This is a genomic window from Baaleninema sp., assembly GCF_049974805.1.
Lineage (GTDB): Bacteria > Cyanobacteriota > Cyanobacteriia > Cyanobacteriales > Geitlerinemataceae > Baaleninema.
The window spans coordinates 57,672-110,671 of the sequence record NZ_JBNGCO010000003.1 but is presented as its reverse complement, the minus strand read 5'-3'; the positions used below and the strand labels follow the sequence as shown (position 1 = coordinate 110,671).

45 protein-coding genes and 1 tRNA gene (1 of these 46 only partly in view) are annotated in these 53,000 nt (G+C 53.2%); 21 read left to right on the top strand and 25 right to left on the bottom strand.

The genetic code is table 11. The annotated features are described in order from the left end of the window. Nucleotides 1–40: 40 nt before the first annotated feature. The 5 genes from ACP5D4_RS01495 to ACP5D4_RS01475 all read right to left on the bottom strand — a co-directional run bounded on the left by ACP5D4_RS01495 (nucleotide 41) and on the right by ACP5D4_RS01475 (nucleotide 5,192). Nucleotides 41–172: a hypothetical protein gene (locus tag ACP5D4_RS01495; protein ID WP_428009845.1), complete on the bottom strand. Its 132-nt coding sequence runs from the start codon at nucleotides 170–172 to the stop codon at nucleotides 41–43. A 381-nt stretch (nucleotides 173–553) separates the two neighbouring features. Continuing rightward, nucleotides 554–955, bottom strand: coding sequence for a DUF1667 domain-containing protein (locus ACP5D4_RS01490; protein WP_428009844.1), 402 nt, complete (start codon nucleotides 953–955; stop codon nucleotides 554–556). A gap of 105 nt (nucleotides 956–1,060) precedes the next feature. Next, on the bottom strand, nucleotides 1,061–2,326 hold the full coding sequence (locus tag ACP5D4_RS01485; RefSeq protein ID WP_428009843.1) for an NAD(P)/FAD-dependent oxidoreductase: 1,266 nt from the start codon (nucleotides 2,324–2,326) through the stop codon (nucleotides 1,061–1,063). Continuing rightward, nucleotides 2,320–3,759 (bottom strand): NAD(P)/FAD-dependent oxidoreductase, encoded by a 1,440-nt coding sequence (locus ACP5D4_RS01480; protein ID WP_428009842.1) that lies wholly within the window; start codon nucleotides 3,757–3,759, stop codon nucleotides 2,320–2,322. The genes ACP5D4_RS01485 and ACP5D4_RS01480 overlap by 7 nt, the downstream gene beginning before the upstream one ends. 710 nt (nucleotides 3,760–4,469) lie before the next feature. Further along, nucleotides 4,470–5,192, bottom strand: coding sequence for a hypothetical protein (locus ACP5D4_RS01475; protein ID WP_428009841.1), 723 nt, complete (start codon nucleotides 5,190–5,192; stop codon nucleotides 4,470–4,472). 59 nt (nucleotides 5,193–5,251) lie between these two features. Here ACP5D4_RS01475 and ACP5D4_RS01470 point away from each other — a divergent pair, with 59 nt between their 5' ends. After that, nucleotides 5,252–5,461: a hypothetical protein gene (locus ACP5D4_RS01470; RefSeq protein WP_428009840.1), complete on the top strand. Its 210-nt coding sequence runs from the start codon at nucleotides 5,252–5,254 to the stop codon at nucleotides 5,459–5,461. Between the two features lie 27 nt (nucleotides 5,462–5,488). Here the strand turns inward: ACP5D4_RS01470 and ACP5D4_RS01465 are convergent, their stop codons facing one another. From ACP5D4_RS01465 to ACP5D4_RS01455, 3 genes are all read right to left on the bottom strand, one after another. Next, the gene (locus ACP5D4_RS01465; RefSeq protein ID WP_428009839.1) at nucleotides 5,489–5,977 is read right to left on the bottom strand and encodes a DUF4112 domain-containing protein; all 489 of its coding nucleotides are present in this window, start codon (nucleotides 5,975–5,977) and stop codon (nucleotides 5,489–5,491) included. 36 nt (nucleotides 5,978–6,013) lie between these two features. Beyond that, nucleotides 6,014–7,027 carry a 4-hydroxythreonine-4-phosphate dehydrogenase PdxA gene (pdxA, locus tag ACP5D4_RS01460; protein ID WP_428009838.1) on the bottom strand — a complete coding sequence of 338 codons (1,014 nt, stop codon included), beginning with the start codon at nucleotides 7,025–7,027 and terminating at the stop codon, nucleotides 6,014–6,016. 187 nt (nucleotides 7,028–7,214) lie between these two features. Next, entirely contained in the window at nucleotides 7,215–8,600 is a 1,386-nt protein-coding gene (locus ACP5D4_RS01455; protein WP_428009837.1) for a cytochrome P450, read from the bottom strand. 798 nt (nucleotides 8,601–9,398) lie between these two features. Between ACP5D4_RS01455 and ACP5D4_RS01450 the strand changes: the two genes are divergently transcribed. From ACP5D4_RS01450 to rimM, 4 genes are all read left to right on the top strand, one after another. Further along, nucleotides 9,399–10,313, top strand: coding sequence for a M28 family peptidase (locus ACP5D4_RS01450; RefSeq protein WP_428009836.1), 915 nt, complete (start codon nucleotides 9,399–9,401; stop codon nucleotides 10,311–10,313). A gap of 73 nt (nucleotides 10,314–10,386) precedes the next feature. Beyond that, nucleotides 10,387–14,886 (top strand): PAS domain S-box protein, encoded by a 4,500-nt coding sequence (locus ACP5D4_RS01445; protein WP_428009835.1) that lies wholly within the window; start codon nucleotides 10,387–10,389, stop codon nucleotides 14,884–14,886. A gap of 202 nt (nucleotides 14,887–15,088) precedes the next feature. Further along, complete coding sequence (locus ACP5D4_RS01440) at nucleotides 15,089–16,225, top strand: hybrid sensor histidine kinase/response regulator (protein ID WP_428009834.1); 1,137 nt, start codon at nucleotides 15,089–15,091, stop codon at nucleotides 16,223–16,225. Between the two features lie 32 nt (nucleotides 16,226–16,257). Continuing rightward, a complete protein-coding gene (rimM, locus tag ACP5D4_RS01435; protein ID WP_428009833.1) occupies nucleotides 16,258–16,866 on the top strand; it encodes a ribosome maturation factor RimM in 609 nt (202 codons plus the stop codon). A 137-nt stretch (nucleotides 16,867–17,003) separates the two neighbouring features. On the opposite strand, the gene ACP5D4_RS01430 is transcribed toward rimM, so the two are convergent. Together ACP5D4_RS01430 and ACP5D4_RS01425 are read right to left on the bottom strand one after the other, a co-directional pair. Next, complete coding sequence (locus tag ACP5D4_RS01430; protein ID WP_428009832.1) at nucleotides 17,004–17,864, bottom strand: damage-control phosphatase ARMT1 family protein; 861 nt, start codon at nucleotides 17,862–17,864, stop codon at nucleotides 17,004–17,006. Nucleotides 17,865–17,874: 10 nt separating this feature from the next. After that, nucleotides 17,875–18,345 (bottom strand): AAA family ATPase, encoded by a 471-nt coding sequence (locus ACP5D4_RS01425; RefSeq protein ID WP_428009831.1) that lies wholly within the window; start codon nucleotides 18,343–18,345, stop codon nucleotides 17,875–17,877. A 231-nt stretch (nucleotides 18,346–18,576) separates the two neighbouring features. Between ACP5D4_RS01425 and ACP5D4_RS01420 the strand changes: the two genes are divergently transcribed. The 4 genes from ACP5D4_RS01420 (at nucleotide 18,577) to ACP5D4_RS01405 (ending at nucleotide 24,654) form a co-directional block, all read left to right on the top strand. Next, nucleotides 18,577–19,866: a GTPase family protein gene (locus ACP5D4_RS01420; RefSeq protein WP_428009830.1), complete on the top strand. Its 1,290-nt coding sequence runs from the start codon at nucleotides 18,577–18,579 to the stop codon at nucleotides 19,864–19,866. A gap of 75 nt (nucleotides 19,867–19,941) precedes the next feature. Then, a complete protein-coding gene (locus ACP5D4_RS01415) occupies nucleotides 19,942–22,380 on the top strand; it encodes a glycosyltransferase (RefSeq protein ID WP_428009829.1) in 2,439 nt (812 codons plus the stop codon). 115 nt (nucleotides 22,381–22,495) lie between these two features. Further along, nucleotides 22,496–23,635: a DNA replication/repair protein RecF gene (gene recF, locus ACP5D4_RS01410; RefSeq protein WP_428009828.1), complete on the top strand. Its 1,140-nt coding sequence runs from the start codon at nucleotides 22,496–22,498 to the stop codon at nucleotides 23,633–23,635. A gap of 254 nt (nucleotides 23,636–23,889) precedes the next feature. Next, nucleotides 23,890–24,654 (top strand): response regulator transcription factor, encoded by a 765-nt coding sequence (locus ACP5D4_RS01405; protein WP_428009847.1) that lies wholly within the window; start codon nucleotides 23,890–23,892, stop codon nucleotides 24,652–24,654. 51 nt (nucleotides 24,655–24,705) lie between these two features. On the opposite strand, the gene ACP5D4_RS01400 is transcribed toward ACP5D4_RS01405, so the two are convergent. Next, on the bottom strand, nucleotides 24,706–25,626 hold the full coding sequence (locus ACP5D4_RS01400) for an NAD(+) kinase (RefSeq protein ID WP_428009827.1): 921 nt from the start codon (nucleotides 25,624–25,626) through the stop codon (nucleotides 24,706–24,708). Between the two features lie 104 nt (nucleotides 25,627–25,730). Between ACP5D4_RS01400 and ACP5D4_RS01395 the strand changes: the two genes are divergently transcribed. After that, complete coding sequence (locus ACP5D4_RS01395) at nucleotides 25,731–25,853, top strand: hypothetical protein (RefSeq protein WP_428009826.1); 123 nt, start codon at nucleotides 25,731–25,733, stop codon at nucleotides 25,851–25,853. After that, nucleotides 25,850–30,226 carry a PAS domain S-box protein gene (locus tag ACP5D4_RS01390; protein ID WP_428009825.1) on the top strand — a complete coding sequence of 1,459 codons (4,377 nt, stop codon included), beginning with the start codon at nucleotides 25,850–25,852 and terminating at the stop codon, nucleotides 30,224–30,226. Before ACP5D4_RS01395 ends, ACP5D4_RS01390 begins: the two co-directional genes overlap by 4 nt. Nucleotides 30,227–30,237: 11 nt before the next feature. On the opposite strand, the gene ACP5D4_RS01385 is transcribed toward ACP5D4_RS01390, so the two are convergent. The 3 genes from ACP5D4_RS01385 to ACP5D4_RS01375 all read right to left on the bottom strand — a co-directional run bounded on the left by ACP5D4_RS01385 (nucleotide 30,238) and on the right by ACP5D4_RS01375 (nucleotide 32,137). After that, entirely contained in the window at nucleotides 30,238–30,822 is a 585-nt protein-coding gene (locus tag ACP5D4_RS01385; RefSeq protein ID WP_428009824.1) for a peroxiredoxin family protein, read from the bottom strand. 314 nt (nucleotides 30,823–31,136) lie between these two features. After that, entirely contained in the window at nucleotides 31,137–31,736 is a 600-nt protein-coding gene (locus tag ACP5D4_RS01380; RefSeq protein WP_428009823.1) for a peroxiredoxin, read from the bottom strand. Nucleotides 31,737–32,063: 327 nt separating this feature from the next. Then, nucleotides 32,064–32,137: transfer RNA gene (locus tag ACP5D4_RS01375), tRNA-Met, on the bottom strand. A gap of 838 nt (nucleotides 32,138–32,975) precedes the next feature. On the opposite strand from ACP5D4_RS01375, the gene ACP5D4_RS01370 reads away from it, so the two are divergent. Continuing rightward, complete coding sequence (locus ACP5D4_RS01370; RefSeq protein WP_428009822.1) at nucleotides 32,976–34,109, top strand: HetZ-related protein 2; 1,134 nt, start codon at nucleotides 32,976–32,978, stop codon at nucleotides 34,107–34,109. A gap of 262 nt (nucleotides 34,110–34,371) precedes the next feature. Then, entirely contained in the window at nucleotides 34,372–35,295 is a 924-nt protein-coding gene (locus ACP5D4_RS01365) for a hypothetical protein (RefSeq protein ID WP_428009821.1), read from the top strand. Nucleotides 35,296–35,444: 149 nt separating this feature from the next. Here ACP5D4_RS01365 and ACP5D4_RS01360 read toward each other — a convergent pair whose 3' ends face one another. Then, nucleotides 35,445–35,609, bottom strand: a complete 165-nt coding sequence (locus ACP5D4_RS01360) for a hypothetical protein (RefSeq protein ID WP_428009820.1) — start codon at nucleotides 35,607–35,609, stop codon at nucleotides 35,445–35,447. A gap of 112 nt (nucleotides 35,610–35,721) precedes the next feature. Here ACP5D4_RS01360 and ACP5D4_RS01355 point away from each other — a divergent pair, with 112 nt between their 5' ends. Then, nucleotides 35,722–36,357, top strand: coding sequence for a TetR/AcrR family transcriptional regulator (locus ACP5D4_RS01355; RefSeq protein WP_428009819.1), 636 nt, complete (start codon nucleotides 35,722–35,724; stop codon nucleotides 36,355–36,357). Here ACP5D4_RS01355 and ACP5D4_RS01350 read toward each other — a convergent pair. The 4 genes from ACP5D4_RS01350 to ACP5D4_RS01335 form a co-directional block, all read right to left on the bottom strand. Further along, nucleotides 36,338–37,141: an HAD-IIB family hydrolase gene (locus ACP5D4_RS01350; protein WP_428009818.1), complete on the bottom strand. Its 804-nt coding sequence runs from the start codon at nucleotides 37,139–37,141 to the stop codon at nucleotides 36,338–36,340. The genes ACP5D4_RS01355 and ACP5D4_RS01350 overlap by 20 nt on opposite strands. 105 nt (nucleotides 37,142–37,246) lie before the next feature. Then, complete coding sequence (locus ACP5D4_RS01345) at nucleotides 37,247–37,945, bottom strand: M15 family metallopeptidase (protein WP_428009817.1); 699 nt, start codon at nucleotides 37,943–37,945, stop codon at nucleotides 37,247–37,249. 131 nt (nucleotides 37,946–38,076) lie between these two features. Then, a complete protein-coding gene (locus ACP5D4_RS01340; RefSeq protein WP_428009816.1) occupies nucleotides 38,077–40,017 on the bottom strand; it encodes a M48 family metalloprotease in 1,941 nt (646 codons plus the stop codon). Nucleotides 40,018–40,488: 471 nt separating this feature from the next. Continuing rightward, complete coding sequence (locus ACP5D4_RS01335; RefSeq protein WP_428009815.1) at nucleotides 40,489–41,097, bottom strand: YbhB/YbcL family Raf kinase inhibitor-like protein; 609 nt, start codon at nucleotides 41,095–41,097, stop codon at nucleotides 40,489–40,491. 178 nt (nucleotides 41,098–41,275) lie between these two features. Between ACP5D4_RS01335 and ACP5D4_RS01330 the strand changes: the two genes are divergently transcribed. Beyond that, a complete protein-coding gene (locus tag ACP5D4_RS01330) occupies nucleotides 41,276–42,526 on the top strand; it encodes a lipid-A-disaccharide synthase-related protein (RefSeq protein WP_428009846.1) in 1,251 nt (416 codons plus the stop codon). A 9-nt stretch (nucleotides 42,527–42,535) separates the two neighbouring features. Here the strand turns inward: ACP5D4_RS01330 and ACP5D4_RS01325 are convergent, their stop codons facing one another. Continuing rightward, nucleotides 42,536–43,819 (bottom strand): hypothetical protein, encoded by a 1,284-nt coding sequence (locus ACP5D4_RS01325; RefSeq protein ID WP_428009814.1) that lies wholly within the window; start codon nucleotides 43,817–43,819, stop codon nucleotides 42,536–42,538. 302 nt (nucleotides 43,820–44,121) lie between these two features. Between ACP5D4_RS01325 and ACP5D4_RS01320 the strand changes: the two genes are divergently transcribed. Next, a complete protein-coding gene (locus ACP5D4_RS01320; RefSeq protein WP_428009813.1) occupies nucleotides 44,122–45,870 on the top strand; it encodes an ABC transporter ATP-binding protein in 1,749 nt (582 codons plus the stop codon). Nucleotides 45,871–45,925: 55 nt separating this feature from the next. On the opposite strand, the gene chrA is transcribed toward ACP5D4_RS01320, so the two are convergent. The 3 genes from chrA to ACP5D4_RS01305 all read right to left on the bottom strand — a co-directional run bounded on the left by chrA (nucleotide 45,926) and on the right by ACP5D4_RS01305 (nucleotide 49,157). Further along, a complete protein-coding gene (gene chrA, locus ACP5D4_RS01315; RefSeq protein WP_428009812.1) occupies nucleotides 45,926–47,164 on the bottom strand; it encodes a chromate efflux transporter in 1,239 nt (412 codons plus the stop codon). 489 nt (nucleotides 47,165–47,653) lie between these two features. Then, complete coding sequence (locus ACP5D4_RS01310) at nucleotides 47,654–48,472, bottom strand: YfaP family protein (protein WP_428009811.1); 819 nt, start codon at nucleotides 48,470–48,472, stop codon at nucleotides 47,654–47,656. 25 nt (nucleotides 48,473–48,497) lie between these two features. Then, the gene (locus ACP5D4_RS01305) at nucleotides 48,498–49,157 is read right to left on the bottom strand and encodes an NAD(P)H-binding protein (protein WP_428009810.1); all 660 of its coding nucleotides are present in this window, start codon (nucleotides 49,155–49,157) and stop codon (nucleotides 48,498–48,500) included. Nucleotides 49,158–49,587: 430 nt separating this feature from the next. On the opposite strand from ACP5D4_RS01305, the gene ACP5D4_RS01300 reads away from it, so the two are divergent. Then, entirely contained in the window at nucleotides 49,588–50,292 is a 705-nt protein-coding gene (locus tag ACP5D4_RS01300; RefSeq protein WP_428009809.1) for a DUF1997 domain-containing protein, read from the top strand. Nucleotides 50,293–50,485: 193 nt separating this feature from the next. Here the strand turns inward: ACP5D4_RS01300 and ACP5D4_RS01295 are convergent, their stop codons facing one another. Both ACP5D4_RS01295 and yidD read right to left on the bottom strand, forming a co-directional pair. After that, on the bottom strand, nucleotides 50,486–50,956 hold the full coding sequence (locus tag ACP5D4_RS01295; protein ID WP_428009808.1) for a DUF4079 domain-containing protein: 471 nt from the start codon (nucleotides 50,954–50,956) through the stop codon (nucleotides 50,486–50,488). 94 nt (nucleotides 50,957–51,050) lie between these two features. Further along, complete coding sequence (gene yidD / locus ACP5D4_RS01290; protein WP_428009807.1) at nucleotides 51,051–51,305, bottom strand: membrane protein insertion efficiency factor YidD; 255 nt, start codon at nucleotides 51,303–51,305, stop codon at nucleotides 51,051–51,053. Nucleotides 51,306–51,396: 91 nt separating this feature from the next. Between yidD and ACP5D4_RS01285 the strand changes: the two genes are divergently transcribed. The 4 genes from ACP5D4_RS01285 to ACP5D4_RS01270 form a co-directional block, all read left to right on the top strand. Beyond that, nucleotides 51,397–52,095 (top strand): diacylglycerol/polyprenol kinase family protein, encoded by a 699-nt coding sequence (locus ACP5D4_RS01285; RefSeq protein WP_428009806.1) that lies wholly within the window; start codon nucleotides 51,397–51,399, stop codon nucleotides 52,093–52,095. An 84-nt stretch (nucleotides 52,096–52,179) separates the two neighbouring features. Next, nucleotides 52,180–52,356, top strand: coding sequence for a hypothetical protein (locus ACP5D4_RS01280; protein WP_428009805.1), 177 nt, complete (start codon nucleotides 52,180–52,182; stop codon nucleotides 52,354–52,356). Nucleotides 52,357–52,390: 34 nt separating this feature from the next. Further along, nucleotides 52,391–52,765: a hypothetical protein gene (locus ACP5D4_RS01275; protein ID WP_428009804.1), complete on the top strand. Its 375-nt coding sequence runs from the start codon at nucleotides 52,391–52,393 to the stop codon at nucleotides 52,763–52,765. A gap of 123 nt (nucleotides 52,766–52,888) precedes the next feature. Continuing rightward, a protein-coding gene (locus tag ACP5D4_RS01270) for a peptidase C15 (RefSeq protein WP_428009803.1) crosses the window boundary here: on the top strand, nucleotides 52,889–53,000 show its start. The gene runs 503 nt beyond the window's last position; only the first 112 of its 615 coding nucleotides appear in the window; the start codon lies at nucleotides 52,889–52,891; its stop codon lies off the right edge, out of view.

Sequence of the window (53,000 nt, the reverse complement as noted above, 5' to 3'; positions counted from 1 at the left end):
TTCTTGTTCGTTTTCCACCCCCCGGCTTTTGATAACTTTTTCAGCAAACCCTAAAGTAAATCCATCGATACGTCCATCCAGTGAAGTACAATCCCGCTCCGACGAGAACCACTAAACTGGCAATTCGTCCGAGTGCGAAGGTTTCGGTTTGGGGGTTTGGGGATTCGCTCACGAGCGGTTCTCGGGTGGGAGAGAAAAGGCTAGAACAACCGTGAATCAGTATCTCAAATATCGGTTTTGACCAACCCGACCAATCCCTCTATCCCCCCTTCGCCCTCTATCCCCCCTTCGCCCCCTATCCCCCCTTCGCCCCCTATTCCCCCTTCGCCCTCTATCCCCCCTTCGCCCCCCTTTGAAAGGGGGGTTGGGGGGGATGGTTGGGGGGGATGGTTAGGGGGATGGTTGGGGGGATGGTTAGGGGGACGATCGGGTATAAAATTCGCTTATCACCTCAAACTCAAAAGACCCTTGTAATCTTTGATTCAATAGCGGTAGTTCACGACAGGAGTTAGTCCCCATCAAAACCCCAGTCAACCCAACATCGCCCCTGAACTCACCCTTCGCGATAGGGCATATCCCGCGACGACACCACATCAACCCCCGTTCCCAAAGCATTTTTCAACACCACTTCACCCCGTTTAATCGGGGCTTGTAACGTCAACTGGTGGAGTTTATCGCACAACTCCCACATCAACTCCTTCGGAATCGCGTCGGTGGTTTTCACCGGAAGCCTCGCCCAGAGACCGTTTTCCACCCGCACCGTCGTCGTCACCATCCGCTGCGGCGCAACATGTTCCTGTTTGGCGTAGGCTTCCCCTCGCCGACAGCTAAACCCCCGCACTTCGACGATTTCGCCTTCGGCTTCTTCCACTTCTAACCGACATCCCATCGGACAGCCAATGCAGAGATAATGGCTGATTTCATGTTCTTGATGTTCTTCTACTGTTGTATTCATCGTTCGTCCTCCATTGTAAAAGAGCAAGGGAGAGGGGGAGATTGGGAGAGGGGGAGATTGTTTTCCCGCCTCATCATCCCCTCATCTCGTCATCTCCTCATCACCTCATCCCTCTTGCGGAACCACGTCCAGGCGCAAATTGTCCCCGTGGAAGTTCTGCAAAAACTTCGGACGGACTTTCACGTTGACCATTTCCGCTGGAAAGACGTACCGAATTTTCTTCTCGTAAACGTCCCCGAGACGCAAGAGACAGTTTTCCATGGGTTTGCGAACCCGCATATAGATGGTGTGGTCGCGATCGGTCGAAATCGTCTGGGGAACGCAGTATCCGACGTTTTCCCCCGGTACTAAACGCACGTTGTCCGGCGGCGGTTGTTGACCGGTGACGTACAATCCGGCGTTACGTCCGGCTAGTTCGGATTCTTGGCTGACGAAATCGACTAAATCGTGGATGTGGACGGTGTTTCCGCAGGCGAACACGCCGTTTTTCGAGGTTTCCATGGTACTGCTGACTAGCGGTCCTCGGGTTACGGGGTCGAAGCGCAAGTTCAATTGACGGGCGAGTTCGTTGTCGGGAATTAAACCGATCGACAGTAATAAGGTATCGCAGGGAATGGTTTCGCTGCGGCTGAGATCGGGGGTAAAGCCGTCTACGGGGGCAACGGTTACGGCTTCGAGGCGGTCTTGTCCGTGGATGTCTACTACGGTGGTCGAGAGGTGCAACGGGATATCGAAATCGTGCAGACATTGGACGATGTTTCGATTTAAACCGTTGGCGTGGGGCATGATTTCGTAAACGCCGACGACTTCCACTCCTTCGAGGGTCAACCGCCGCGCCATAATTAAGCCGATGTCGCCCGAACCGAGGATGACGGCGCGGTTTCCGGGGAGAACCCCCATGAGGTTGACGAATTTCTGGGCGAGTCCGGCGGTGAGAACGCCAGAGACTCGTTTTCCGGGGGTGCGGATGGCGCCTCGCGTCCGTTCTCGCGCCCCCATGGCCAATACGGCTGATTGGGTTTGGATGGCCCGGACGCCGTGACGACTGGACATCAATTTGACGCGGTTGGTGTTGTCGATGTCGAGAACGTAGCTGTCTATGGCGAGGTCGATATCGGTTTCGAGAACTTGTTCGAGATAGCGTTGGGCGTATTCGGGTCCGGTGAGTTCTTCTTTGAAATGGTGCAGTCCGAAACCGGGGTGAATGCACTGTAACAGAATGCCTCCGGCTTCTTTTTCACGATCGACCATTAAGACGTTTTCCGCCCCGGATTCTTTGGCGGCCAGGGCTGCCCCCATTCCCGCCGGGCCACCGCCGACGACGACGACATCGTAATTCGATCGTAATCGATCGAGATTGGCTGTTAGCATGACGCTACCTCCTCTTTACGCGATCGCACCACCCAGGACTCGCCGCCCCGTTTGGTAATCTCCGTGATGGGAATGCCCAGTTCTCGCGACAGCAGTTCCATACAGCGCCCGGTGCAAAATCCGCCTTGACAGCGACCCATTCCGGCGCGAGTTCTGAACTTCAAGCCGTCGAGGGTTCTTGCCCCTCGGCGAATGGCGTCGAGAATTTCGGCTTCGGTGACGAACTCGCAACGACAGACGAGACGGCCGTAACTGGGGTCTTTTTCGGCCAGGGCGATTTGTTCGTCGGTGGGTAAGCTGGCGAAGTGAATGGGTTTGGGAATTGAGGGGACGAAATCGGCTTTTTCTTCCATGGCCAAGCCTTCGTCTTTGAGGAGGTCTACCAACATTGTGGCGATGGCGGGGGCGGCGGTGAGTCCCGGCGATTGTATTCCGGCCACGTTGATAAAGCCTTTTTTGGCGGTGGGGCCGATGATGAAGTCTTCGCCGTCGGCCACTGCCCGCAATCCGGCAAATTCGGCGATGCAGTCCCGGGGACTGATGCCGGGAACTATGCGGTTGACGAAATCGAAGATTTTCTGGCCGCCTGCGGCGGTGGTGGTTAAATCTTCTTTGTCGTCCACCATTTCTGCGGTCGGACCGACCATTAAGGTGCCGTCGAAGGTGGGAATGACTAGGGTTCCTTTGGAGACGGGGGTGGGACAGGGGAAAATCACCCGTTTGACGAAGCCTTGTAAGCGTTTGTCGAGAAGGTATTCTTCGCCTTTGCGGGGTCGGATGCTGAAGCTGCCAACTCCGGCCATTTGGGCTAGGTCGTCGGCGAAGAGTCCGGCGCAGTTGAGGATGAAGCGGGTTTGTAGGGTGGTGTTGGGGGTTTGTATCGTCCAGGTGTCGCCGTCTTGGGACAAGCCGGTTACGGGGCTGTCGGTATGGAGGGCGACGCCGTTGGCGACGGCGTTTTCGGCCAGGCCGAAACAGGCTTCGTAGGGGTTGATGACGCCTGTGGTGGGGGCGAAGAGGGCGGCGATCGCATCTTCGGTAATATGGGGTTCTTCGGTTTGGATGCGATCGCGATCCCACAGTTCTAATCCGGGTACCCCTTTGGCTTCTCCTTGGCGTTGTAGTTTTTCCAGGGTGGGCAGTTGGTCGGGATTGAGGGCAACGGTGAGTTCGCCAATGCGTTTGAAGCCGAACCCCAGTTCGTCACAGAGTTCGTCCCACAGTTGGTTTCCGTCCCATTCGAGTTTGCCTTTGAGGGTGTCGGGGGAACTGTGGTGTCCGCCGTGGATAATGCCGCTGTTGGCTTTACTGGTGCCGAATCCGACTTCGCTTTCTTTTTCAATCAGGGCGGTGGCAATGTGGTATCGGCTGAGTTCGCGGGCGATACCACAGCCGATTACGCCGCCACCGACGACGACGACATCGTAATACATGGGTCTCAATAGGGTTTCCGATCTACGAGTTACGATTTGCGAGTTACGATTTAGGAGTGGGGGTCGGAACTCTCCAGGGACTGAAGTCTGCACTCTGAGAAATCTCGTGTTTGAGAAATCTTCTGTTTTTGCTGTCTAATGTGTTGAAGATGCTGGATTTCTGGCGCTAACTCTTTTTGAGATGTTCCTTTGAGATGTTCCGTTGAACGTTAAAGACTCGACGGTCGTTTTCTTGGAGGGCGAGAGATTAACGGACGACTCGCAAAAATAACGGTACTTTTCGATTTTCTTAAGACAGCAAATACCGCGATTTTTCGGATCGCGGTCGAGAAATGTCGTTAGAAACGACTCGAATCGATCCGTTTTTTGCCTCTGTTTTTAGTATAGTCATTCTGGCTTTCTAATTTAAAGCATCCCGTGTTAAGTGTTTTTAAGATTTGGGGATTTTACGGGTACGTTTTTGAAACTCCCGTCATGGTTGTCTCGACTGTGGCTAAGGGGGATCGGTTCGATCGACCCTCGTACCCCCGAACTTCCGCCCCCCCAACAGATACCCAGCATCTTTGAGATGCCGGGTATCTTGTCAGTTGATTTCAATTCAGTTCAAATTTACTCGGCTTGTTGACAAATCAGTACTTTTGTGATAGTAAATATCAACATTTAGGAGATGTTCGATCGATCCGAATCTCGCGACGGATCTCGCCAGGTTTTTAAACCGTGGGTTTAGCAATTTTGCGCGTGTTCTCGAACAAGCTGAATCCTTCTTTGTGTTCCAAGTAATCCAGTAGTTCGACCAAATTTTTATGGATTTCTGCCAGACGTTCGCACCCGATTAAATCTTTGGCAGTTTTAGCCTGTTGCAGAGCATTTAAGGTTGTCTGAACTGACAAAATATTGCGGTAAGGAGCTTCTTTTAAAGTCTCCATAAATTCGTAAAGAGAAATGCTGTCGAGGGAAATATTTTCAATTTCCGCATTGCTGGTATTTTTCCGAACCACTAATTTGCCTAAATCCACTTGCTCTTGACGGCGAAAGCAAAAGGGATCGAGGGTTCCGTCGAGTATATCTCTGGCGAAAACAGACCGAATGCGGTTCGTTCGATCGATGACGTTCGGATCGCGAGTATAAGGACCGTAGCGAAAAATATAATGTTCCCAACCGAAGAAATGAGCGATGAGATAAAGGGTTTCTTCGGCATATTGCCCGTCAGGATACCGCTGTCGTAAATATTCTAACCCTTGACGTTCTAAAATATTATAAATCCGACTTTGTAACTGGTCGCAAGCCACTAAAAACGGGTTGACGTAAAGGGCAGCAATTTTGTCACGTTTTTGCTGTTGTTCTCGGTTGTATTGTTGTCTCCAAGTCCAAATTCCCCAAAGCGTGGTAAACACGAAGCCGAGAACGGACATCACAACATCGAAATTCTTCATGGCGTTTCGTTGATAGAAGAATCGATCGACCGGTCAAAACCCTGTTTTGTCTAAATTTGATGTCCGCAAAGTTTATCGCTATTCAGAGATATGACAGCGGTATCGATGCCGTTACCCAAAATTCGATCGCGAACTTAGAAAGTTTTGAAACTGTGGTTTTGTGGAGATCGATCGCTCCCATCTTATCCGCCCCAAACGGTTCGATCGTAGCGGGCGATCGCCCCCCAGGTCATCTAGCCCCCGCGATCGCGCAATGTAAAAAAGAATAAACTTTAAATCGATCGCGCGATCGACCCTCACCCCAAAGCGCGACCCAGCAATTGCAACAATCCCCACAACACCGTCACGCTGAAGACAACCAACAACAGCGCCACCCCCAACAACACCAACCCCAGAAACACCGCAAACCGAACATCAGCGGCGCTACTATCTTGGGGGGCGCGGACGTGGGATTCCAGCAGTTCCACATTTTTGGCATTGGCTTTCCAAGCAAAATCGAAAGCATCCCCGAAAACAGGAATCACCCCCAACAGCATCTCCAGCAAAACGTTGGCGAACATTCGCCCCAAACTGGCTTTCGGCAGTCCCAACCGCGCCGACTGCAAAATAATGTACGCCGACAGTAACGCCCCCGCCACATCGCCGCCACCGGGAACCATCCCGAGAATCGGGTCGAGACCGAAGCGATAGGGAGTTCCGGGGACGGGAATCGCGTTATCGAGGAGATGACTGAGACGGCGCAGTTGTCGAACAGTTTGCGTGCGGTTCTCGGGATGAGAAGGCATCTTAGGGCGCTGTGACATTCAAAAAACTCCCAGGATTTAAGCCAGTTGGCGACGTTGCGCGGCCAGGTCAACGGCCAGTTCGATGGCCGCCACAGTACTCGTGGCGCGGGCGATGCCTTGTCCCGCAATATCGAAAGCCGTTCCGTGGTCCGGAGAAGTGCGGATAAAGGGCAATCCGATAGTGGTGTTCACCGCCAAATCGAACGCCATCAGTTTCACGGGAATTAACCCCTGGTCGTGATACAACGCCAAATAGGCGTCGGCGGCGGTGGCGGTGGCGTCCTCGAACCAAGCCCGACCGGGGTTCACCCAGAGGGTATCTGGAGGAATTAATCCCTGTAACTTTACCGTAGGACGGCGGCGGCGTTCCTCTTCCAACCAAGGTTGCAACCGTTCTACTTCTTCCCGTCCCAGTTTTCCCGCTTCGCCGCTGTGGGGATTGAGTCCGGAAATGGCGATATGAGGCGCGGAAATGCCGAAATCCCCTTGCAGAGATTCCACCAGTAAATCCAGTTTGCGACTGAGGAGGTCTGGGGTGAGGGCGTCGGGAACGGCGTTGAGTGGAATGTGGGTCGTGGCCAGCAGCGTCCGCAACATCCATCCGGTGTGAGGGGATTTGGCGGCGAACATCATACCGAAGCGATCGACCCCCGCCCCTTCTGCAAGGCGTTCGGTTTGACCGGGGTAATCCCGGCCGGCAGCGTGCCACAGGGATTTGGCAATGGGGGCGGTGACGATGGCCTCGAATTGTCCGGCCGTTGTCGCGGCGATCGCTTCGCTTAAATAGTTAAAACTGGCTTCTCCTGTGGCGGCGGTTCCCACACCGGGGGTTACGGCGTCCGTGTCGATTTGGACGATTTCGAGGGTTTCGGGGTCGGCGAGGGGGTCGTCTCCGTCCCGCAGACGTTTGTAAGTGTCTTGCAAGATAGAGCGATCGCCAAATACAACGATGTTACAGGGGGGTAAGTTTTCCGCTAAGGCTTTGAGAACGATTTCCGGCCCGATTCCGGCCGGGTCGCCGAGGGTAAGGGCGAGACGGGGTAAAGTCATGTTGGAGAGGCAATAGGCAACTGGCAACTGGCGCAACTCAGACGATACGCTGAAGACGCCATCTTTTGCAGTCTACCCCGTCCGGGCGATTTGGGTCTGGGCGATTTGGGTCGATCGATCGTTTGGGTTCTCCCCGTCGTGGCAGACAAGGCACCGACGGGGGGCGTTGGCAACAGATTTTCTTTCTCTATGGATGGCTGGCGGTGGCGGTTTCTCGCGCTTTGGCGGCGTTGTGTCGATCGACTTTTATCAGTTGCAAATTGCCAGAAGGGGCGAGGGTGACGCCGCGACGCATGGGTTTGATGGGGCGATCGTCGGGAAGGGTAAATTCGTAATCCCGTAACATCGTGGCCAAACCCAGTTTGAGTTCGTACATGGCGAGAGCCATTCCCAAACAGCGACGGTTTCCGCCGCCGAAGGGGAAGAACTCGAAGGGGGAATATTGGCGATCGAGGAAGCGATGGGGATTGAAGCGGTCGGGTTCGGGATAGATGTCTTCGCGGTGGTGGGTTAGATAAATACAGGGGGCGAGAATACTTTCGTCCTCGAAGGTGCGATCGCCCATCGTAAAAGAGCCTTTGACAATGCGAGGGAAGGTAATCAACGCGACGGGGTAAATCCGTAGGGTTTCGTTACAGACAGCGGTGAGATAGGGAAGTTGATACACCGCCATCGGATCGGGATTTTCCCCGAGTGGTGCCAGTTCCTCGAGAATTCCTTGGCGCACTTCGGGATATTTATGCGTCCAATACAACGCCCAGGATAAGGCGGTGGCGGTGGTTTCGTGGCCGGCTAACAATAAGGTTACCAGTTCGTCGCGGAGTTCTTCGTCGGTCATGCCTTCGCCGTTTTCGTCGCTGGCCGACAACATTAAGCTTAAGATATCAGTTCGCGTCTCGTCGGGGGTGGCACGGCGTTCCTGAATCACTTCGTAAAGGAGATCGTCGAGTTCTTTTTGGCAACGCAGAAACCGCCCCCAGGGACTCCACGCGCCCCAATCTTGCTGCAAAACGGGAAAAAAGAGCATACTGGCTTTCAGCGGTGAGGCGGTCATCTCGAGGATGTCCGACATCAGTTCGTAGATTCGATCGTAGCGTTCTCCTTCGTTTAAGCCGAAAATGGCTTTGAGAATTACCCGCATGGTGATTTCTTGAGTTAGCGATCGAACGGAAAAGGGTTGTCCGAAGGGGCGATCGTCGGTGACGCGACGGGTGGCGTCGATGATGGTATCGCCGTAGGTTAAAACGCGATCGCCGTGGAACGGTGGCATCAACAGTTTGCGTCGCTGTTTGTGGCGGTTTCCGTCAATAATCAAAATGGAATTTTCCCCCACGAAGGCGGTTAATACGCCGTTGGCTCGTCCGGAGTCGAATTGTTTGGCGTCGGCGGTGAGAACAGCCCGAATATCCTCGGGATGGCTGAGAAATACTAAACCGTCGAGGGTGTTGCCGAATTTGCAGGTAAAGGTATCGCCGAATTGGGCGGCTTTACGCTCCATAAATCCGACGGGATCGATCGTCCATTCGACGGTTTGTAAGATGGAAGGCGTTTTCGGTCCGTCTGGCAACGTCATAAGGATTCTCCTGCGACATCTTTGTGGGGGGGGTAAGATTTTATTTTAGCTCTTGTATTTTGCAGGCTGGGGAATTTTCGTTATTTGCGATCTATCTTTTACCCGTTAATTGATTACTTTAGTTTTATTTCGATAATCAGCGATATTATCCGAAATTTGTTTTCGATAAGCTGGGTTTCAAACAGTCTTCACTGCATCCGCCCCAACCTTGGCAGTTTGGGGGGATGCAGACTTTTATTTATCGAACCCGGAGGTTGAAACTTTATTCCGCTCCTCAGATTGTCTATGGTCTCTCTAGAGCCCCGCCATCTTCAAAAATGCCGGGGATCTTATACATAACTGCTCGATATAGCCCTTTATAAAATCTGGAGGTTGCTGTGAATTATTTTACCTTGATAGAGAGACTTTTTGTCCTGATATTTTAAACTTATTTGGGACTTCTGAGATTACAGTTTCATTTGTTAATTGAAATACAAAGTCTGGGTAGGGTTGACCGGGTCTAAAATCTGCTTATCGCCTCCAACTCCGAAGACCCACTTATTTTTCTGTTTTTAGGATTTTTTATCCATCAATTTAACCCTTTTGAAACAAGCCCACAATTCCCACGAACCAAATTTGACTCGCCAGAAACATCAATCAAGATTGAGCCAATAATTTACCGCGCGATTGTGGCGGCGATGGCAATTCTTAAATATCCTCAAAGAATTGACAATTATTTACCAAAAACAGGTTAAATTTTGGGTATAGCCACCTAAAACAACGAAATTTTCGAGAAAAGGAGGACGATCGATCGTGTTAATGCCCGGAAAGAGCTACAGCGGATCGCTCCCACCCCTAAGCCCCGACGAAATCGCCCTGCGCGATCGACTCCAAGCAGACATCGAACGTATCAGCAGCAACGGCGAACACAACTATATTGCTTACGAGAACCTCGTTGCCGTCGCCGACTTCATCGAAGACGAATTCGCAGACGCCGAATACGAAGTGCGATCGCAAGTCTACACCGTCGAAGGCCAAAACTTCCGCAACCTGGAAGTCGAACGACTCGGCAGCGAAAAACCCAACGACATCTTCGTCGTCGGCGCCCATTACGACTCTGTAGTGGTTTCCCCCGGCGCCAACGACAACGGTAGCGGCGTCGCCGCTGTCTTAGCCCTCGCCCGCGCCTTCGCCCGCGTTAACCCCAAACGAACCGTTCGTTTTGTCGCCTTCGTCAACGAAGAACCGCCCTTTTTCCAAACTGAAGAAATGGGCAGCGTCGTCTATGCCAAACGCTGCCGACAAAGCAACGAGAATATTGTGGGAATGCTCTGTTTAGAAACCATCGGCTATTACGACGATACGCCAGGAAGCCAAAACTATCCTATGGGATTGCTCAAAAACATCTATCCCATCACGGGGAATTTTATTAGCGTCGTGGGGAATTTAGACTCGGCGTTTCTGGTGCGTCAAGTGGTGGGAGAATTCCGCGATCGCACCCAATTTCCCTGCGAAGGTGCTATCCTTCCCGGTAGCATTGCCGGGGCGGGATGGTCGGATCATTGGGCGTTTTGGCAGTACAACTATCCCGCCGTCATGGTGACGGATACCGCTCCGTTTCGCTATCCCTACTACCACACCGCCGAAGATACGCCGGATAAAATCGATTTCGATCGCCTGGCGCGGGTCGTCACGGGATTAGAACGCACCCTGAAAGCTTTACTGGATCTTTAACTCGATCTTTAAATTCAATCTCTGAAAAACTGCACAAAACTTGCAACAATAACGACGACCCATCAAAAAAAACTTGTCCGTTCTCCCAATGACTCAATTTCCCGTTGCCGTTCCGACGTTCGATCTCGATCGCGTCATCGATCGATCGCCCCCCTGCGTTCCGCCGCACTTTCCCCTCCTCGAGGCAATGGCGTTAATGAGTCACAAACAACTGCCCCAGTCCTCCCATCCCCTCACCGGACAATGTTCGATCGACGATCACACCTGTACCTTTTCCGACCCCAGTAGCTACGTCCTCATCGGCGACGAAACCGGACTGCACGGCATCCTCACCGAACGGGACACGGTGCGTCTGGCCGCTGAAGGCTACCTCCTCGAAACCCTCACCGTTGGCGAGGTCATGAGTGCGCCCCTGATTTCCGTTCCCCACGAAGAACTCAAAGATATCTTCGCCGTTCTGGCCAAATTCCGACAACACGACATCCGCCACCTCCCGCTACTCGACGAAGGCGGAAAACTCCTAGGGGTCATCGAGCGATCGCGGTTGCGGGAACTGCTGCACCCCGTCGCCTTACTGCGGTTGCAAACCGTCGGTGACGTTATGCAAGGTAACATCGTCGTCGCGCCCTCAGAGGCCTCGCTGCTACAAGTAGCCCAGTGTATGGCACGACATCGCGTCAGTTGCGTTATCGTCGCCCGAGAGGTTCCCGAAAACCAATCGATCGCCCAACCGGGATGCGTGGAACCGTTAGGTATTCTCACCGAACGAGACATCGTACAGTTTCAGGTGTTGCAACTGAACCTGGCCAACACCGAAGCCGCCAGCGTCATGAGTTCCCCGCTGCATGCAACGACGCCCCAAAGCAATCTCTGGTCAGTTCACCAGCAGATGCAACAGCACCGCATTCGCCGCGTCGTGGTGCTCGACCACGCCGGAAAACTGGTGGGACTGGTCACCCAAACCACTGTACTCAAATCCCTCGACCCCGGCGAACTCTACGCCACCGTCGGCACCCTCTACGACCAAGTTTGTCAGCTTGAAGCGGAGAAAGTCACGCTTCTCGAAACGCGCAACCGCACCCTCGAACGTCAAATCGACGATCGCACCTATCAACTGCAACAGGAACGCAACTTCATCGCCGCTGTTCTCGATACCGCCGGGGCGTTAGTGGTGGTACTCGATCGCAACGGGCGTATCGTGCGCTTCAACCAAACCTGCGAACGGCTCACGGGATACCGCTTCGAGGAGGTGCGGGACTGCTGCGTGTGGGATATTTTCGTTCCCGCCGAACAAATCGAGTCGGTACGGCGGGTGTTCGCGCAACTGCGGGGGGGACGGCCGCGCAACCATCACGTCAACGACTGGTTGACGAAGGAAGGGACGCGCCGAACCATCGAATGGTCGAACAGCATCCTCACTGACGACGACGGTAATGTTACCTATATCATCGCCACGGGGATCGACATCACCGAACGCCAGCAAATGGAAGACGCTCTGCGAAACCTGGTGACGGGGATTTCCTGTCGCAGCGGTGCAGCCTTTTTTCAATCCCTGGTCACTTATCTGGCTCGGGCGTTGAAGATGGAACAGGCGTTCGTGGCGCAAGTGTCTGAGGACGGAAACACCCTCACCACTCTGGCTCAATGCGACAACGGGGAACTGGTAGACAACCGGGAGTACGTCCTCGCGGGGACGCCCTGTCAAGAAGCCGTTCGAGGTCAGTTTTGTATGTATCCTGAGGGGGTTTTGCAGCGGTTTCCTAACGCCTGTCGCCTCGAAGCGATGCAAGCGGAAGGGTTCGCCGCAGCGCCGTTGGTGGACGGGGCGGGACGGGTTCTCGGACTCATCGCCGTGGTCAGTCGCCATGCGATCGAAACCCCCCATTTAGTCGAAGATATTTTAAACGTCTTCGCCGCCCGCGCCAGTTCCGAACTCGAACGCCAAACCGCCGAACGCGCCCTACGCAGCGAAGAGGCGAAATTTCGCCAACTGGCGGAAAACATCCGCGAAGTCTTCTATATTTTTACGGCGGATTTCAGTCAGTGTGTCTACGCCAGTCCCACGTTCGAGGCGGTGTGGGGATTCGCGCCGCAACGGTTGCAAGACAATCCCATGGGTTGGCTCGATTGCGTTCATCCCGACGATCGCGATCGAGTCGATCTGGCTTTGCAAAATCTCCATCGTCGGGTCAACTTCGACGGCGAATATCGCATCGTCCGTCCTGATGGCGAAATGCGCTGGATTCGAGCGCGAAATTTCCCGGTTCGCGACAGCGAGGGAAACCTCTACCGCATCGCCGGTTTAGCTGAAGATATCACCGATCGAAAGCGGGTGGCCGAACGGCTCAAACAACGGGCGGAGTTCGAGCATTTTCTCAATCAAATCGCCCGTCAAATCCGCCAGTCTCTCGACCTCAATCAGGTTCTCGATACGGTGGTGACGGAAGTGCGTCAACTCCTCGAGTGCGATCGCGCCCTGGTTTACCGTTTCGAGGAGGACATGAGCGGTATCATCGTCGCTGAATCGGTGTTACCTCAGTGGACGAGCGCCCTCCACTGTCAAATCGAAGATACCTGTTTTCAAATGGGGGCGGGTACTCTGTACCGTCTCGGACACCGACGGGCGATGTCGGATATCGATCGCGCGGGGTTGAGCGACTGTCACCGGGAAATGCTCGATCGATTCCAGGTGAAAGCCAGTCTGGTGGTTCCCATTTTGCTGCGGGCCGATAACAACTACGAAACACAACTCTGGGGACTTCTTGTCGTCCACCAGTGCGACGCCCCCCGTTCCTGGGAAACCAGCCAACTCGACCTCCTCGAGGAAGTGGCGGTGCAACTTTCCTTAGCTATTCAACAGTCGCAACTGTACCGCAAACTCTGCGCGGAACTGGCCGAACGGGAGCGCGTCGAAGCGCAACTGCGACAAGCGAAACTCGAACTCGAACAGCGGGTGGCCGAACGGACCGCCGCCCTGCGTCAAGCTAACGATCGACTACAAACGGAAATTCGCGATCGCAAACAGGCGATGGAGGTTCTCGAACGTCAAAATCTCAAATCTCACCTGTTCGCCCAAATCGCCTTTAAAATTCGCCAATCCTTAAAACTCGAGGAAATTTTACAGACGACGGTGGCGGAGTTGCAGCAAATTTTGGGCTGCGATCGCGCCATCGTCTACCGCGTCTTTCCCAACGGAACCGGACGCACCATCGCTGAAGCCGTCACGCCGGGATATCGCCGCTTGCTCAACTGGGACTTTCCTGAAGAAATCTTTCCCCTAGAATACCAACAGCTTTACGGTCGGGGAACGGTGCGGGCGGTGGCGGACGTCCAAGCGGCTTACGGTACTGCAACCCCCTGTTTGTGGGAGTTTTTACAGGAGTGGCAGGTACGGGCGAAACTGTTGGTACCTGTGTTGCAAAATGAGACCCTCTGGGGCTTCGTCATCGCCCACCAGTGCGGTAGTACGCGACGGTGGACCGACGACGAACTCGATTTAATGTTACAAGTTTCCGATCAGTTGAGCATCGCTTTGACGCACACGCAATTGGTGGAAGCCTTGGGGAACAGCGAACGTCGGTTTCGCGCCACGTTCGAGCAGGCGGCTGTGGGGATCGTCCAGGCGGGAACCGACGGGCGGTTTACGGGGGTCAATCAGAAGTTTTGCGATATTTTGGGATATTCTCGCGAGGAACTGTTGGCCAAAAGTTTCAAGGACGTGACTTATCCCGACGATCGCGATCGATCTCGAGAGGGGGTGCGATCGGTGCTGTCGGGACGAACTAAGACCTTTTCGACGGAAAAACGCTATCTGCGCCGGGACGGTTCTGTGGTTTGGGGATATTTGAGTTTATCTCTGGTGCGTCACGCCTCGGGAGAACCGGATTATTTTATTGGGGCGATCGAAGATATTAGCGATCGCAAACGCGCCGAGGAACGGTTAAAAGCCTCGGTCGCGGAAAAAGAAGTGTTGTTGAAGGAGATTCACCACCGCGTTAAAAACAATTTGTACGTCATTTCTAATCTCTTGGAATTGCAGTCGGATATTTTGGAGGACGACCGCGCCCGCTTGCTGTTTGCGGACAGTCAAAACCGCATTCAAACGATGGCGTTAATTCACGAACAACTCTATCAATCGGCGGATTTAGCCTGTATTAATTTTACGGAATATCTCAATCGTTTGGTTGAAAATCTCGTGTTTTTGCAAAATACAAATCTCGGTAATATCGAAACCAAAATCGAAGTCGATCCCGTTCGCTTGGACTTAGGAATCGCCATTCCTTGCGGTTTGATTGCCAACGAACTGGTAACCAACGCATTTAAATATGCTTTTCCAGGGAATTTATCGGGAACGATTGCGATTCGAGTTAAAGAATTACCCCATCGCAAAATTTATCTAGAAATTAGCGATAATGGAATCGGAATCCCTCAAGAGGTCAATTGGCAAAATACCAGCTCTCTCGGGCTGCGATTGGTGAGTTTGCTGGCCGAACAACTCGAGGCAGAAGTGGAAATGAATCGAGACAGCGGCACCGCCTTTCGTTTTAAATTTCCACTTTTTTCAGAATCCTAATACTCCATCCTTATCTCAAACATTGGTTTTTCTCAAGTCTGCATCCCCCAATCCCCCCCCTTGTGACGGGGAGCGAAGACGGGATGCAATTTCTACAACGTCTCAACCTAAAGTAAAATTAAAAGGACGAAAGACACTCGCCTTTTCTCGCTTTCCTTCCCACCCTTCAAACCGACCGCTTCACTGTTTCGCCAAATTCCGTATGTCCGAGGTCAAACCGCCCGTTAAAATTCTCATCGTCGAAGACGAACTCATCGCAGCGGCGAACATCGCTCGCCACCTGGAAAAACGGGGGTACGTCGTCACCGCTAAAGTCAGTTCTGGTGAAAAAGCCTTGAATCAAGTGGTAGAGAACCCACCGGATTTAGTGTTGATGGACGTTCACCTACGGGGATCGATCGACGGAATCCAAACCGCCGCCCGTCTGCGAGAAACAACGCGAATTCCGGTGGTGTACATTACCGCCTACGCTGATGACGACACCATCGAACGGGCGAAGCATACCGAACCCTACGGCTATCTCGTCAAACCCTTCAAACCGCAAGATATTTATACGACGATCGAAATGGCGTTACAGAAATATCGTAGCGAAGAAGCGGTTCGCCAAGCCCTCGATCGCGCCCAACAACTCAACGATCTCAAAACCCAAACCCTTTCGATGGCGGCTCACGATCTGCGAACGCCGCTCACATCCATTTTAGGCTCGTTTGAAGTTCTCAAGTACCTGGGCGATCGACTCTCTCCGGAAAAAAAAGACCAATATTTCGATCGCATCAAAGCTAGCGTTTGCAACATGAACGCCCTCATCGACGAGTTGTTACTGGCCAACAAACTGGAAACTGGGCGGCTTCCGTTCCACCCGAAACCGATGGATGTACTGTCGTTTTGTCACATGACGATCGATCGATCGCAAGCCGTCGCCAGTCCGCAACACCACCTCGTCCTCGACGCCTCCCCCAACTTGGAAAACGCCTCAGTCTGTCTCGACGAAACCCTACTGCGTCACATTCTCGCCAATCTCCTCTCCAACGCCGTCAAATACTCTCCCCAGGGGGGAACGGTGACGCTGGGGGTGTCTCTCACCGCCGAGGGCGTCCAGTTTCGCGTCAGCGACGAAGGGATTGGAATCCCTGAGTCCAACCTTCCCAAGCTATTTGAGATGTTTTCTCGGGCGGAAAACGTGGGGGACATCGCCGGGACGGGGTTAGGGTTGCACATCGTCAAGCAAACTCTCGACCTCCACGGGGGATCGATCGCTGTGGAAAGTCGCGAAGGGGTCGGAAGTACGTTTACGGTGACGCTTCCCAACTGCGATCGTCAAAGGGTTTCGGTAGAATAAAAGACTTCACGATACGAGAATTGCACGACATTATGGCTGAATCGGAGTGGTTGGAAATCGGTCGCATCGTCGCCCCCCAGGGGTTGCGGGGCGAAATGCGGGTGTATCCCAACACCGACTTTCCCGAACGTTTTTTGGAACCCGGAACGCGATGGTTGCGGCGGAAAGGGGAACGCGATCCCCAACCTATCGAACTCCTGGGAGGGCGAGACATTCCCGGTAAGGGGTTATACGTGGTGGAACTTGAGGGAATCGAGACGCGGGAAGCGGCGGAAGAGTTGCGAAATGCGGTGTTGCTGGTATCCGCCAACGATCGCCCGGAATTGGAAGAGGGGGAATATCACGTTTTAGATTTGGTGGGATTGGCGGTTTTCGATCGAACGACGGGCGATCGCTTGGGCGTCGTCACAGACGTTCTTTCGGCGGGAAACGACCTCCTCGAAGTGCAACTCGATCGATCGATTCCGGTTCCCGAAACACCCCCTAAACGCAGCCGACGCAAAAAACCCAAACGCCCCAAACCGCCAAAACCGCCCACGGTATTGGTTCCCTTCGTGATGGAAATCGTTCCCCTGGTGGATTTGGACGCCGGACGCATTGAAATCGTCCCCCCACCGGGGTTGTTGGAGGTTCAGGCGTAGTCAGCCCTCATCCCCCAACCCCTTCTCCCAAGCTTGGGAGAAGGGGAGTTCAGTTCGAGACTCTGCAAATCGAGACTCTGCAAATGTCTTTCTCCCAGCCCCCCTTTCAAAGGGAAGTAGGGGAGATGGAAAGGGAGTTAGGGTGAGGGGGATTTCACCCGAAACACCATCGCTCCCGTTTCGACGCCCAAGGTTTGGGCGATGGGGGAACATTTCGCTTTGAGCAGAAAGACGATCGACCGTTTTTCGTCAGATAAACCCTCGAAATTTCCTTGACCTTTGGAAATTACTAAATCGGCGGTTTTAAAGTGGTGTTGAAATTCTGCGTTGGCTTTTTTGACGACGGTTCCCGGTAACGCCGTCCCGGTGGTGATGACGGGAACTAAATCCGTCAATCCTACGTAAGCCGCATCCTCGAGGGTGGCGTCGTTGATGGCGGGTGCGCCGCGAACGGCGAGGGTGACTTGTTTTTGTTGTTGTAAAAGCTGTTCGACGAGGAGTCGATCGAACGCGATTTCTCCGGTATTGTCGCTGATGTAGAGAACGGTTTTCGCCTCGTTCAACTGTTGCTTGAATTCCTCATAATCGAAAATCGAAAAGGTTTGCGTTAAGCTATCGAATACGGTTTTTTCTAAGTCGAACGCCTCAGAGATTCCGAAATCGACGATATTTCCGGCGATGGCGATGCGAATGGCGGTGAGTAGGGAATCGTCAGCGGTTGCGATCGCCTCTCGCAGATGGGGCGTCAGTTTTAGGGCGATATCGTTGTAATGTTGTTTGAGATGTCGGTAGGGATCGCCATCTCCGGTGGTTTGGGTGAGGAGTTTTTGGATTTCTCCGGCCACTTCCACTTGAATGGTGTTTTCGGGGAGTTCGGTAAAAACTTGCGCTAAGCCGTTTAAAATTTGCCAGTGTTGTGTTTCGTCATCGGTGGCAATTTTTGCGGTTCTCAGGGCTTGTTGGAAGAGACAGGGAACGCATTCGGGATGGAGTTTCATGGTTGCTGGTTTAATGTGACGAGCCGTCGTTGAAATGGGGTTTTTTGGGGATTTCGCTAATTTTAAATATACCATTTTGTAGGGAAACGGAGAAGAGGCGATCGAATCCTTCGGAATAGTCGGGGATTTGGAGTTTTTTGTGGGTCGATCGCACGCCGATTTCGGGGATTTTGGCTTTTCCGCTGCGTTGGTTGTTGCGATGTAAGCATTCTGGTAAAGAAGACTCGAAATAGTAGCCGATAACGCTGAATTTGTAGGCTTTTAGGCGCGGGATATATCGAGATCGATCGGCTTTGGTGGGGTTGGTGTTGTCGATAACGAGGGGTTGTTTGGCGTCTAAGCAGGCTTCAAATATCAGCTTTTCCCGATGACGGGTTTTCAGCATATCCAGGTTGATGCGGATGTGGGTGTTGGCGAAGTTTTGGAAGTAAAAGGTCGATTTTCCTGAGCCTTGGATTCCTGTGAATATGATTCCTTGCATTTTGTTTTTGAATTGGCGGGTTAATTTCCCCCATGATTGTAGATTGCCAATCACCAGATCGTAGGGTGCGTGACTTGAAAACTCGGGTGTAAATTCTGAGGTCGAGAACTCCTCACGCACCGCCAACGTCCACCGCCCACATACCCGTTACTCCCCAAAAACGGTTTTCCCCAATTGCAAAGGTCTCCACCCCTCCTTAAAATCAAAGCGATATCGAGTGGAACTCGAGTGATGAGCGACCCCCAAACCCCCGAACCCGACACCCCGCAACCCGCAGAGGATAAAGACACCTCAACCCATCCCGTGGCCAAACTGTGGAACGCCACCACCTCCCGGGTGAAACATCTCAACCCCCTGGACACCCTTCGTAAAACCGCTCTCGAGTGGTTCAGCGTCAGCGACGATCGCATCGCGGAAATCCTCGCCAGAGTCCGCGAAGAACTCCCCACCACGGAAGCTTTACTGGTGGGAAAACCGCAATCGGGGAAAAGTTCCATCGTTCGCGGCTTAACTGGCGTTTCCGCTGAAATTGTCGGACAGGGATTTCGTCCCCACACTCAAAATACCGAACGTTACGCCTATCCCTCGGAAGATTTACCCCTCCTCATCTTCACCGACACCGTGGGATTGGGGGATATCCACCGCGATATGGACGAATTGATTGGGGAACTCATCGGCGACTTGGAACGGGAAACTCATCGCGCTCGAGTTCTCATCCTCACGGTTAAAATTAACGATTTCGCGACGGATACTCTGCGCCAAATCGCCCAGGAGTTGCGCCGCAAACATCCTAATATCCCCTGTTTGCTGGCGGTGACTTGTCTCCACGAAGTCTATCCCCCCGAGATGGAAAATCACCCCGAGTATCCGCCAGAGGTTGAGGCGATCGATCGGGCGTTTTCTGCGATTCGAGATAACTTTTCGGGATTGTTCGATCGCGCGGTTCTCATCGATTTCACTCTGGAAGAAGACGGCTATACCCCCGTGTTTTACGGCTTAGACGCCTTCAGTAACAGTCTCGCCGAACTCCTCCCCGAAGCGGAATCTCGCGCCATTTACGACCTTCTCGACAAGGGCGCCGGGGAACAAATCGGAAATCTCTATCGAGATGTGGGACGCCGTTATATCCTCGCGTTTTCTGTTATCGCCGCCACCCTCGCCGCCGTTCCCCTTCCTTTTGCTACAATGCCCGTTTTGACGACGTTACAGGTGTCGATGGTGGGGGTTCTCGGACAGCTTTACGGACAAACGCTGTCCCCTTCGCAAGCGGGAGGCGTCGCCAGTGCGATCGCGGGCGGGTTTCTCGCGCAAATGGTGGGGCGAGAATTGATTAAGTTTATCCCCGGTTTGGGGAGCGCGATCGCTGCATCTTGGGCGGCGGCGTATACGTGGGCGTTAGGTGAGGGGGCTTGCGTGTATTTTGGCGATTTGATGGGGGGTAAAAAACCCGATCCTGAAAAGATTCAAGTGGCGATGAAAGAAGCGTTTGAGTCGGCGAAGCAACGGTTTCGCAATAAATAGCGGTTTTCCGCTCCCCTGTCCTATCGATTCCCCGAACCGTTAAAGTTAATCGTAACGATACGATCTGCAAATTCCATGTCCCATCCGTTGGTCAGTGTGATTACGCCGTGTTACAACGGCAAAGCGTTTGTTCGACGTGCCTTAGTCTGCGTCAAAACTTCCACCTATCCCAATATCGAACATATTGTCATCGACGACGCTTCGACGGATGGCAGTGCGGAGTATTTGCAACAGTTGCGTGGAGAATTTAATTTTACTCTGGTTAAATCTCCTAAACATATCGGCGTTTCTGCGGCGCGAAATGTCGCTGTTTCCATGTCTAAAGGAGACTATATTTTACCTCTCGATTGCGATAATTATTTCGATAAGGATTTTATTGAAAAATTAGTCGATGCGGCTGAATCTCTCCCCGATAGGGTTTCTCCGCTTTATACGCCGATGGTGTTGTTCGGGGACGCTCAACGGACGTTAAATAGTAAAGACTGGTCGCTGGAGGCGCTCTTACAAGCGCCGTTTATGAACGTTTGCTCGCTGATTTCTCGCCAAGCTTTTGATGCCGCTGGAGGATTCGATCCGAAACTTCCTATTTTGGAAGATTATGACTTATTTTTGGCAATGGCGTTGAAAGGATTTTCAGGAAAACGCATCGCAGACACCCAATTATATTACAATATAAGAAAAGAGAGCATTGCCGACCATTTCAACCAACGGGGTGGCGAGGCAAAAAAACAAAAGATCCGTCAATATATCTTTCAGAAATATCAAGCTGAGTTCGATCGCCTCGGGGTGCGAAACCATCCCGCCGTTGTGGAACTCCTCGGTAAGCCCCCCGCTAAGTCGCCGCCGCCCCAACCGACACCGCTCTCTGAGGCGGAAGAACAGGTTAACGAACAACTGCTGTATCTGGTTCCCGGCGACGCGAAAATCGTCGTCGAGTTGGGGTGCGATCGAGGGGCGTTTGGCCTGCGCTACAAACGCATCAACCCCCGCTGTACCTACATCGGCATCGACGACAACCCCGACGCCATCGCCACCGCGAAAACCCGCATCGATCGCGCGGTATTGCTGCCCTACCAGCAACTCGATCGCCTGGAAATTCCCCCCAACTCCGTCGATTGCGTGGTGTTCTCCGCCAACCTCGCCCGTTTCGTGGATGCGGTGGGACTCCTCAACACGGCGCGATCGTGGTTGAAAGACAACGGACAACTCCTCGCCTCTATTCCCAACCCCAACCACTGGAAACGCATTCTCGATCGATTCGCCGGAAACAGCGTCGAAGCCTTCGATGTCGCCACCCTTCGCAAAGTCTTCGCCGCCGCACACCTACATATTTTCGAGATGGAACGCTGTCGCGACAGCAGCGACAAGGCGCAACAGCTGCAAACCCAACTCGAATCAGTATTAGACACCTACTCGATCGATCGATCTCAATTCGCCAAACGCAGCGAAACCGACGCCTACATCGTCCGCAGCCTCAAACTCGTACAACCCCTGAAACGGTTACTCGTTCAAACCCTGATGATTTCCACAATGGCGAGCGATCGTGTGCGGGTGTACCAACCCGATCGCCTGCTGCGAACCATTCCCGGCGTGCGTCCCGTCTCCAAAATGCACAACGCCAACCTCAAAGTCGCCTTACCCGACGAAGAAAAAGTCTTTATCTGGCAACGAGCGCGATTGTACAAAAACGAAGCGCCCCCCAAACAAAAACTCCTCATTCAAAGCGGCTATCTCGTCGTGGTAGAAATCGACGACGATCCGCGATTTTGGCCCGAACATATCGAACAGGATTTCATCACCTACCGCAGTTGCCATTGCATCCAAACCTCCACCGAACCCCTCGCCGAATTTTTGCGTCAGTTCAACCCCTACGTTAAAGTCTTTTCTAACCAACTCCCCGAAATTCCGCCCCCTCGTCAATACGCCGACGACGGAAGGGTGAGACTCTTTTTCGGCGCCTTAAACCGCGAAGCCGACTGGCAACCCCTCATCGACGTAGTAAATCGCGTTTTAGGAGAATTCGGCGATCGCGTGGGGGTGCAGGTGATTCACGACAAATGGTTTTTCAACGCCCTGAAAACCCCACACAAAGCCTTTGAACCCACCTGTCCTTACGATCGATACCACGAATTGCTGAGAGCCTGCGATGTGGCGTTACTTCCCCTCAATCCCACCGAATTCAACAGCATGAAATCGGATTTAAAATTCATCGAATGCGCCAGCCACGGCGTCACCGTCTTAGCTAGTCCCACCGTCTACGATCGATCGATCGTCGATGGCGAAACCGGATTGTTGTACAATTCTCTACCCGAGTTCGAGACCAAACTCCGCCGCCTGTTGCAAGATACCCCCTGGCGTCGTCAAATGGCAGACAACGCCTATGGCTGGGTTCGCGACAACCGCCTTCTCTCCCAACACTACCGAGAACGATACGACTGGTATCTCGAAATGCGTTCCCGCCTCCCCGAATTAAACCAGGCGCTACGTCAGCGCGTTCCGGAGGTGTTTCGGTGATGAGGGGATGAGGGGATGATGGGATGATGGGATGATGGGGTGAGGGGGTGATGGGGGGTCGATCGTTATCAATTATTAATTATCAATTGTCGTTGATTAAATGTATTTAGATTAAATGTATTTAAAAAAACTACAGTTACAACAGTTTAGAAACTATCAAAAAACTCTCGTAAATTTTGATGCGCCGAAAACAATTTTAGTGGGAAATAACGCTCAAGGAAAATCGAATTTATTAGAAAGTGTGGCGTTATTATCGACTTTAAAAAGTCAACGGGCTAACAGCGATCGAGAATTGGTGCGAGACGACGAACCCATCGGACGAGTCAGCGGAATCTTAGAACGCACCACCGGATCGATCGAACTCGAGATAATTTTACGTCGTTCTGGACGCCGAACCGTCGCCATCAACGGCGAAACCTGTCGCCGACAAGTGGATTTTCTCGGACTGCTCAACGTCGTAGAATTTTCCAGTCTCGACTTAGATTTAGTTCGCGGTTCTCCCGACGATCGCCGCCGTTGGCTCGATGGATTGGTGATTCAACTCGAACCCGTTTACGCCCATTTATTGCGGGAATACGGACAAATTTTGCGCCAGCGAAACGCCTTTCTCAAACAGATGAAAGGTAAAGTGGGAGCGGAAGTCGAGGCGATGCGATCAGTGTTCGATTTCCAACTGGCGACGGCGGGAGCGAAAGTAATGCGCCGACGCTGGCGAGCCGTGCAACGATTGGCACCTTTGGCGCGGCAATGGCATCGTAACATCAGCGGACAAACAGAGGTGTTATCCGTCGAATATGCTCCCCACGTCCGCAATATCGCCAATTTCGAGGATGCAGAAGCCGTTCGTCAGGATTTTTTGTCCCAAATGCGCGATCGCGCCGTTCCCGAACTCCATCAGGGAACCACCCTCGTCGGACCGCACCGGGACGAAGTCTATTTGGCGATCGACAATACCCCCGCGCGACAGTACGGCTCTCAAGGACAGCAACGCACCCTCGTCCTGGCTTTGAAACTGGCGGAATTGCAACTGATTGAGGATGTGGTGGGGGAACCTCCCGTGTTGCTCCTCGACGACGTACTCGCCGAACTCGACCTCAACCGACAGAACCAGCTTCTCGAAACCATCGAAGATCGCTTCCAAACCCTGATTTCTACCACCCACCTGGGGGCGTTCGACGCCCAATGGCTGCACGCTTCGCAGATTCTCTCGGTCTCGGGAGGGCAGCTGAGTCCCGCCCCCGAACTAGTAACGTAGCTGTAAAGGAATGGTTAAGCAGCGTTAAAAAAATTTGGAAAAATTTAAAATTCTGACAAGCTTCGTCAAGAAGTGAAGATGCTTGCCTATAATCAGTACAGGATTCTTCGCATTCAGTAACAGTTGGCGTAACAGTTCGCGAAGAACCTTTACGAAAGCTAGGTCGTAGTACAGTCGTCAAAACCGACAGTCCTGCGACAACGCGATCGAAACTGTGAATCTTTCACGCACCCGCTCGTAAAGTTTTATTAATGATGCCTCGGATACTCGTTATCGACGATGACCCTTCAATTTCGGAACTCGTCGCCATTAATCTGGAAATGGCGGGCTACGAAGTTAGCCAAGCTAAGGACGGTGTGAAAGCACAAGCGCTTGCCATGCAGCTCGTCCCGGATCTCATCGTGTTGGACTTGATGCTGCCAAAAGTCGATGGATTCACGGTTTGTCAGCGGCTGCGCCGAGACGAGCGCACAGCCGACATCCCCATTTTGATGTTGACCGCTCTCGGACAAACCCAAGAAAAAGTCGAAGGCTTTAACGCTGGCGCGGACGACTATATGACCAAACCCTTTGAAATTGAGGAGATGTTGGCGCGGGTGCGGGCGCTGTTACGACGAACCGATCGCATCCCGCAAGCGGCAAAACATACGGAAATCCTCAATTACGGTCCGCTGACGCTGGTACCGGAGCGGTTCGAGGCCATTTGGTTCGATAAAACCGTCAAACTGACTCATTTGGAATTCGAGTTACTGCACTGTTTGCTGCAACGTCACGGTCAAACGGTGTCCCCCAGCGCCATCCTCAAGGAAGTGTGGGGTTACGATCCCGACGACGATATCGAAACAATTCGCGTTCACATCCGACATCTGCGGACGAAGATGGAACCCGATCCGCGCCATCCTAAGTACATCAAAACGGTGTACGGGGCGGGGTATTGTTTGGAATTACCGGGGAACCAATACACCGAGGAAAGGCAAGACGAGGAAGAAGCGGCTTCGACGGAATCCTCTCGCGGTTAAGTTGGGTTGAAAGGAGATCGAGGGAGATGGCGATCGAGCGCCCTCGATCGCTCAGTTGCGGTGATTGTTGTTGTAGTGAATGCGAGCGCCCGCCCAGAGCAGTTTGTCCCGCAGGGTGCCGAAGTAAGAATAGTCTTCTCGTAAAATGACGAACTGAGCGCAACAATCCGCCATGCGCACGTCAACCCGCTGTCCGGGCCAAATGGCGGTGGCGAGAGCGCCGTCCATCCAAAGTTTGGTGTTTAAATCCCGGTCTTCGAGGGGCCAGATACTGACGACGGAACCGGGGGGAAGCACCAGGGGACGACTCGACAAACTCAAGGGACAAATGGGGGTGACAGCGATGGCGTTCATCCCCGGATGGATAATCGGACCGTTGGCGGAAAGGGTGTAACAAGTGGAGCCAGTGGGCGTGGCCACCAATAATCCGTCTCCTTGATACTGATCGACGATTTCGCCGTCGATTTCCATTTCTAAAATCGAGGTGAGCATTCGATCGATCGCCGCCGGTTTGATGCACATTTCGTTGAGTGCCAAATAGCGATCGCTGACCGGATCTTGATGGGATCGATCGCCCTCGAAAATGGCCGCTTCCAACATCATGCGCCGTTGCAACGCAAAGCGATCTTCGAGCAAGCGATCCCACACCTGCTGCGTCTCCTGAAAAATCTCTAGAGGTTCCGTTAAAAACCCCAAATGCCCCCCGACGTTCACCGCCAAAATGGGAATCCCGTCCGGCGATAAATGGCGGGCAGCCGTCAACGCCGTACCGTCTCCCCCCAACACGATACCCAAATCGATTTTCTGGGCTGAAGAGGCCAAAAACACCGGATAGGGATTGTCTTTCGGACCGCTAGGTCCGAGTAAAACGTGACAGCCGCGACCCTCGAGCTGCTTGGCGCAATTCTCGGCCCAGCGTTTGCTCGTGGCGTCGCCAGCTTTATGGGCGATGATGACTTGTTTGAGCTGCACGGTATTGGTTGCGAAACGTCCCGGTTGGTCTCATTATCCTGGCTTCTTCCCCGCCGTGCAATTCTCGATCGCTCGTCCCGGCGCTCTCGACAGGATTTCTTAACATGGCTGTACCCTGGCGGGGTCGCTACCATAAAAGAATCGCCAAAAGAATCGCCGACCGACTTCGTTGCGGTGCGATCGCCACCCCCCAAGAGCCGTTCCTGACTTCCGTGAAACTCCTGTGAAATTACCGTTCTCCTCGTCCCAGAACGCGAAACGACCGTTTTCGGTGTCGCTGCGAGCGGTTCTCGTGGTGCCGTTTCTCACGCAAATTCTACTCACCGTCAGTCTGACTGGTTACTTGTCCTTTCGCAACGGACGTCAAGCCGTGGAAGAGGTAGCCGGACAACTGCTCGATCGCGTAGCCGTACAAGTGCGCGATCGACTCGATACCTATCTCCACAATCCCCATCGCATCGTCGCCAACAGCATTCGCCAAATTCGCTACGGCCATCTCGACCCCGAGGACCTCGACGACCTCGAACGTCACCTCTGGCACGAAATGACCACCTTCGATCGCGTCACGAGAGTTCACTTCACGACCCCCGAGGGTCAATGGCTGGGCGTCAGTCGCGACCTGACTGGCGTCGTCTTACCTCCCAACACCATCAGCCTCGGAGAAATTCGCCCTTCCGACCTCAACACCCGTCACGAAGATCTCCTCGACAATCGCGGCGAATCCATTACCCCCCTGAGATCGATCGCCGTCTCCGACCCCCGCCGCCGCCCTTGGTATCGCGACGCTACCACCTTCAACAAACAGATTTGGACGGATATCTTCGCCTGGGAAGGGTTGACCTGCGCCGGGGTCACCGCCACCGCCCCCGCCTACGACGACGCGGGAAACTTCCTCGGCGTCTTCTCGGCCGACGTTGCCCTCTCGGGAATCAGTCGCTTTCTCGACCAACTCGACTTTTCCCCCTCGGGACAGGCGTTTATCGTCGAACCCTCGGGCAACCTCGTCGCCAGTTCCACCCTCGAACGTCCCTATCTCGAAGTCAAAGACAACGGATATCTGGTGCGCCTCCCCGGGACAGAAAGTCGCGACCCCCTCACGCGAGCCACCGCACGACACCTCAGCCAACAGGTCGATAATTTAGCCAATCTTTCAACTTGTCAGATCTGCCGTCTCAACTGGAACGGCGAACGTTATTTCGTACAAACGACCCAATACCGAGACGAATACAGTCTGAATTGGTCGATCGTGGTGGTGGTACCCGAGTCGGATTTCATGACGCAAATCCAAGAAAATACCCGCACCACCCTCGCCTTGTGCCTCTTAGCCGGCGCCATCGCCACCGTCCTCGGCGTGCGAACCGCCAATTGGATTTCCCGACCAGTGCGACGCCTCCAAAAAGCCAGCCACAGTCTGGCAGATGGCCATTGGCAGCAGTGCTTCGAGACCGCCACCCCCATTACCGAACTGCAAGATTTGGCCGCCTCGTTCGATCGAACCGCCTTGCAGTTACAACAAGCCCTGGAATTTACGAAAACCGCACTGCAAGCCTCACAAACCAAATTTGCCAAAATCTTTCACAGCAATCCCGACGGTATCGCCATCCTCTCTTGGCCTGAAGGCCGCTATTTGGAAGTGAACGAAGCGTTTTTACGAGCCAACGGCTACCGCCGCGAAGACGTTATCGGCAAAACCAACTCGGAGTTGGGGTGGATGGTGCAGTGCGACCATATCGACGAGGCACAGCAATCCTTGCAACGAGACGGCTCCTTCCAACTGCTGGAAGTGAATACCCGTATTAAATCCGGCGAAATTCGCACTTTTCAAGTATCCGCCGAACGCTGCGACCTTAACGGACAGAGTTGTTTGATTAGCGTGTCTCGGGATATCACCGACCGCAAACGGGACGCCGATCGCCTCCAACAGAGCGAAGCCGCCTTACGCACCCGCAATCGCGAAATCGAAGCTATGTTCGAGGCGTTTCCCGATGCGGTGGTGCGACTGTCTGCCGACGGTACGATCCTCGACTGTTCTGCCACCCCGGAGGACGGACTCTCGAATCCTCGGGAGGAGGCCATCGGTCGATCGATTCGAGAAATTTGGCCCGAACCGGCCGCCCAAGCGATCGAATCTGCCCTTCAAAAAGCCCTGAAAACTGAGTCGGTAGTCCATCTCGAATTCTCTTTACCGCCGTCTCGGGGGGCGGGCTGCTACGAATCTCGCTTCGTGCAAGTCCGGGGAACGGGAGAAGTCCTGGTGGTGATTCGCAACATCAGTCACAGCAAACAAGCTGAAGAAGCTCTTCGCCAAAGCGAACAACGGTTTCGCAGTGCCTTCGATACCGCCGCCGTCGGGATGGCACTAGTCTCCCCCAACGGCCATATACTCGAAGCCAACGCCGCCTTGTGCCAAATGCTCGGCTACAGCGAAACCGAATTGCAACGGCTCACGGTTCGGGATATCAGCGCCACCGAGGATCTCGATATGGATCTCGAGTACGCTCGACGACTCCTTGAAGGCGAAATCGCCTATTACCATATCGAGAAACGCTACCTCCATAAGGATGGCGGTTTGGTGTGGGGCTTGCTGAGCGTTTCTCTGATACGGGACAGTCTCGATCGACCGCTCTATATTATTGCCCAGGTTCAAGATATTACCGATCGCAAAGTGGCCGATTTGGCATTACTCGAAAGCGAGCGTCGTTACGCCACCCTCGCGGAAATTTCCCCAGTCGGCATTTTTAAAGCCGATCCCCAAGGGATTTGTAGTTACGTCAACCAACACTGCTGCACCCTGCTGGGACGCTCTACCAGCAATCTGTTGGGTCGAGGTTGGATAACCCTGTTGCATCCCGAGGATCTCGAGATCGTCCTCGAGACTTGGCAGCAGGCGATGGAACACCAGCAAGTCTTTCAACTGGAATATCGGTTTCTCCATCCGGATGGAAAAACGGTCTGGGTGTGGGGCCAAGCGATGCCAGATGTTGACGCTCAGGGTCAACTGGTGGGATTCGTGGGAACTCTTACCGATATTACCGATCGCAAACAGGCCGAAGTGGCATTGCAAGAGGCAAAAGACGCCGCTGAAGCGGCCAACCAAGCCAAAAGTACGTTTTTGGCCAATATGAGCCACGAGTTGCGAACTCCCCTCAACGCCATTCTCGGTTTCGCGCAACTGCTGCGATTCGACGGCGAGACGACGCCCAGTCAACGGGAACGACTCGATATTATCAACCGCAACGGCGAGCATTTGTTGGAGTTGATTAACGACGTTCTCTCCATCTCGAAAATTGAAGCCAATCGCGTGACTCTCGAGATCGATGGTTTCGATCTCGAGTCGCTGCTGGCTCGACTGCGAGAACGGTTTGCGTTGCAGGCGCAGGCGAAACACCTGGATTTTACAATCGATCGCGCTCCCGAGGTTCCCCGATCGATCCGAACCGATCGCCGCAAACTGGAACAGGTTCTGACGAATCTCCTCGGAAATGCGTTTAAATTCACGGACACGGGAGGCGTGACCCTGCACCTGTGGCGCGAAACCTCCACCTCGGAGGGGGAGAAACTCGCCTTCGAGGTGGCCGATACGGGATGCGGTATCGCCGAACAGGAGGCGTTAACGGTGTTCGATCCCTTTGTTCAGTCGGAAAGCGGACGGCGATCGCAACAGGGGACGGGGTTGGGATTGGCCATCGGTCGCCGCTTCGTGCAGTTGATGGGAGGCGATATGACCCTGACGAGCCAACTGGGAATCGGAACTCGGGTTCGGTTTGACATCGCCCTCGATCGATCTTTCCCCCCTCCAGACGCCGAGGGCGATCGATCGTCTCGCGACGCTTCCTCGACAGCAGCGGTGGTGGGTTTGGCGCCCCACTGTCGGCCCTATCGTATTTTGGTGGCAGACGACACCTCGGACAACCGACTGTTACTCTTACAATGGCTCGAAGCGGTGGGATTCGAGACCCTCGAAGCCAGAGACGGCGAAGCGGTGGTTCGTTGCTGGCAAGAAGACGCCCCGGATCTGATTTTGATGGATTTGCGAATGCCTCGCCTCGACGGTTACGAAGCCACTAAGCGCATTCGCACCCTGGAACGCCGTTTCCTTCAGCGGCGGCGGACTCCTATCGTGGCCACCTCCGCTAACGCCTTCGAGTCGGAACGCCGTCAGTGTTTCGCCGTCGATTGCGATGAGTATATTCGCAAGCCGATTACGTCTGCGGTTTTGTTTGCCATCATCGCTCGTTATCTCGATGTGGAGTACGTTTATGAGGGAAACGGGTACGAGGGAAACGGGTACGAGGGAAACGGGTACGAGGAAAACGGGACGGTAGAGGGATCGAGGGAGTCGAGTTCTTCGGGAAGTCAACGCTTGCGGGAGGCTCTGGCGACGATGCCACAGGCTTGGTTGCAACAGCTCGATCGCGCGGCGGCGATCGCAGATGAGTCGCAGGTTCGTCGGTTGCTGGATAGGGTTTCGATCGAGGATCTCGACGAGAGGACGGTGTCGCTGCGCAAAGATTTGATTCGCGATATGACGCAACTCGTCGAGGATTTCCGCCTCGATTTAATCCTCGATCTCCTGCAACCGTTTCTCGATCGCACTTAGAGCCTCGCGTATTAGCCGCCCACGGGGGTTTTCGCTTCCGCCAGGTTCTGGGCTTTTTCTAACAACAATTCTGTCGGCGCGTTCGGCTCGAGAAAGGAAAATAGGTGTTTGTACCGCAACTTACCCTGTATATCTAACAGAAATTGCGCGGGTAAGGGAGCGCCGAGGGCTTGGCCGACACGATAGGCTCGAAAAACCTTACACTCGGAATCGCTCAACAAAGGGAGTTTTAAACCTAAGTCGCGCACCACTATTTTACTTTGTCGGTCGTCGGTGCTGGTTATCATCAACACTTCTATCCCCAGCTCTTGAAACTTTTCGTACTGCTCGTTCAATTGCACGATGTGGGGAAAGCACAGGGGACAGTATTGTTTCTCGGTAAAAATCCGCGTAAATGCCAAGAGGACGGGCTGTTTGCCCCGATAGTCCCGCAGGTGAACCCGCCGTCCGTTGGTGATGTCGGGTAACTCGAAATCTGGAGTCCCCACTTCGTAATAGGATTGGTTCGTGGCGGGGAAGGGAAGAAAGTTTTTGAAAAATCGCGGCGTCAGCAAGCCGCGAAAGTCGGTCGATGTGAGTTGAATTGATTTCAGCATGGTGGATTCCCCTTTTCGATTAAATTTTACAACCCATATTTGGGTTTTTTCTTGGCTTGAATGGGGCGTTGTATTGGATTCTTAAAAAATAACTGTAATTGTCTGAATTGACGAGGGGGGTTGTATTGATTTAAAAAACAATTTCAGGGGTTAGGCAGTTGTCGGTCCAGAAACCCGGTTATTGATTTAAAAAACAATTCAAGAAACCCCAGCGCGATCGCCGCTCGTGAAGATAACGGGTCGCGTTGGGGTTTCCCACGCTCGAAAAGTCTACGCTCAAAGCGTTTCGAGCAGTTCGCTTTGAAACGATCGAACTAGATCGCGGCGAAGTATTCTTTGGAACCCACGGGATCGGGTTTCATGGTGCGTTCGCCAGGCGTCCAACCAGCGGGGCAAACTTCGTCCGGGTGTTCTTGGACGTATTGAATCGCTTGCAGGGTACGCAGGGTTTCGTCTACGTTGCGACCAAAGGCCAGGTTGTTGATGGTGGCGTGTTGGACGATGCCGTCTTTGTCGATGAGGAACAGACCGCGCAAGGCCACGCCCGCATCGGGGTCGAGGACGTTGTAATCGGAGCTGATTTCTTTTTTGAAGTCGGACACCAGAGGATAGTTCAGGTCGCCGACACCGCCGGATTTGCGATCGGTTTGAATCCAAGCCAGGTGAGAGAATTCGCTATCGCAGGAAACACCCAGAATTTCGGTGTTCAGTTTGCTGAAATCTTCGTAGCGATCGCTGAAGGCGGTGATTTCCGTCGGGCAAACGAAGGTAAAGTCTAAAGGATAGAAGAACAGAACGACGTATTTGCCGCGATAGTCAGACAGTTTAATGGTTTTGAATTCTCGATCGACCACCGCCGTGGCGCTGAAGTCAGGGGCGGCTTGACCGACACGAAGGCATCCTTCTTGAGTCATTGATAGTTTCTCCTTTTATGGGGTTCTCCAAGGCTGATGGCTTCGATCGACTGCTCGATCGAACCTTGCGTTCGCAACCCTTTCAGTTACGAACTGTTACAACTCTATCATAGTCATAACGATTTTGAGATATTTTTTCGATTTTTTAGGTGGCGTCTAGAGCTTTCAGTATCCCTCTCGTCCGTCCGTTAGTTTAACGAGGCGGGAGGCAAGAGCGATTTGAGAAAACCTTAAAACCCCAGAGCGCGATCGCCGCAACAGCCTCGAACTGACGCTCAGTCAAGAATTACAGCAACCGCACTCTGGGGGGTGTCACTTTTAAAGAAGTGGCTCGGGTCGGACTTGAACCGACGACCTTGGGCTTATGAGTCCCCTGCTCTGACCAACTGAGCTACCAAGCCGTTTTTTTCTCAGGCGTTTTCTACTATAACAGATTTTTTCGGGTTGTGAAGGGAAATCGGGAAATGTAAATTTAGGTTAAGTTATAGTTGCCATAACCGAAAATTATGTTAGTTTAAATATCGAACACTGTAGAGCGAAAAAACAGCAAGGTTCGCTCGAATCGGGAAAGAGACAACGGCTCAGTGTTCGTCCCGCTGGTTGTCTTGTCGCTGCACTCCAACCTGTACCGCCGCCCATGAGTGGTACGCCCGCCCAGTGCGGAGTTAAACCATACCTGAAGTCCGGAAAGACCAGACGATGCAGGATTTTGAATGTGGAGTCCCCAGTGATCGCGTGTAAACCTTATCGTCAGATAACGTTACTGTTTGGTTAATTGCTGGACCCCTATTCCTTCGACCGCCCGCTTGTTCGGGGTGGCACTAGAAACAAACCTATCTCAACAAAGGGTCTGGTGCTGATTCGGTTGCTCCCCAAAACCGCCCGCCTCTAACGCCGTAGAACTGGAGTTACTCGATTTGTCGAGCTTTGGCATCGGGGTGGGCGAGGGGAGGACACAAGTAGCACGGCAAGCCGTCCGTGCGAGGTCACTGTAGGCTCGGAAGGCGCGAAGACGGAGCGTCGCCGAGAAGCTAAAACTATCGATTATTCGTTGAACAACCTATCGTTTTGTATATAAGAGCCTAGCTGTCTCAGCTAGGCTCATCGCGTTGTAGTGGAAAAACCTGGGAGGAAAACGGGGAAAGTCAAGAAAGCCGCGAAGACCATCGCGATCGCCTTCGGATCGCAATAGGATAAAAAGAGAAGAAAAGCGTACAGCAGAGAAAGGGACCAAACCTGATGGGGAGAGCGGAAGCGTTAGCGCGTCAGTGGCGATCGCGCCTAGAGCGAGAACATCCCGATCGAGCGAGCCAAACCTACGAGGGTATTGTGTGTTGGCTGCTCGGGAGCGATCGCGATCGCCTCGACGAGTTCGACGAGGCGCGACGCCAAATCGCCGAACAATCGATGGAATTTCGCTACGACATCCTGCGTCAGCGATATCTCAACGTTTCCCCAGAAGCCGGATACCGCCATCTCGTGCGACGCTTAGGAAGTTTGGTACTGCTGCGCAACAAAATTCGCACCTGGGTGGCGCTGAGTCGGGACCGACGGCGTACCGTAGTGGACGTGGTGCAAGAAGTGATCCAAGAAATGCTCGATAGCGATCGATACCTGCGCCGAGAAATGGATCGAATCGCCGCCTGTACCGACAGTTCCCGTTGGCGAAACGCCCTCGTCCTGGCGAGTTTGGAAGAATACTGTCTGCGTCCGGTTCGCAACCAACCATTACTGGTGTATCGCTTCGTCAACTACCTGCGGCGAGCGCAGCGGGGGGGGTTGACGCAAGTTCCCACCGCCGAACTCGTGCGGTTGGTGTCAGCAGAAGTCGCCCCCTCCGACAGCGACGATACCGTTAACCTCATCGACGCCCAAACCCTAGAGCGATACGATAGCGATCGCATCTGGGAAGAACAGCAAACCTTACGAGATCTCGTCGCGCGGGAGTTCGCCCAATACCTCAAAGAAAACGTCAGTTCCCTAGCCGCCCAATGGCTCACCCTCTATCTTCAAGGATATTCCCAAGACCACATCGCCAAGCAACTCGACGTTCCCGTTAAAGACATCTACCGCCTGCGGGAAAAAGTGAGCTATCACGCCATTCGCGTCTTTGCTCTCAAACAATCTCCCGAATTGGTAGCCAATTGGTTGAAGATCTCCTTACAAGACCATCAATTGGGCTTAACCCCCAACCAATGGCAACAATTCCTCGAGCGACTCAACCCCCAACAGCAACAAATTCTCGAACGCTTGAAAGCTGGAGAGACGCCCGATCGCATCGCGAACAGTCTCGATCTCAAAACCAGTCAAGTGATGGGAGAGTGGAGCAAACTCTACCTCAGCGCCCAGCAAATCCGTAATTCTACGGAATAAATTCCTGTCAGACCCAGAAATAAAACTTAAGATAAGGAGAGTTTGGCCGATCGCGATCGAACGGGGGACTCCCATTCTGCCATCCCGTCAAAGCCGCCTATTTTGAAGTTCCCAGTTCTTTTGACTTGCCCCTGAACCATTTTGGTCTCAGAAGCCTGTTGCATTCCCCCTGCGATCGCATCCTAGCCATTCAGGAGTCATCGGCGTGCGTCTGTCCCAGCTTGGAGGGTGTCCCCTCCGTGAATTCTCGTATGAGACTTCCATGAACTCCGATTGGATTTTCAATTCCATTGACAAACTCATTCCCTTTGAAGTTTGTCTGTACCATCAAGCCATTCCTCTTTCAATGGAAGGGAGCCGCATTTATCTAGGCATGGTCGATCCCGACGACACCGCCGCCCTCGAATACCTACGTCAACTCCTGAGCTATCTCAACTGTTCGATCGTTCCTCAAAGCATTTCCGCCCGCGAACATCAAGCCATTCTCTCCGCCTATCTCAACCACACGACCGATAGCACCCCCGATCGCGAACCCGTTCGAGAGGAGGACACTTCAGAAACTCCAAAAATCTCCCCGGAAATTCCCCCTTTAAAAATTCAAACGCGATATCTCGCCAGTCCCGTGAATTTTTTAGCCGCCCTTCCCCCCGCTCAAATCGTTCCCGAATTACTCGCCCGAGTGTTGATGGGTGGAATCGGACGGTTGCATTTCGCACGGAAGGAAAATAGCGGACGAATTTTGTGGAGTCAAGACGGCGTTCCTCAATCAGTACTCGACGACTTACCGCTCGAAATTTTTCAAAGCATTATTAACGAACTCAAACGATTTGCCGATTTACCACTGCTTCCCGTCCGCCAACAAAAAGAAGTCGAACTCGAGCGTCTCTACAACGGGACGCGGGTGTTGCTCAAACTGCGAGTCATGCGCGGAAAACACGGCGAAGAGGCGACGTTACAAGTTTTACGAGGGGCAGCGTTAAAGTTTTACAACCAACAAAAACTTATCGATCTCAGCCAAGAAGTTCTCCTCACCGCCCAAACGCTGCAAAAAAAGCTCCAAGAAATTCGTTTCGCCTACGAGCGCAACCCCAGCCTCTCTCATAAAACCTTGGAAGTTTTGCCCGCGTTAACGCAAGTTCTCCAACGAGTCGAGGAAGAAATGTCGACTTTGCGCGATCGCCCTTGAGATTTTCCAGCGGTCTCCTCGTTTCCCCACGAGTTTCTCGCAGCATCGCTGTTCCGTAGAGTGCGAGACTGACTCCATCGCGATCTCAAACAGCAGTTTTTCTAAACGCTTCAGACTTAGGCAAAAACTTGGTCAAACACGAGATTTCATTATTTTAGTGCGAAGGTAGAACCGATGGAGTACGAGCGATCGAGGAGTTGAAGAGACTGTTGGCAAGGATAGGATGCCGACGAACGGGCAGAAAATTCGGTAAAATAACAGTACAACTGACTGAAATTCGTTGTCGTATCGAGAACTGCACTAGAGAAATTCACCTATTCATCGATGAATTTCAACAGATTTAGACCCTCAATGATAGCTTCAATAGTCGCTTGAAACGTTAAATCTTCAAGACAAATTGGTTCTGTTTAGGTTAGTTTGTTTCCTATGGCACGTTGTAAAGAGTTCGAGAGAGAATACGTATTAGAAAAAGCGATGACAGCTTTTTGGTTATACGGATACGAAGGCACTTCCATTCAAATTCTCGTGCAGAGTACGGGAGTACATCGAGGAAGTTTATACGATACCTTTGGCGATAAGCGATCGCTCTTTTGCGAGGTTCTGCACTATTACGATAAAACCACGATCGGCTCCGCTATACAAGCCTTAGAATCCCCGAGCGCCTCCCTCGCGGATTTGATATATTTTTTTAACGGCGTCGTAGAATATAGCCTGTGCGATCGCGATGCAAAAGGCTGCTTTCTCGTTAACTCAGCTATTGAATTTTGCCCCCAAGACTCCGAAATCTCAGAGATAATTTCATCGATTTTCCAGCGTATTGAAAGAGCGTTTCAGAATAGCTTAAAAAACGCACAAATAAAAGGAGAAATATCTCAATCTCGAGACATCGAAGCCTTATCAAAATATTTAATTTCGAGCTTAAAAGGCTTGCGCGTCACCGCAAAAATCGATCCGACACGAGAATCCCTCGATCGCATCAATCGATCGATTTTCGCCACGCTGCAACCGACGCAAGCCGACTCTCAACTTCTCGAGACGAACCTCACTCAAAAATCGACGTGACGGCGTTCGCCCATCCCTGACATCCGTGGCTGGGGGCGACTTCCCAGCCGCGATCGCTCAATTGAGGATGGGGACGTCCTAACATATCGGGGACGACGATGGCACGATCGACCGTTTCCAGCAGTTCCAAATCGTTAGGGCTGTTTCCCAACCCCACCGTCACCAATTCTTCTGTATCGTGACGAAATCGATCGATCAGCCAGCGCACCGCCTTTCCTTTCCCCGCATTTTTCCCAATCAAATGAGAAAAGCGATCGCCCACGACAACACGACAACCCACCGTAGCAACCGCTTCCTCAAGGGTTTTCGGATAAAGATCTTTCGGCGTCACGAACGGTTCCGTAAAATCGCGAGCTTTCGCCCGTTCCGCATCCTCACCAAACAATCCCGTGAATTCCCCCACCTCGTCAAGACTCAAATCGCCCAAACCGCGAAGTTCCTCACCCAAGCGAGTCGCCACCTTCGCCAACTGCTGGCGGGCTTCGGAATAGGTCAAGCCAAAGCGTTTGAGGTGATATCCCTCCCAAGTATCCGTATCAGAAACCTCGAAGCGATCGTCGCCTCGCGCCACGAACACCCCGCTTCCGTTTTCCACAATAAAGGGATCGTTTAAGCCAATTTGTCGGCGCAACAGTTCCACCTCCGCCCGAGTTTTACTCGTTACGGGAATCACGGGTATTTTGCGATTTTTCAACTCCTGCAACACCGGAAGCGCTGCCTCGTAGCGATAATCCTCAGAATTGAGGAGCGTTCCGTCCAGGTCAGTAAACACGATAAAAGCCATAATCTTTAGTAAGACACTCAAAATTTAAAACCAAAATTTAAAACCAAAATTTAAAACCAAAATTTAAAAATTAAAAAAAACATACCTCATCATCCCCTCATCCCCTCACCTCATCATCCCCTCATCCTCTCTCACCATATCCCGCGCTGTCGCAAAGGTGGTTTGACTCTCTGCATCGCCCACCCAACGCCAATGCCAGGGTTCGTAACTGACACAGGGATGAGTGCGAGGAAAAGATAACTCGAACCCGTATTCTCCCGCGTGGATGCGCAGCCACATTCCCGCCATCGACATTTCAAAGTGGGGGTGAACGTCGTATTCTGGGGCGTTGGCGTCGCCGATATCGATCGCGTATCCCGTATGGTGTTCGCTGTATCCCGGCGGTGCCGAGACTCGCGCCCGTTGGGAGAGACTTTGACCCCGTTGGCGGGCGCCACCGAAAAACAGGCTGTATTGCGTCGAGCGATCGCGAAAACCCGAAAGCGGAACCAACTGCACCCCATCGCGGGCGGCCGCTTGCTGCATCGCCAGGAAACTGGCGGCGGCGGGAGCGCGTAAAGATTGACCGTTTCCTACCGACACGAGATCCCGTTGGGGCGCTTCGGGATAGGGAAAATGGCCGTACATGGAGGCGGCGGAAGTCACCGAACAGTCTAACTTCGGTTCCGCTGTGGGAGGTGAGGTTACGTCCGTGAGTGGGGCGGTAGAGGGAGAACTCAGTTGAGCGGTGGCGATCGATGGGGAGAGTCCCCAAATCGAGAGCAGAGCAACCGTCATCTGACAGGCGCGATCGACCCAAGCCATAACGTTTCGTCCGATGCGTTTGGGGTCATTGTACTGGAAGCCTATGCCGAATGCGAACTGCCAAAAAAAGGACGCGCCGCAGCGCGTCCGAACCGTTAAGTTTTGGGAGTTTTGAACTTGGACAAAATCGATTACAACCGAGCTTTAATGGCGGCTAACCGTTCGACCCCTTCAAACGCATAACGTTCGTAGCCGTTGCGTTGAATCAACTCTTCCATATAGCGAACGCGAGAGGCGGGGGCGGGGTGCGTCGAGAGATAGGGAATCGTTGGCCCTCGTTGCTGCTGGCGTAGGGTTTCCATGAAGTTTCGCAAGCCGTCGGCGGCGTATCCCGCACTGTTGATGACGCGAGTTCCCACAATATCCGACTGACGTTCCTGTTTGCGGCTGTAGTCGAGACTGACGAGGGTTCCCAACAAGTCGCCGAAGGGAATTTCGCGGGCGAGGTTGGAGAGGAGGTTGTTGGTGACGATGCGTTGGAAACCGTGGGATAAGACAGCATGACCGACTTCGTGACCCAGGAGTCCGGCCAGTTCCGCTTCCGATCGCGCCGCTTGGATGGCGCCCGTGTTGACGAAGACTTTACCGCCAGGAAGGGCGAAAGCGTTAAGGGTGTCGTCGCGAACCACGTAAAACTCGTAATCGAATTCGTCCCGTCCCATGTACTGAGCGACATCTTGACCGATTTCGTTGACGTAGGTGAGAACTTCAGGATCGTCCAGCATGGGAAGTTCTTGTCGAATTTGAGAAGCCACTTGGTCGCCGAGGTTGGATTCCCCTGCAATCATCAACTGGGCGAGGTTGATGGCTTGGAAAATCGTCGAGGTGGTGCGTCCGGTCAAGACGCCGACGGCTAAGCCTCCGAGACCGCGCAGGGCGATGTTTTCGCGGATTTTGCGCCGAAAGCTGCGGAGATAGCGATCGGAGAGATCGGTCATTTCCTCAGCTTTGGGGTGGTCGGGGTTGACGATGGCGAACTCGCGGGCGATGATGGCGGCTTCGAGGCGCTCTCCTTCTTCGCGGAGGGTTTCGGCTAAGAGTCGCGCCAGGTCGTAGGATTGGGGGAAGCGAGTCGTTGCGTCTTCCAGCATGGCGATCGCTTCTTCGGTGCGATCGTTTTCGATGAGGGATTCAGCGATGAGGGCGTAAGGGGGGGCGAATCCGGGGGCTTCTTCGAGAAGCAATTCTAAGGAGGCTTCGACTTGACTTTCTCGATCGTTGGCTAAGCCGTCCTGAACGTTGTCCCAGTAGACACTTGCGGCGGGTGAAAGTTCCTCTTCCGTGACGGGTTCGGCGATTTGGATTTCGCCTTGGCTGGAAAAGGGGGGTTTGACTTGGCGATAGAGTCGTTCGGCTTCGGCGAGGTTTCCTTGGAGGTAGAGACGATCGGCTTGGGCGAGAATTTCTTCGTCTCGGGTCAAGGACAACGAACCGCTAGAGGGGGCAGAAACGCTGGCGGGATCGGGTTTGCTGGCGGTGGGAGAAGCAGCGTCTAGGTCGTAGACGCTGAGGCTGTAGCGTCCCCGTCCTCGGGCGTCTCTGGCGTTGGCGACGATGCGATAGGTTCCGCTGGTGGGAAGGGTGACGGTGAGTTCGGCGTTGGTGTCGTTGCGGGTGCGATCGTCGTTTTCCCCGAGGGGGCGATCGTCGGGTCCGAGAAGGATGAGGTAGGTGTCGAAATCCCGGCTTTCGAGTTGGATGCGGACTTCTTGTCCGGCTCGTCCTTCAAAGCTATAAACGTCGAACCGACTGCGATCGCGCAAGACTTCATCGCTGTTATCGAGGGTTCCGTTTTGTTGGAAGATTTGACGTTGAGCGATTTGTGGGGCGTTAGTATCAAAGCGATCGCCGTTTAAGGCTTTTTGGGATTTGTCCGTCGCGATCGTCACGTCTGACACCGGATAGGTTTTTAAACTCAGAGATTTGTGGGGGTGCAGTCTCAGAGCGTTTTCGCTGGGCGTTGCGGCGACGACGCCTTTGAGTAACAGGGGAATGTTGGGCAAAAATAGGTTTAAACTGAGAAAAAATGCCGTTCCTAAAAGAAAGCAGAAAAAGTTGCGTAGGCGTTTCATGGTTGGAATGGGTGAGGAATTTTGGGGGCGAAAATAGAGCGAACAAGCGATTGAAAACAGTGGAAATTCTTGGCGTCGGCTGGTTAGATTTCGAGAGGGGCGTTGTCGGGGCTGGTTAAGACCCTATCCAATTCAAGTTATTAAACATAGATGAAAAAACACTTAAAAATGTTTCGCAGCCAGGAGCAAACGCTTTGCATTTTACCGAGTCAAACTCGGAATTTCAGGACTTCGATCGATAATCTTTAGATCTTTTTCTGGGCAGCGATCGCACCGAGACCTACTCTTCGCCCCTCGATCTCAAGTCTGTCGAGAATTAGATGAATAAATTCTATTTTGTCAAGATATCGGCGCGTTTTTTAATAAAAATTAACAAAACAACGATCGATCCCGATCGCAGCCTAGCCCAGACAGCAAAGGATCGATCGCCCGTTTGAGACAATTTTGCGATCGGTCGTCGTCTTGTCCGAACTAGCGTTGGCGGGAATAGATGCCAACGAGTTCCCCTTGGGCGAGAACGTGACCTTCCATCGCCTCGAGAACCTTCGCCTTCGTCACCCCCGCCTCGAGACCGAGGGTCGTATCCAAAGCGTACAGCTTAAAAAAGTAGCGGTGGGTTCCGCCCGGAGGACAGGGGCCGCCATACTTCTGTTTGCCGAAATCGTTTTTGCCAAACCTGCCGTTGGGCGCTCTTCCCTCCGCAATTTGTCTCGTGTCCGAGGGAATATCGAAGACCACCCAATGGACGAAAGTGCCGATGGGGGCGTCGGGATCGTCCACAATCAAGGCCAGACTTTGCGTTCCTTCTGGGGGGGCTTCCCAGTTTAACGGCGGAGACAGATCCTGTCCGTCGCAGGTGTATTTTTGGGGAATAGCAGTATTGGCGGTGAAGGCAGTGCTGGTAAGGTTCATATCTGGTAGGGTTTCATCTACAGTGTCGAGGGTGGCACGGTCGCCACTGGCTTCGCAAGCGGTGAGCATTAAGCCCGTCAGCGCGAAGAATTTCAGGGTTTGGCGGCGAGAGAGCATGAGACTTGAGAAGGCTGGAAGGGGTCGGTTAAAACCCGTTTCGATCGCCATCTTAATCGCCTCCAGCCCGTAGGGAGGGAAACAAATTTACCTTTCACCACACTAGAGACAGAGGACATAGAGGTTCTGGGATTGGGAAAACGATCGCTCTCGGTTTGAACCTCCGAGGCCAGATCGGCTTCAAAATTGAGATACCCTGTAAAACGTCGTCTTGAAGGTTGGGTTAGGCGTGAAGCTACTGTGCTTGAGTAACGGTCATGGAGAAGACGCGATCGCCGTGGGGATTTTGCGTCGCCTCCAACAACATCCCCAAGCCCCGGAACTGGCAGCACTTCCCCTCGTGGGAGAAGGTCGCGCCTATAACGACCTCGACGACGTGCCGATTGTGGGGCCGGTCAAGAAAATGCCCTCCGGCGGATTCGTCTATATGGACGGACGTCAACTGTGGCGAGACCTGCGTGGGGGCTTGGTGGGACTGACCTTAGCCCAGCGGCGGGTAGTGCGAACCTGGGGACGGGAAGGGGGCGCGATTTTAGCCGTCGGCGATATCGTTCCCTTGTTACTGGCTTGGATGAGTGGCGTCAATTACGCCTTTGTGGGAACAGCGAAATCGGAATATTACCTACGAGACGATATCGGCCTGTTACCGCGACGCACTTGGTTTGAAAAACTCGAAAGTTGGTCGGGGTCGGTGTATTTGCCCTGGGAACGCTGGCTGATGACCCGAAAACGTTGCCGTGCCGTATTTCCCCGCGATGGCTTGACAACCCGTTACTTACAAAAATTCAACGTTCCCGCTTACGATTTGGGCAATCCCATGATGGACGGGTTGGAAGGGGAACCCGTCAGCGAGGAGGAAGAAACCAATCGGGTGTTGACGGTGGCGTTGATGCCGGGATCGCGATCGCCCGAAGCCGAAACCAACTGGGAACAAATCGTCAAAACGGCGGCAATTTTACGAGACAGCCAATCGAACCGCGCGATCGCCTTTTTAGCCCCCATCGCCCCCGGACTCGATCTCGATCCCTTCTGTCGCGTCCTCGAAACCTACGGTTGGCAATCCGCCGAACGCAAATCGTCCCTGACCGCCTCCGATCCCGAGGCGCGAAGCTTCAGTCAGGCCAAAGCAACCCTCATCCTCACCCAACGGGCTTTTGCCGACTGTTTGCGCCGTGCGGACGTGGCGATCGCGATGGCGGGAACCGCAACCGAACAGTTTGTGGGATTGGGGAAACCCGCCATCGCCCTACCGGGAACCGGACCGCAATACACCCCCGCCTTTGCCGAAGCTCAAAGCCGCCTGTTGGGGCCGTCGCTGATTTTGCTCGATCGCCCCGAAAAAATCACCGATGTCGTAGAACAGTTACTCACCGATCCCGACTGGCTGCAATCCATCGCTGAAAACGGCCGTCGCCGCATGGGAGAACCCGGCGCCAGCGATCGCATCGCCGACTATTTAATACAACTTTTGCTCGATTAGGGATTTCGATTAGGGATTGGCGAAAGTATTAATTTCCCCATTACCGATAGCCCGTCCCGGCGGCGTGCGAGGGACTGAAAACTGTTGAGGCGGCGCAGTCGGATAAGCGTAAGGCGTCGCCGAAGGCGTCGTCGCCCCACCGGAAAAACCCGTTCCCGAATTCACTGAAAACGGATTTCCCGTCGTCGGCATTCCGTTGAGGTTGCCGTTGAGGTTATCGTAAGGATTGACGTTGTCCGCCGTTGGAGAAGTCGCCCCAAACGTCGGCCGTCGATACGTCGGCGTCGGAACCGTCGAAGGAGAGGGAGTCGGCGTTCCGTTGAGGTTGAGGTTGCCGTAAGGATTGGCGTAGGGATTGGAATTGCCGCTATTATCGTCGGACTCGGGAACTCCCGCGTTGGGATTGTAGGGATAGCCTGTAAACTGCGGTATCGACGAACCCGGCGGCGTCTCTTCAGAAGACTGCGGGAACGGCGCCGGAGTGGCGAACAAAGGTAGCGTTTCCGCCGAGGTCGCCCGTCCGTCTCGGTTCGTCTCGGCAGCATTCCCCTCGTCCGTGTCGTTGTTTTCTCGGCCGTTCCCAGTATTTGCCGAGGGATTTTCAGAGGGATTTTCAGCAGAGTCCTCCGCTTCTGCGGAATGCTGGCGGCCGTTTTGGCCGAAACTGGGGAGGGTCGATCGATCGGCATCCAACTGCAAAAAGTTTGCCAGGGTGTCGTTTTCTCCCGAGTTGGTATCCCTCTCCGTCGCGGGAGATAAAAAGAAGTTAGACCCAGCAGCGTCCTGGGATGGGGCTTCTTCCTCGTCCGACGCGCCAAACAAGCCAAAGGACGAGAGATCTAAGGCAAAAACGTTACCGTCCGAGGCATCTTCGGAATTCGACGAACTGCCGGGAAGTTCGTAATCTGACGAGATCCTCTCGATTAATCGATCGATATTTTCCCGGCGGGCTTCAGCGGCGTTACTTTGACGAGAACCCGAAGCGGGTGTCGGGGCGGGGGATGCCTCCGCCATCAAACTCCGAAGCACATCAGAACTATCGATATCCGCCGCAATTTGGGCGTCTTCGTGTGACAGCTCTCCTTGCCATTCCGAACCGGTTCCAGAAAGCTCGGTGTCGTTGTCTGTTTCTGCGTTCGTATTGTCCGACGAGTTCAGGCGTTTGGCATATTCCCAACCCACCCCGAGGACTAAGGCAACCCCCACGGCGGACAACCACACCGACGGACGCGCCAAGGAACGCAATCGAGCGCGTAAGATGTGGATCGAATTCGGAAGATGTTTAATGGGCATCTTTTTATAGTGAGCCGCGAAGCGGCGAGCAGTGAGTTGTCAGTGGTCAGTTTTGAGGGATGTGTGGGAAGTTCTCAACTGTAGTTTTGAAGGGCGATTGCAGTTGTGACGATCGAATCGCACGCTATCGCTTCTATTGTATCTGTTCTTGAGGGGTCGCATTACAGGGAACGGAGAAGAGTGGCGATGAGATGACCGGATAATGTGATGATGTGAACTTCTCTCCTCACCCCATCACTCCATCCCCTGGCCTGCTTTAAGATAGATGTCTAGCTCGTAGCCTCGTCCTCGCTGGAAGTTTAATGACTCGTTCCAAACTCGACAAACTGTTTTTCTATCTCAAGCCGCACTGGAAACAGGCGGTGTTGGGAACGATCGCCCTCCTCATCGTGAACGCCTTGGGAGTATATATTCCCTGGCTGATTCGCAACGGTATCGACGAGTTGCAAGTCACCTTCAGTTTCGATCGCGTTCAACGGTACGTCATTCTCATTTTCCTCCTCGCCAGCGTCATGTGGGGGATTCGGGTGGCGTCGCGGATGTTACTGTTCGGAATTGGGCGTCAGGTAGAATTCGATCTCAAACAGCGCATTTTCCAACATTTGCTGCACCTGGACGCCGGTTATTTTTCTAAAAGTACCATTGGCGACCTCATCAACCGCGCCACCAGCGATGTAGACAACATTCGTCGCCTGTTGGGATTTGCCGTTCTCAGTCTGTTGAATACGCTTTTCGCCTATGCGTTGACGCTTCCCGTGATGCTGTCGATTAACGTGAGACTGACGGTCTTGGCCTTGGCGGTGTACCCGGCGATGTTTTTCATCGTATGGCTGTTTAGCGGACGACTGCGAACCCAACAACTCGACGTACAAGAAAAACTTTCCCGCGTCAGCGAACTGATTCAAGAGGATATGAGCGGGATTTCTCTGGTGAAGATTTACGGACAAGAGAAGAACGAACAACGGGCGTTTCGTCACGTCAACGAACAGTTACTTGAAAGTAATTTGGCCTTAGCCCGAACCCGAACGATTCTGTTTCCCTTTTTGCAGGGGTTGGCGGGGGCGAGTTTGTTGGTGTTGCTGGCGTTTGGTGCCGGGAGTATCGCCGACGGCGCCATCGATGTCGGGGATTTCGTGGCGTTGATTTTGTACGTGGAACGGTTGGTGTTTCCCACGGCGTTGTTGGGCTTTACGCTGACGGTGTACCAACGGGGTGAGGTGAGTATCGATCGCATCGAATCGATTTTCACCACGGAATCGAAAATTCAAGAAGCCCCAGACGCCATCGCCCTTCCACCAGAGGAAGCCCTCGGACGCCTCGACGCCCGCCATCTCAGTTATACCTATCCCAGTGCGGAAACTCCGGCCTTAAACGATGTCAGTTTCGACATCGAACCGGGGGAAACCGTCGCCGTTGTCGGTTCGATTGGTTCGGGGAAATCTACCCTCGCCAACGCCATTCCTCGGGTGTTGGATATCGAAGCCGAACGATTGTTTCTCGACGGGTACGACGTGACGAAACTGCGGTTGCAGGATTTGCGAGGATCGATCGCCGTAGTGCCGCAAGATAGTTTTCTCTTCAGTACCACGATTCGCGATAACATCCGCTACGGCAACCCCACCGCCTCTCAAGCGGAAGTGGAACGGGCGGCGAAATTAGCCCAAATTCACGAGGAAATTCTCAACTTCCCCAAACAGTACGATACCGTCGTCGGCGAACGGGGAATTACCCTTTCGGGCGGACAGCGACAGCGGACGGCGTTAGCGAGAGCCTTGTTGACAGACGCCCCGATTTTGATTCTCGACGACGCTCTTTCCAGCGTGGACAATCAGACCGCCACGCGGATTTTGGAAGAACTCTCGGCGGGAACGCAGCGGAAAACGGTGTTGTTTGTCTCTCACCAGCTTTCGGCGGCGGCCACCGCCGATCGAATTTTCGTTCTCGACGAAGGTAAAATCGTGCAGAACGGCAGCCATAAAGCCCTTGTGGAACAGCCGGGATTGTATCGATCGCTCTGGGAAGAACAAAAACTCGAAGCCCTGTTGCGATAAGCGTTTTCCGAAGAGTCACGATTGGCGTTGAAGACAGGGGTTTGGGAACGAGCTTTCAAGGTTGAACCCACGCGACGAACAAACCGATTGCTGCCCCCGCTAAAATCAACTGCCACGTGGCGACTTTAAACCGCAACAGTGCCACCATCGCGGCGATGCCTATTCCGCCCGCTAATACCGATTTCCCAATCGTCTCCTGAGTGAGCGAGGCTTGAGCCAGGGGAATGGCGGCAGCGGCGATCGCACCGAGAACGGCAGGGGTGACGCCTTTTAAAAAGGCTTGAATCCAGGGATTTTCTCGCAATCGCAACCAAACGGGCATTGCCAACATAATGAAGGCAAAAGAAGGGAAAAACACCCCCACAGACGCCGCTAACGCCCCTAAAACTCCGGATACTTTATAGCCGACAAATGCCGCCGTCAGAACCACAGGACCCGGACTCAACTGCCCGATGGCGACGCCGTTGATGAACTCTTCTCGCGTCAACCATTGCAGGCGATCGACCACCTCGAATTCAATCAGGGGAATAATCACCAATCCCCCGCCAAAAATCAAACTGCCAACTTTCACGAAAAACCACACCAGAGGCAAGCCAAAAACAGCAATTCGTTCCCAGCCCCAGAAACTTTCAGAAACTAGAGTTTGGAGTACGTTTGAAGGCTTCGCCGTTCCCCAAACTGTCGGCAGCGTGGGCGTCAACCAAGCGGCGTTTGGTTTTTGGGGCGCGTATAAATACAAACCGAACGCCCCCGCCAACAAAAATAAAATTAAAACGTTAATTTTCGCCAGAAACATCAACAGAAAAATGGCGATCGAAATCGCCCAGCCCGCCCGATTTGAAAGCGTTTTTTTAGCTAATTTCCAACAAAAGCCAAACACGATCGCCGTGACGATGGGGGAAATTCCTAAAAATAACGCCTCGATTTGAGGCACCCCTTGAAACTGAAAATATCCCCAGGACAACGCCACCACAATTAGAAACGCCGGGGCGATAAAACAGAATCCCGCCACCAACGCACCCAGTTGCCCCGCCCGGATATATCCGGTGTAAATTCCCATTTGCGTCGAAGCCGGACCCGGTAACATCTGACACACCGCCAGTCCTTCTGTAAACTGCTGTTGCGTCATCCAATTTCGACGCACGACGGCTTCGTTATTAATCATTGCAATGTGGGCTTGGGGACCGCCGAAGCCGATGGTTCCAAGTTTTAAAAATACCCCGGCTAAAGAGACTAAACGCTCGAATAGCGTTGAAGATTCGGAGGTTTGTCGGTCGTTAGATGGAACGGTCATATGAAGTCTTTAACCCGTTTTTTGAATTGATTACTTTATAACTTAGGGAATTGGATTCGAGGAAACGTAATAAAAACTTTGATGTTTGTTTGCTGTTTTATTGGAGACTATTAAACGATCGACTGATAGCCATACTAAATACCTTTGTTCGAGGTTGAGTGTCACTTCTATTAATTTCCAAAATTGACTTAGGATTGCTATAATTTAAAGTTTAATTCTTAGTCGGAATTCAACCGGACGGACAAAATAGGCTTATCGTCGCCGCTCATCAACAAATTTCTCAAAGGCGTCTCCCTCATCGGGGGCATCTCAAACATGCAAATCGTCAGAAACCCGATATCCCGTCTCTTAGAGATACCGGGTTTTTCTAAGTGGATATTTTGACTTTCTTTGAAATGCCCCCCGTCCTCTGTCCGATGAAACCGTTAGGATCTTCGCGCCGCGACTGGGGTTGTTGAGAACGGCGATCGCAGGTAGAGGCCAGGCGCATCAAGGGGACAGAGTCGTTGGCGGGAGCGAAAACGGGAAGGTCACTGTAGTTTGGTCGTTGCTCACAGTTCCCGTTTCCGTGCGGGTTTCGCCCTGAGTGAGAATCGTCAGCTCGAAGGGAATCGGTTCTGAGGAGGTAGTACAGCGGGTAAACAGCGTCACAGACACTAAATATTCTCCTTCCGGCGCCTCCCCCGTCGGCCAAAATACGTTTTCGACGGGGTTTGAAGTGGAATTCATACATCCGGCGTTCGAGTCTACGTCTAACTGTCCTCCCGATGCCACAGAGGGATTCCCGAAAAAGGCCGTGTTCCCGTTAGGATCGGTGACGGCGAGATCGAGATCGTCGGTGGTCTCCCAGCGTAACGTCACCTGTACGTCTCCGGTCCCGAGAACTGGCTCGCTGTCGCTCGGCGCCGGTTCGGCAGGGATCGCGTCGAAACCGAGGAGTTCGCGGGTATTGGGATAGTATCGCGCCCAAGTCGTGACGTCAGGTTCCCCTCTCCATTGGTCGCGGCGCACGTCCACCGAGAGCAGGGGGGCGACGAGTCCCTCGTTTTCTCCCATGACGATGATCGAAACGTCGCTGACGACGATATCGGTATCGAACAGGCGTTGAACTTCCCCTTGGGCTAAGTCTTCCGCCCGTTGCAGCATTTGCACGTAGGATTCCCCGGCTTCCCGTTGTAAGGGAAGGTTGAGGCGTTCGGTGACGGCGAGGGCGGGGGGTAGGTCGATCGCCGTCGAGATCGTCCAGTTTACGGTTGCGCCGGCGATGAAGGCCGCGAGACCCCACGGTACGATTCGATTGACCAACACGGTTGTTTCTCCCTGATGTGAGGCGCTAACCTACGCCTGCGAACAGTTGCGCGATCTCGGTTTTTGGGGCGTCAGCTTTGGCGACGATCTCAACAATTTTATTGCGAGCGTCGGGACAAAACAACGCTTCGACACAAACGCGAGCGACTTTGGCGCGAGGAATGCTCCCCTCGAACAGGCTATCGGCGGAGCGCATGATGATGGGGGAGGCGCTGTCTTCGTTTTTCAAGCCGCCGGGACGGACGATCGTATAGGTCAAGCCGCTTGTTTGCAGGTATTCTTCGGCTTGTTTTTTCCAGTACAACACCAACCAGAACAGGTTGAGCGGATGGAAAAACTGCGACACGCAGAGGGAACTGACGAGAACAAACTGTTGGATACCCTTATCTCGGGCGGCATCGACGAGGTGTTTCGTGCCTTCGAGATCGACTTTGTAGGGACGGGTGGGGTCGAGGCTGGGTTGGGCGCCTGTGGCGCATAAGACTATGGTACTATCGCCGATGGCTTCGGGGAGGCTGTCCGGTTGGAGTACGTCTCCCGTGACGAGTTCGGCTTGGGGGGGAAGGAGATCTCGGGCGCGATCGAGGTTGCGCACGAGGGCGCGAACGGGGATGTCTCGTCGGACGAGTTCGGCGACGATACGACGTCCGGTTTCTCCGGTGGCTCCTGCGACAAATGCTTTCATGGTTTTGTCAGGTGAAATGACGTACCGTCGCCATTCTACTGCGATTTTTGGCGCTTGTCGGAGGCAGATCCTCCAGATCTGCCGGGTCGATCGATCGCCTTCACAACCGCTAAAATTGCTGAAGCGACCCCTCGAAGTCCTTCGTCAATTCTTTAAAAAATTTCGAGATAGCTGTATTTTTTTTTACAAAAAGTCGCGCGATCGTGCGGTTGACAACGATGCCGTTTTGTTGTGAATTCCTGAGTTCGATGAATTGCGGTGAAATCGCTGTGGCGACTGCGATGCCACAGCGTAAGGTTTTCAAAGAGATTTGTTAAAATTTCCGAGAAAACACTCATTGCATCCCTCGATCGAGCGAGTAACCTAGAAATAGGAGGGACTTATTTGAAAGTCTAGGTACGCCAACTCAGCACGCAAGGAAGCATCGACTATGCAGTCGTCTATTAACGAGCCGCAATTGGGCAGTCTTACTGCAACCGCCCTCGATATCGGGGATGCCGCTACAGAATCACTCGAGAGCGATCGCCTATTCTGGTTTCGCAGCCAGTTTACTGGGGTCATGGAAATGTACGCCGACGCCGACACCGTCGCCGATTATTTAGACGCACATCAGGGATGGTTTCCTCGCTGCGCGGCACCGATGCAAGTCAAACCCCTCAGTCCCAACGGCTACGCCCTCACCATCGGGCGTTTTGGCGCGTTAGGCTATCACGTGGAACCGAAAATCGGCTTGGAATTGGTTCCCCAACACGATGGGGTTTACGATATCGAAACCATTCCAATTCCCGATTATGTCGCACCGGGTTACGAAGTGGAGTTCCAAGCTCGTCAAATTCTCTCGAGGGTTGCGGATTCCGACGGCCGCCCCATTACCCGCGTTGAATGGCAACTCGATTTGGCGGTGGGGGTGTGTTTCCCGAAATTTATCTTGGCTTTGTCCCCTGCTTTGATTCAAAAAACGGGCGATCGTCTGATCGCGCAAATCGTTAAACAAGTTTCCCGTCGTCTGACTCACAAAGTCCAAGAAGACTTTCACGCTACACTCGGTCAAGACGCTCTCGAAACCTATCGCAAACTTCGTAAGGTTCGTACCAGTTTTTACTGTACGCCCGTGGTCGAAGCGGCGGCGAGTTAGACTGACTCGATTTGACGAATATTGTTACTTGAAGAAGTTGGCTTGAGTTGACCGTAAAAAAGCCGACTTTTGATAAAAAGCCGGGTTTTTCTTGGAATTCTAAATGAGATCGTATCGGTTCGATTTGGCAATTTCAAACCGTTCTCTAATTGCCCCAATTGTCAAATTCAGCCTGTCGAACGCCATCTATTCATTAAAAGTTATCGAGAATGCGCGAGACAATATCCATGCCCGTCACCGCTTGCCATGCAAACAAACCCACGAGCAGCGTGTTTGCAGCAATGTGCGTGTAACGCGCCCAGTCTTTTCCGTTTTGCATCAACGGCGCGAGAGAGGCAGAAATCGCAATTAATCCCGTCATCCCCAAACCGACGAGCAGGTGAGGTCCGAGGAACAATTTACCGTTGTTGATATAGGTGACTGCCATACCGCCAAGGGTGCCGAGAACCATTCCGGCTAACAGTAACGAGCCAATTTGAAAGTGTTTGGTTCGGAATTGTCCTTTGACTAACTCTTTCTTTTCTTCACCCGTCGCCGAACGGGTTTTGCGGACTTTCATACCTGTATAGCCCGCGTACAGGGCTACAGCTAACAGCACCCACATGAGTAGGGGATGCCCGAAATTTAACCAGGGTTTAATCGACTCGGGAATTAGCGAATCCATAAACAGATGTTCTCCTCTGTGCGGTTCGTAATAAAACTTAGCACAGTTACAAACTGTGACGGAACGTCTTATTGGGACAAAGTTCTAGATTCCCCTAATGCTGACAGGATTCGTCGCCCTCGAGGGGGGGGACGGGATCGTAACCGCCGGGATGGAAGGGGTGACAGCGCAACAGGCGACGCAGCGCCAGCCAAGCGCCACGCCACAGTCCGAACCGTTCGATGGCTTCGATCGCATACTGGGAACAAGTGGGACGAAACCGACAGGAGGGCATCGTCCAAGGGGAAATTAACAGGCGATAGGCTCGAATCAATCCCAGCAATAGGGCTTTTAGGAGGTTGTTTATCATCTATTTGTTGTCTCGATCGAGTCCGGTGGCGACTCGCGATCGTCTACATTAACAATATTGACATGACGCGATCGCAGAATTGATGGTCCTAATGGCAGCAGATATCGGCTTTTCCGAACTCCGCGTTCCCCTTTGGCTCTCCGGCGGACTCGTCTTAGTCTGGTTGGGGGTCATCCTCACCGTCGCCGAAAGCCTCTACCAGTTCAAACACACCACCTCGGAGGTGACTCGAAAAATCGTTCATATCGGGACGGGAAACGTCATTTTACTGGCGTGGATGTTTGAAATTCCCGCCTGGGTAGGGGTGGGAGCCGCTATCGTCGCGGGATCGATCGCTTTACTCTCTCACCGATTGCCGATTTTTCCGGGGATTAACGGCGTCGGACGCCAAAGTTGGGGAACCTTTTTCTACGCTGTCAGTATGGGCGTTCTCATTGGCTGGTTTTGGGAAATCGAACAACCCTATTACGCGGCTTTGGGTATTCTCGTCATGGCGTGGGGAGACGGACTCGCCGCCCTCGTCGGTCAAAATTTCGGCAAACATCCCTATCGGGTTTTCGGGATGAAAAAAAGCGTTGAAGGTACGCTGACGATGTTCGGCGTGAGTTATCTCGTCAGTACGCTGGTGTTGTCCGCCTCTGATGGTTCGATCGCACATATTCTCTGGATATCGGCGATTGTGGCAGCGATCGCCACGGGCTTAGAATCCTTCTCAAACTGGGGATTCGACAACTTCAGCGTTCCCGTCGGTACCGCAGCCGCCGCGTTTTTCTTACTGCAAATCATCTGAGAATTGACCATTGATAATTTCTCCCCTTCTCCCCTTCTCCCCTTCTCCGGAAGCTCTTTCTCGCCGAAATCTCATTGAAACGAAATGAAACGAGTGGTTTTAGTTCACGGCATTTTCAGACAGTCGCGGGTGTTCCGCAAACTGGCGTCTCGCTTGAAAACGCTGGGATATGACGTCACCGCCCCGGATTTGTACCATCAGTTCGGAGCGTTGAGTTTAACGGAAGTCGCCGAACAGCTTAAAAGTCACGACCCACTTTGACGACGGCGAACCCTTCGATTTGGTGGGGTTGAGTATGGGAGGGATCGTCAGTCGCTACTATTTGCAACGGTTGGGGGGACTCGATCGACTGCGGCGGTTTGTCGCCATCGCCTCGCCCCATTTCGGGACTTGGACTGCTTACGGTTTTCCGCGAACCACCGCCTTAGAAATGCGTCCGGGGAGTTTGTTGTTAGAGGATTTGAATCGAGATGTGGAATTGCTCGATGGCGTCGAAACCGTTTCGATTTGGACTCCTTGGGATTTTATAATCGTTCCCGCAAACAGCTGCTGTTTGCCTGTGGGAAAAACCGTCCGAGTCCATGTCTTTCCTCACGGGATGATGGCGTGGCACGATCGCAGCGTGGAGGCGGTCATCGCGGCGTTGTCAGAGAGTCGATCGCACCGCTAAACGGAAACCGCAAAATTCAGCAAATCCTAACCGTTTGGCAACCTTTGTCACTGAAGTAAATTTACAAATCGGTGAAAATACGAAGGATCGATGATAGTTTTGCCCTTGGTGCGAAGATTGGCTATGAATTACGATTTCGCCTTCACCTCCTTCGATACTTGGTTGCCTCACCAGACCTCTAACTCCAGCGACGAACTGCTTGCGGCGTTACATCAGCTCGATCGCCTGCCGCCGT

What these genes read in the sequence shown, in the direction of transcription:
- ACP5D4_RS01425 (WP_428009831.1), bottom strand. Translation starts at nt 18,345, where the DNA reads ATGCAAGGAATCATATTCACAGGAATCCAAGGCTCAGGAAAATCGACC.
- ACP5D4_RS01420 (WP_428009830.1), top strand. Translation starts at nt 18,577, where the DNA reads ATGAGCGACCCCCAAACCCCCGAACCCGACACCCCGCAACCCGCAGAG.
- ACP5D4_RS01485 (WP_428009843.1), bottom strand. Translation starts at nt 2,326, where the DNA reads ATGCTAACAGCCAATCTCGATCGATTACGATCGAATTACGATGTCGTC.
- ACP5D4_RS01415 (WP_428009829.1), top strand. Translation starts at nt 19,942, where the DNA reads ATGTCCCATCCGTTGGTCAGTGTGATTACGCCGTGTTACAACGGCAAA.
- ACP5D4_RS01320 (WP_428009813.1), top strand. Translation starts at nt 44,122, where the DNA reads ATGACTCGTTCCAAACTCGACAAACTGTTTTTCTATCTCAAGCCGCAC.
- ACP5D4_RS01365 (WP_428009821.1), top strand. Translation starts at nt 34,372, where the DNA reads ATGAACTCCGATTGGATTTTCAATTCCATTGACAAACTCATTCCCTTT.
- ACP5D4_RS01355 (WP_428009819.1), top strand. Translation starts at nt 35,722, where the DNA reads ATGGCACGTTGTAAAGAGTTCGAGAGAGAATACGTATTAGAAAAAGCG.
- ACP5D4_RS01475 (WP_428009841.1), bottom strand. Translation starts at nt 5,192, where the DNA reads ATGAAGAATTTCGATGTTGTGATGTCCGTTCTCGGCTTCGTGTTTACC.
- ACP5D4_RS01325 (WP_428009814.1), bottom strand. Translation starts at nt 43,819, where the DNA reads ATGCCCATTAAACATCTTCCGAATTCGATCCACATCTTACGCGCTCGA.
- pdxA (WP_428009838.1), bottom strand. Translation starts at nt 7,027, where the DNA reads ATGACTTTACCCCGTCTCGCCCTTACCCTCGGCGACCCGGCCGGAATC.
- ACP5D4_RS01280 (WP_428009805.1), top strand. Translation starts at nt 52,180, where the DNA reads ATGAAACGAGTGGTTTTAGTTCACGGCATTTTCAGACAGTCGCGGGTG.
- ACP5D4_RS01300 (WP_428009809.1), top strand. Translation starts at nt 49,588, where the DNA reads ATGCAGTCGTCTATTAACGAGCCGCAATTGGGCAGTCTTACTGCAACC.
- ACP5D4_RS01385 (WP_428009824.1), bottom strand. Translation starts at nt 30,822, where the DNA reads ATGCTGAAATCAATTCAACTCACATCGACCGACTTTCGCGGCTTGCTG.
- ACP5D4_RS01285 (WP_428009806.1), top strand. Translation starts at nt 51,397, where the DNA reads ATGGCAGCAGATATCGGCTTTTCCGAACTCCGCGTTCCCCTTTGGCTC.
- ACP5D4_RS01405 (WP_428009847.1), top strand. Translation starts at nt 23,890, where the DNA reads ATGCCTCGGATACTCGTTATCGACGATGACCCTTCAATTTCGGAACTC.
- ACP5D4_RS01440 (WP_428009834.1), top strand. Translation starts at nt 15,089, where the DNA reads ATGTCCGAGGTCAAACCGCCCGTTAAAATTCTCATCGTCGAAGACGAA.
- yidD (WP_428009807.1), bottom strand. Translation starts at nt 51,305, where the DNA reads ATGATAAACAACCTCCTAAAAGCCCTATTGCTGGGATTGATTCGAGCC.
- ACP5D4_RS01335 (WP_428009815.1), bottom strand. Translation starts at nt 41,097, where the DNA reads ATGGCGATCGAAACGGGTTTTAACCGACCCCTTCCAGCCTTCTCAAGT.
- ACP5D4_RS01455 (WP_428009837.1), bottom strand. Translation starts at nt 8,600, where the DNA reads ATGACGTTGCCAGACGGACCGAAAACGCCTTCCATCTTACAAACCGTC.
- rimM (WP_428009833.1), top strand. Translation starts at nt 16,258, where the DNA reads ATGGCTGAATCGGAGTGGTTGGAAATCGGTCGCATCGTCGCCCCCCAG.
- ACP5D4_RS01380 (WP_428009823.1), bottom strand. Translation starts at nt 31,736, where the DNA reads ATGACTCAAGAAGGATGCCTTCGTGTCGGTCAAGCCGCCCCTGACTTC.
- ACP5D4_RS01370 (WP_428009822.1), top strand. Translation starts at nt 32,976, where the DNA reads ATGGGGAGAGCGGAAGCGTTAGCGCGTCAGTGGCGATCGCGCCTAGAG.
- ACP5D4_RS01395 (WP_428009826.1), top strand. Translation starts at nt 25,731, where the DNA reads ATGGCTGTACCCTGGCGGGGTCGCTACCATAAAAGAATCGCCAAAAGA.
- ACP5D4_RS01350 (WP_428009818.1), bottom strand. Translation starts at nt 37,141, where the DNA reads ATGGCTTTTATCGTGTTTACTGACCTGGACGGAACGCTCCTCAATTCT.
- ACP5D4_RS01430 (WP_428009832.1), bottom strand. Translation starts at nt 17,864, where the DNA reads ATGAAACTCCATCCCGAATGCGTTCCCTGTCTCTTCCAACAAGCCCTG.
- ACP5D4_RS01340 (WP_428009816.1), bottom strand. Translation starts at nt 40,017, where the DNA reads ATGAAACGCCTACGCAACTTTTTCTGCTTTCTTTTAGGAACGGCATTT.
- recF (WP_428009828.1), top strand. Translation starts at nt 22,496, where the DNA reads ATGTATTTAAAAAAACTACAGTTACAACAGTTTAGAAACTATCAAAAA.
- chrA (WP_428009812.1), bottom strand. Translation starts at nt 47,164, where the DNA reads ATGACCGTTCCATCTAACGACCGACAAACCTCCGAATCTTCAACGCTA.
- ACP5D4_RS01275 (WP_428009804.1), top strand. Translation starts at nt 52,391, where the DNA reads ATGGGAGGGATCGTCAGTCGCTACTATTTGCAACGGTTGGGGGGACTC.
- ACP5D4_RS01450 (WP_428009836.1), top strand. Translation starts at nt 9,399, where the DNA reads ATGCCCGGAAAGAGCTACAGCGGATCGCTCCCACCCCTAAGCCCCGAC.
- ACP5D4_RS01295 (WP_428009808.1), bottom strand. Translation starts at nt 50,956, where the DNA reads ATGGATTCGCTAATTCCCGAGTCGATTAAACCCTGGTTAAATTTCGGG.
- ACP5D4_RS01470 (WP_428009840.1), top strand. Translation starts at nt 5,252, where the DNA reads ATGTCCGCAAAGTTTATCGCTATTCAGAGATATGACAGCGGTATCGAT.
- ACP5D4_RS01345 (WP_428009817.1), bottom strand. Translation starts at nt 37,945, where the DNA reads ATGGCTTGGGTCGATCGCGCCTGTCAGATGACGGTTGCTCTGCTCTCG.
- ACP5D4_RS01305 (WP_428009810.1), bottom strand. Translation starts at nt 49,157, where the DNA reads ATGAAAGCATTTGTCGCAGGAGCCACCGGAGAAACCGGACGTCGTATC.
- ACP5D4_RS01465 (WP_428009839.1), bottom strand. Translation starts at nt 5,977, where the DNA reads ATGCCTTCTCATCCCGAGAACCGCACGCAAACTGTTCGACAACTGCGC.
- ACP5D4_RS01490 (WP_428009844.1), bottom strand. Translation starts at nt 955, where the DNA reads ATGAATACAACAGTAGAAGAACATCAAGAACATGAAATCAGCCATTAT.
- ACP5D4_RS01480 (WP_428009842.1), bottom strand. Translation starts at nt 3,759, where the DNA reads ATGTATTACGATGTCGTCGTCGTCGGTGGCGGCGTAATCGGCTGTGGT.